Here is a 57,338-nt window from a genome sequence, read left to right as displayed (position 1 = left end):
CTCGATCAGGGGCGAGAGGTAATGGCGGTGCCCGGCCACCCGATTGATGCCCGCGCCAGCGGCTGCAACATGCTCATCCGCGACGGCGCCATCCTGGTGCGCAGCGCCGAGGATGTGATCGAGGCATTAGTCGGCCCAACACCGCCAGAGGTGCAGACCCAACTGCCGCTGGCCGTCACAGAGCCGCACGCACCCCGACCCGAGCGTAGCCTGCGCGAGGTGACCGCGCTGCACGAACAGATTCTGCGTCGCCTGGGGCCCTCGCCGGTGGCCGAGGACCAACTGATCCGCGATCTTGCCGCTCCGGCGCGGGCGGTGGCCCCCGTGCTGGTGGATCTGGAACTCGAGGGGCGCATCGTGCGGCACGCGGGTGGATTGCTGGCTCTCGCACGCTGAGAATCAGCCGGAGCCAGACCCTGCAACCCCGTCGAAGCAGGATCGCACGCGATGCCCGCAGATGGCACGCCCACCTGCCCCGCTGCACGCCCACGTCCCCACCACTGCGCCGACAATTCGCCGGTTCGGGGCCAAAATCGTCGCATTGACAATTCCCCTTGCCAGCCCACATGGTCCGCCGCCATAAGCCTCGACCAGAGTCGAAAGGAGCGCCCATGCCCGTTGTCGTTGTCGAATCGCCAGCAAAAGCCAAGACAATCAACAGGTATCTGGGCGACGGCTACACGGTTCTGGCAAGCTATGGCCATGTGCGCGACCTGCCTGCCAAGGATGGCTCGGTAGATCCCGATGACGGATTCGAGATGACATGGGAGGTCGGCGCCGACAGCCGCAAGCATGTCAAGGCGATCGCCGATGCGCTGGCCCGCGACAATGCGCTCATTCTCGCCACCGACCCCGACCGCGAAGGCGAGGCGATCAGCTGGCATCTGGAAGAAACCCTGCGCAAGCGGAAGGCCATCAGGAAGGACACGCCCGTCAGCCGCGTGGTGTTCAACGCGATCACCAAATCCGCCGTCACCGAGGCGATGCAGAACCCCCGGCAGGTCGACGCGCCGCTGGTCGAGGCATACCTTGCCCGCCGCGCGCTCGATTATCTCGTGGGCTTCAACCTCTCTCCGGTGCTATGGCGCAAGCTGCCCGGCGCGCGCTCGGCGGGTCGGGTGCAATCGGTCTGCCTGCGCCTGATCGTCGAACGCGAGATGGAGATCGAGGCGTTTCAATCCCGCGAATACTGGTCGGTCAAGGCGGTCCTGACCACCCCCCGCGGACAGGAATACGAGGCGCGCCTCATCTCGCTGGCGGGCAAAAAACTCGACAGGTTCGATCTTGAAAATGCGACACAGGCGGAACTGGCAGTGCAGGCCGTAACCTCACGCGCCCTCTCGGTGACCGCGGTCGAGGCGAAACCGGCCACGCGCAACCCGTCGGCGCCCTTCATGACCTCGACCCTTCAGCAAGAGGCCAGCCGCAAGTTCGGCATGGGGGCCAAGCAATGCATGAGTGCGGCACAGCGCCTCTATGAGGCAGGATACATCACCTATATGCGCACCGACGGGATCGACATGGCCCCCGAGGCGGTGATGGCTGCACGCGACGCGATCAAGGATCGCTACGGCGAAGACTACCTGCCCCAATCCCCGCGCATGTATAAGAACAAGGCCAAGAACGCGCAGGAAGCGCATGAATGCATCCGCCCCACCGAGATGACGCGCGACGCGGGCAAGATCAGGACCACCGACGCCGATCAGCGCAAACTTTATGATCTGATCTGGAAGCGCACCCTCGCCTGCCAGATGGCCGCCGCACGGATGGAACGCACCACCGTCGACATCGGCAGCGATGACGGGCAGGTCGGACTGCGCGCCACCGGTCAGGTGATGCTCTTTGACGGTTTCCTCAAGATCTATGAGGAAGGGCGTGACGATGTGATGACTGATGACGAGGACCGCCGCCTGCCGCAGATCATGCAGGGCGAGCGGGCCACCTTTGCCGCCACGTCGCTCAAGCCGGAATTCGCCAGGATCAGCCAGGATGCCCAGGGCATCACCGCCGTCCTGTCGGACAACGAGGCCGTTCTGGCGCTCCGTCACTTCACCCAGCCGCCGCCCCGCTATACCGAGGCGACGCTGGTCAAGAAGATGGAGGAACTGGGGATCGGCCGCCCCTCGACATATGCCAGCGTGCTGACCACGATCCAGGACCGTGAATATGTCCGCAAAGAACAGAACCGCCTCATTCCCGAGGACAAGGGCCGGGTCGTGACGGTGTTTCTGCTCAACTTCTTTCGCAAATACGTGGGCTACGAATTCACCGCCAATCTGGAAGAGGATCTCGACCGGGTGAGCGCGGGAGAGGCGGATTACAAGGACATCCTGACCCGGTTCTGGCGCGATTTCTCTGCCGCGATTGCCGAAACATCCGACCTCAGGATCAGCGAAGTGCTCTCGGTCCTCGACGAGGCGTTGGCTCCTTCACTCTATCCGCCGCGCGAGGATGGCGGCGACCCGCGGCAATGTCCGCTCTGCGGCACCGGGCGGCTGCACCTCAAGACCTCACGCAGCGGTGGATTTGTCGGCTGCGGCAACTACCCCGAATGCCGCTATACCCGCCCCATCGGCGGCGATGCCGCGGAGAACGGCGACCGGGTACTGGGCGAGGATGAGAACGGCACCGAAATCTCGCTACGCTCTGGCCGCTTCGGCCCCTATGTGCAGCGCGGCGATGCCACCGAAGACAACCCCAAGCCCGATCGCGCCAGCCTGCCCAAGGGCTGGAAGGCCGATGAGATGACGCTTGAAAAGGCGCTCACGCTCCTCAGCCTGCCGCGCGAGGTGGGCCAGCATCCCGAGGGCGGGCTGATCACCGCCAATTTCGGGCGTTTCGGGCCGTTTCTCATGCACCAGTTGCCAGACGAGGCCAAGCCGGTCTATGCCAATCTGCGTGATCCGGCAGATGTATTCGAGATCGGGATGAACCGCGCCGTGGAGATTCTCGCCGAAAAGCGCGCCAACCCTGGCGGACGCGGGCGCGGGGCGGCAACCAAACCACTGCGCGATCTCGGCGAACATCCCCAGGGCGGCGGCCCCGTTCATGTGATGGAGGGGCGCTATGGCCCCTATGTCAAATGGGACAAGATCAACGCCACCCTACCCAAGGGCACGGAGCCGGGCGATCTGACGCTCGACATGGCGGTGGAACTGATCGCAGCCAAGGCCTCCAAGCCAGGCAAGGCGCGCAAAGCCGCGGCCCCCAAAGTCACTTCAAGGAAAGCGGCACCCAAAAAAAAGGCGGCGGCGGGCAAATAGCCGCTGCCCGCTCGCCGCCTACGTAGAAATCCCTAATTCGCTGTGATCCACAGGGGCGCGCGTTGACTTGGCGCCCCATTCCACCGCATATCGGGACAGACAGACTTCAGGAGGAGTTTTGCTATGAAAAAGGTCTATGGCTCGGCCGCCGAGGCGTTGGACGGGCTGCTGTTTGACGGGATGACGATCGCGGCGGGGGGCTTTGGTCTCTGCGGCATTCCCGAACTGCTGTTGCAGGCGATCAAGGAGGCGGGCACCAGGAACCTGACATTTGCCTCCAACAACGCGGGCGTGGACGATTTCGGCATCGGCATCCTGTTGCAGACCCGACAGGTCAGAAAGATGCTCAGCTCTTACGTGGGCGAGAACGCCGAATTCATGCGGCAATATCTGAGCGGCGAGCTGGAACTGGAATTCAACCCTCAGGGCACGCTGGCCGAGCGGATGCGCGCAGGCGGTGCGGGCATACCGGGCTTTTACACGAAAACCGGCGTCGGCACGCAGGTGGCCGAGGGCAAGGAGCACAAGGATTTCGACGGTCAGACCTATATTCTGGAACGCGGGATCTTCGCGGATCTGAGCATTGTCAAGGCATGGAAAGCCGACACTACCGGCAACGCGATCTTCCGCAAGACGGCGCGGAATTTCAACCCGCCCGCCGCGATGTGCGGCAAGATCTGCGTGATGGAGGTCGAAGAGATCGTCGAACCCGGCCAACTGGACCCGGACAACATCCACCTGCCGGGCATCTATGTGCATCGCCTCATTCAGGGCGAGCATGAGAAACGGATCGAACAACGCACTGTGAGGGCTGCATGATGGCTTGGGACCGCAATCAGATGGCCGCACGCGCGGCGCAGGAACTCGAGGACGGGATGTATGTGAACCTCGGCATCGGCATACCGACGCTGGTCAGCAACTATATCCCCGAGGGCGTGCAGGTCACGCTGCAATCAGAAAACGGCATGCTGGGCATGGGGCCCTTTCCGACCGACAACGCGGTCGACCCCGATCTGATCAACGCCGGCAAGCAGACGATCACCGAATTGCCGCATACCAGCTATTTTGACAGTGCGACCTCCTTTGGCATGATCCGGGGCGGCAAGATCGCCATGGCGATCCTGGGCGCGATGGAAGTGGCCGAAAACGGCGATCTGGCCAACTGGATGATCCCCGGCAAGCTGGTCAAGGGAATGGGCGGCGCGATGGATCTCGTCGCCGGCGTCGGTCGCGTGGTGGTGGTGATGGACCACACCAACAAACATGGTGAATCAAAGGTGCTCAAGGCATGCACCCTGCCCCTCACGGGCACCGGCGTCGTCAACCGGATCATCACCAACCTTGGCGTGTTCGACGTGGTCGAGGGCGGCCTGAAAATCCTCGAGACCGCCGACGGCGTGACCGAAGAGGAATTGCGCGCCGCGACCGAGGCGACCATCGTCAACTGATATGCCCGCCCGGTCGCTCCGCGCGACCGGGCGTTCATTTCATCGCGAGATTGAGCGCGCAGGCGTCAGTGATGAGTTCGGGCCGTGTCTTGCACAGACCGCGCGCGACCTCGAACGCGGCCAGCACCTTGGGGATGTAATCGCGCGTCTCGGCATAGGGTGGCACGCCATTGTGCCGTCTGACTGCGTTCTCACCCGCATTATAGCCCGCGAGCGCCAGCACGACATCGCCACCGAATTCCTCGATCAGCCAGTTCAGATAGGCCACCCCGCCCCTGATGTTCTGGTCGGGGGCCAGCACGTCGCGCACACCGAACCGCTTGGCCGTGCCGGGCATGAGCTGCATCAGCCCCTGTGCACCCGCCGGGCTCAGCGCATCGGAACGCCCCGAGGATTCGATCGCGATCATCGCCAGCACGAGGGCTGGCGACACCGGCGTGCCTATGGTCTCGCGCAGGATATGGCGACCTTCCGAGCGCGCGATCTGCTGCAGCGTCTGCAGCCGGGGTGCGCCGACCACCTGCCCGGCTGGTGGATTGGCAAGATGATCCATCGCAGATCTCAGACGATCCGCGCTGGAACTGGCCAGGTCGGCCGGGACCCGCTGCCAGAACCAGTCATAGCCGGATATCCGGGCGCCGTCCGGCAGCGGCTCCTCGGGTGCCTTGGGGGTCTTGGCGGGCGCGGGCGGGGCCTTGGCCTCGATCTGTACCGTGATGCGCTTGCGCGTGTCGGGCGCGGGCGGCTTCTCCCGTTTGAACGTGAACTCCGGAAAAGGCGGCGGATCCCCGGCCAACGCGGGGCCGGATCCCAACAGGATCACAGTCGATACCAGAAATATGAATACCTTGATAGCAGGCACTGCTCTGCCTCTGATTGATTTATGTGAGTATCGCAAAAATCGACGCATCACACCAGCATTGTGTTTGATCGGGCAACGTGGCGGACATCGCGGATGCAGGAATTACTCTTCGAGATCGATGTATTTTGACACTCAACTGTCTTTGTTTTGTTTTTTATCAATATCTTATGCAATATCTTGGTTAAATCTTAAACTTCACAAAAAAGGCTTTAATGCCGCCCAAATCCCGCCCGATTTCGCTGGCTTTATCAGTTTACATCACGACGGCAGCGGGCCATTAAAAATGAACGGGTCTCAAACCAGAGTGGATGTACAACTGCGTAACTGATCCTTTGGAGGGACCAAATAATGATCAAGTTTTTCAAGAACTTCATGAAAGATGAAGACGGCGCCGTAACGGTTGACTGGGTCGTTCTGACCGCAGCCGTCGTGGCCCTGGGTGTTGCCGCCGTGGCAACCGTCGGCGGCAGCATCAACACCGTCGCCGGAAACATCGCGACTGCTGTTGAAGCAACGCCCACGACCACTCCGTAAGGTCTCGCTCTTGCAATGATGACTACGGTTGGCCGCGGATCTATTGGTCTGCGGCCAAACTGTACGAAAAAGCATCGGGTTTCCTGATACCGTAACTGGCCACCCGGAGACAGCGACGTTATAGCGAGGCCGAGAAGATGATTAACTCTATTCTGAAATACCGGATTGAACGGTTTACCAGGGGAAATTCCGGTGCCGTCACCGTGGACTGGGTAGTCCTGAGCGCCGCAGTAGTCGCCTTGGCGATCGGAGCCGTGAACGTCATTCTGGGTGATGTGAGCGGTCTTGCCAACGCCATCGAAGGCGTAATGGATCTGTTCTGATCGCCTCTCTGGCTCTGCGCCAGACAGATGCCGGTCACCCGGTCGGCGTGTTCGGCCCTTTGGGCCGGCTCTTTTCGTTGTGCGTATCACTTTTTCCGTTGTGCGGATCAGTTGCAAACGCGCGAATTCAGTATCCTAAATCCGTCCGTATCGATCCATTCTTTCGCCATAATCCCGTGCAATACGGCTCTGGAACACGGGGGGTGTCGCTTGGCGGCGCACCCGCAGGAACATCTTGAAAGGGTAAGCCATGCGTGTTGTTTTTGGACTGGTTCTCATGTTCGGTCTCGGCCTTGCCGGATTTGCCGTATACATGGCCAAATCCTACATCGAAGGTTATCAGGCCCAGCTTGAGGAAGAGCGCAAGCAACGCGCGCCCAATATCGAAACGGTCGATATCTATGTTGCGACACGAGCGTTGAAATACGGGGAACCTCTCGGTCCGGAGGCTGTCCGCCTCACCGCCTTCCCGAAGGATTCGCTGCCCGAGGGCGTATTCACCAAGAGTGAGCAACTTTTTTCCAAAGGCGAGGCAGTGCCGCGCACCGTGCTGCGCGGGATTGAAACGAACGAGGCCATTCTTGCCGTCAAGGTGACAGAACCGGGCGAAGAAGCCGGAATCACCTCACAACTCAAGCGCGGCGAGCGCGCCTTTGCGATCAAGGTGGACGTCACCAGCGGCGTGTCAGGTTTCCTGCGTCCCGGTGATCGGGTCGATGTCTACTGGACCGGCAGCGTCGGTGGAAACAACCTGCGCACCGAAGGCAACTCCACAGGCGAGGTCACCAAGCTGATTGATACGGGCGTGAGACTCATCGCCATTGACCAGGTGGCAAACACTGAAATGGCCGAAGCGGTAATCGCCCGCACCGTGACAGTCGCAGCATCCCCGCAACAGGTTGCTGCGCTGGCCCAGGCACAATCCACCGGGCGGCTGTCGCTGTCCCTCGTCGGAGCGATGGACGATTCAGTCTCGGAGGAAATCGAGATTGATCAGCACCGCCTCCTGGGTATCGCCGCCAATACAGTGATCGAACAGGCGCCGACACCCGAGACCTGCACGATCCGCACGCGCCGCGGCGCAGAGGTGATCGTGACACCGATCCCCTGCACGAACTGAACACAGCCTGATACAACGGATTGGGGTGCCCGCGCGGGCACCCCTTTTCTGTTGGCGCTGCCATTTGGCCACAAAAAATAGAAAAACGCGCGATTTTGCATTGATTCTTGAAAAAAAATACGAACTGCCGCACAGTTTGGTCAAATCCGGGCGTAAAAACCCGATAAAAAGAGGCGTGATCGGAAAGGCAGGTCACATGAAAATTAGTTCCTACGTATGGGCAGCTCTCGTCGGGTTCGCTCTTTTTTCCGGGCCATTTGCGCCCCCGGCTTATTCTGAAACGGTCCGGGTGGTCAGCAATGGCACTTCAAGCAATCTGAATGTCCCGATGAACCGGGCAATTGTGGTTGAGAGCGATGTGCCCTTCGCCGAACTGAGCGTGGCCAATCCGACGATCGCGGATTTTTCCACCCTGTCGGATCGCACGATCTATCTTCTGGGGAAAAGCCCGGGGCGCACGACGCTCACCCTGCTCGACGGGACCGGACGGTTGATCACCAATATCGACGTGCATGTCAGCGCCGATGTCTCCGAATTCAAGGAGCGGCTCCAGCAGATACTGCCTGGCGAGACCATCGAGGTGCGCACCGCAAATGACGGAATCGTACTCTCTGGCGTGGTGTCGAGCATGGCACGCCTGCAACGCGCGCTCGATCTTGCTGAACGTTACGCGCCAGAGCGGGTATCGAACCTGATGTCTGTCTCCGGCAAGCAGCAGGTCATGCTCAAGGTGCGCTTTGCCGAAATGCAGCGCAACGTCTCCAAGGCATTGTCGACCTCTCTTGCGATTGACGGACTGTCATCTATCTCCGGCGAAGGTGTCGGGATCGCCGGCAGCAACCTCAACACCGGGCAAATCGGCGGTGGCGACCTTGTGTCAGCAGGCAACAATGCAGGCACCGCCTTCTTCGGCTTTGACATCGGATCGGTCGAGGTGGGTATCCTGCTCGAAGCGCTTGAAACCAAAGGCGTTGTTCGCACGCTGGCAGAGCCGAACCTGACCGCGCTTTCGGGGCAAGAGGCCAAGTTTCTGGCCGGTGGCGAATTCCCGATTCCGGTGGCGCAAGATAACGACACCACGACGATCGAATTCAAACCTTTCGGGGTTGAACTGAATTTCGTGCCGCGCGTGGTGGATGATGGCATCATCAACCTTGAAATGGCTGCCGCCGTCTCGTCGATTGACACGGCAAACGCGCTTCTTTCCAACGGATTGCAAGTGCCCGCTTTCCGCCGCCGCGACACGTCCACCACGGTGGCGCTGCGGGATGGGGACAGCTTTGCCATTGCCGGCCTGTTGCAGGACGATTTCCGCGACAACAACGCGCAAGTGCCGTGGCTGGGTGACATTCCGATTTTGGGTGCGCTCTTTCGCAGCGCCGATTATCAGCGCGCACAAACCGAGTTGGTCATCATCGTTTCGGTTCATCTCGTCACACCGACGCGGGGCGAAGCGCTGGCATTGCCCACGGATCGTGTGAGATTGCCTTCTGATGCGGATCTCTTCCTGAACGGGCGCGTCGCCAAGGGTGCCCGTCAAGGCGGGGCTGTGGGTGAAGTGGCCAAGCAGGATTTCACCGGATCCTATGGCTATGTCATGGATTGATGGAGAGGCTGGGACAATGAAACACATTCTTGCAATCACCGGCCTTGTCGCCCTGTCTGCCTGTGCGGATCAGGGCGAGGTCTACCGTTCGTATTCAGAGGCAGGGTCGCTCACCGATAATGGCAGTTTCGGCGATGCGAACATGAACAACCATCTGGCGATGACCAGTGAGGACAACTTCGTCATCAACCTCTCGAACCGCTTTGCCGAAGAAGTGCCAAACACGATCAACTTCGCCTTCGATTCGGCGGCTCTGGACGCCGAGGCCCAGGCCACGCTGCGCCAGCAGGCCCACTGGATCCGGCAGTTCCCCGAGGTGCGATTCCGCGTTTATGGTCATACCGACGCGGTCGGCTCGGAGGCCTACAACCAGTCGCTCGGCCTGCGCCGCGCGCAGGCGGCCGTGGCCTATCTTACCAGTCAGGGCATCAGCCGCTCGCGGCTCGAAGCGGTGGCCTCCTTTGGCGAGACACAGCCGCTGGTCGTGACTCAGGGCCGCGAACGCCGCAACCGGCGTACCGTGACCGAGGTGTCGGGTTTCGTGAAATCCAATCCGATCATCATGGATGGCAAATATGCCGAGGTCGTCTACCGCGAGTATATCGCCAGCGCCGTCCCGGCATCGACTCTCATCATGGTGACGGAAGGCTCGGAAACCACCACCGAGTAATACGGGCCTTAGTTCGCCCCGTCCGGCTGTACCGTAGCGACTCAACCCGCCCTGACTGGGCGGGTTTTTGTTTTTCGAGATCGCATAATTACGATTTTTTGGCCCCAATGTCGCCAAGATTTCCGGCGATTGTCGTTTGGTGCTGAGCGTTTCCCACGCAGAGATCGTCCGGCGGTCGGGCCGGAAAATTCCCGGTCAGGCCGGGATACCGGCGAGAGTTGCGAGGCGATGCAAGAACAGGATCAATTAGATGATGAGTAGTGCGACAAGACAACCTGAACCCAGCCCGCTGATCGCCTGCACGATCAGTCGCGATGTTCAGAATTTCGATCTGCTGATCGAGGACATGGAAGCCGTGCTTGGCGAGGCCTGGGGCGATCTCGGCTTTGCCGAGGCTCTGGCCTTTATCAACCAGCCCGAAGCCGCGACCCTTGAATTCGTCGCCATGGCGATTGACGAAACCGATGAGGACGATCTGGTCATGCTCGGCGAGATCATCGCACTGGCCAGCAAGAAGAAGATCAAGATCATCCTGATCGCCGAGGATGTCAGCCCCGCAGCCCTGCATCAACTATTGCGACAGGGTGCGGATGAATTCGTGCCCTATCCCCTGCCGGAGGGAGAGTTGCAGGCCGCCATCGAACGGCTGAAGAAACCGGCGGTCGCGGTCACGGAATCCGCATCCGCGCTGACCCAGCCCACCAAGGGTGACGGGGTGGTTCTGGCTGTTCACGGTCTCGCGGGTGGCACCGGCGCCACTACATTGGCGGTCAATCTCGCCTGGGAACTGGCGACGGTGGAAAAGGCCAATCCGCCACGCGTCTGCCTGCTGGACTTCGGCCTGCAATTCGGCTCGGTCTCGACTTTCCTTGATCTGCCCCGCCGGGATGTGGTGTTCGACATGTGGTCCGATACGGAACACATGGACGACGATATCTTCCGTCAGGCACTGGTGGCCTTTGAGGGCAAGCTCTGGGTTCTGACTGCCCCACCCGATATCATCCCGCTCGATCTGATCTCATCCGACGACGTGCGGCGCGTTCTGGATCTGGCGCGGCGGCACTTTGATTATGTGATCGTCGACATGCCCGCGACGCTGGTGCAGTGGACCGAGGCGGTTCTCAATGGCGCGCAGATCTATTTCACCACGCTCGAGCTGGACATGCGCTCGGCGCAGAATGCCCTGCGCCTCAAACGCGCACTCACATCAGAGGAACTACCGATTGAAAAGCTGCGTTTCTGCCTGAACCGGGCTCCGGGATTCACCGATCTCAACGGCAAGAGCCGGGTCAAACGCATGGCCGAAAGCCTCGATATCAACATCGAACTGCTGCTGCCGGATGGTGGTCGCGCCGTGGGTCAGAGCTCGGATCACGGTTTGCCTCTGGCTTCGGCCGCGGCCAAGAATCCGCTGCGCCGGGAAATAGCAAAGCTGGCCAGCTCGCTGCACGAACTGGGTAAAAGCGACGCGGAAGCTGCATAAAAGGGGGTGAAGTCCAATGTTTTCCCGATACAAGCAAGGTGGCGCTGGCGCGAGAATGGCGAACAAGCCTCACGTAGTCGCCCCCCCGAAAACTGCGACCGTCGCCGAGCAGCCCGCTACATCCTTTCGCAAGCCCGCGCCGATGGCCACCGCCGTCCCGGTTGGCATCGACAAGGAACGCAAGCGCAAGGAGCGGATCAGCGAGATCAAGATCGAACTGCACCGCGCGCTGCTCGACAACCTGAACCTTGCCGCGCTCGACACCGCCACAGAGGCTGATCTGCGCGCCGAGATCAGCTCGATCACCGGTGAAATCCTGCAGGACAAGGGAATTGTTCTGAACCGCGAGGACCGCGCACAACTCACGCAGGAACTCTATGACGAGGTCAAGGGACTGGGGCCGCTCGAAACCCTGCTCAAGGACGACACGGTCAACGACATTCTGGTCAACGGACCACATCAAATCTTTGTCGAACGTGACGGCAAGCTGCAACTGAGCGATGTCAGCTTCAAGGACGAAAAGCATCTGCTGAGGATCATCGACAAGATCGTGAGCGCGGTGGGCCGACGGGTGGACGAATCCAACCCCTATGTCGACGCGCGCCTGGCCGACGGATCGCGTTTCAACGCGATGGTGCCGCCGGTGGCCGTAGACGGAAGCCTGGTCTCGATCCGCAAGTTCAAGAAGGACAAGCTGGGGATCGACGACCTGGTGCGTTTCGGCGCCTTCTCCGAGGAGATGGCCGCCTATCTGCAGGCCGCCGTGGCGACCCGGCTCAACGTGATCGTGTCTGGCGGGACGGGCTCGGGGAAAACCACCACACTCAACGCGCTATCGAGTTTCATCGACAATTCCGAGCGCATCCTGACCATCGAGGACACCGCCGAACTGCAGTTGCAACAGATCCACGTCGGCCGCATGGAGAGCCGCCCGCCAAACGTCGAGGGCAAGGGCGAGGTCAGCCCACGCGACTGCCTCAAGAACGCTCTGCGGATGCGCCCCGACCGTATCATCGTCGGCGAGACGCGTGGCGAAGAGGTCATCGACATGTTGCAGGCCATGAATACCGGCCATGACGGTTCAATGACCACGATCCACGCCAACAACGCCCGTGACGCCATCAGCCGTCTGGAAAACATGGTCGCCATGGCCGGGATCGAAATGCCGCTCAAGGCGGTACGCAGTCAGATCGCCAGCGCCGTCAACCTCATCGTTCAGGCCAGTCGTCTGCAAGACGGCTCGCGGCGCATGGTCTCTATCACCGAGGTGACGGGCATGGAAGGCGATGTGATCTCCATGCAGGAGATCTTTCGGTTTCAGCGGGTTGGCCTGACACCCGACAACAAGATCATCGGCCACTACACCGGCACCGGAGTTCGCTCGCACTTCTCAGAACGTTTCCGACTCTGGGGCTATGATCTGCCGCCCCATATCTTTGAACCCATCGCAGCGGAGTAACGCAGATGACCATCAGTGCAGAACCGATCATTTACGGCCTGATCTTCATCGGCGTTCTGGTGCTGGTCGAAGGCCTCTACCTGACCGTCTTTGGCCGCTCGATCAGCCTTAACAACCGGGTCAACCGACGTCTCGAGATGCTGGACAAGTCCGGCAATCGCGAAGAGGTCATGGAGAAGTTGCGCAAGGAAATGCGCCAGCATCTCAAGGCGCGCAAGGTGCCGCTATATTCGATCCTGTCGAACAAGGCGCAAAAGGCTGCGATAGCCTTCTCTCCCAGACAACTGGTCATGCTGATGGGCGCACTCAGCCTCCTCGCCTTTGTCGGCCTGTCCGTCGGAACCGAGACCTCTGTACCAGTACGTGCCCTGGTCTCGATCGTGATGGGCGTAGGCGGCATTTTCACATGGATCAGCATGAAAGCCAGCAAACGCATGACCCTGATGGAAGAGCAACTGCCCGATGCGATCGAACTGATGGTACGCTCTCTGCGGGTCGGGCATCCGTTTTCCTCGGCCATCGGGATCGTCGCGACCGAGGTCTCCGACCCGCTCGCGACCGAATTCGGCATCATCGCCGACGAGGCCACCTATGGCCGCGACATGGGCGAGGCGCTGAAAGATATGGCCGAGCGGCTGGATATGCAGGATCTGCGCTTTCTTGCGGTCGCGGTGACCATCCAGCAGCAATCGGGCGGCAACCTGGCCGAAATCCTTGCCGGTCTGGCCAAGGTGATCCGGGCGCGGTTTCGCCTGTTTCGCCGGGTCAAGGCGATCACCGCCGAAGCAAAATGGTCAGGCAAGTTCCTGTCCGGTTTTCCCATCTTCGCGCTGGTCGGCATTCAACTTCTCAAGCCCGACTATTACGACAAATCCATGGATCATCCACTGTTTATCCCCGCCACAATCGCAGTCGGCACCTTTCTCGTGCTCAACCTCATCGTCATGCGGGCGCTCGTGAACATCAAGGTCTGAGAAGGACAACACCATGCTAATCCTGAGCGTTCTGAATGATATTCTGACTGGCGCGCTTGGCCCGTTCGGCCCGCTGATCGCGGTGGGCGGCCTTGGCGTGATGCTGGTCCTGATCACCATATCCATGCTCCTGAACCAGCGTCAGGATCCTCTGGACAAGCTCAAGCAGCAGGCGGCCGGCAAAGCCGAGGACCAGCCCAACAAGGCGCGACTGCGCGCAGGCAATCGCAACCAGAAACTCGACCGCTATGCGACCTTTCTCGAACCGAAGGACGAGAAACAGCTGAGCCAGATGCGCCTGACCCTGTTGCAAGCCGGCTATCGTAGTCGAGATGCGGTGCGCTACTTCCATTTTGCACAGTTTGCGTTCGGCTTGGGGTTTCTGGTGCTGGGCGTGCTTTATTTCATCCTGTTCAAGGCCGGCGGGCAGACATCAACCCAGGAAACACTGGGCTATATCCTTGGCCCCGGTGCAGTGGGCTATGTACTGCCAAAATACTGGGTTACCAAGCGCAAGCAGAAACGGCAGGAAGAGATCCAGGATGGTTTCCCCGACAGTCTTGACATGATGCTGGTCTGCATCGAGGCCGGTCAGTCGATGGATCAGGCGATCATCCGCGTCGCAAGCGAGATTCGCGCCTCCTATCCCGCGTTGGCAGAGGAATACGAAATCGTGTCCCTGCAGATCAAGGCAGGGCGCGACAAACCCTCGGTGCTCAATGAGATGGGCGAGCGCTGCGGTGTTCAGGACATCTCCAGCTTCGTGACTGTGCTGATCCAGTCTCAGACCTTTGGCACCTCGATCGGCGATGCGCTGCGGGTCTATGCGGCCGAGATGCGTGACAAACGTGTCATGCGGGCCGAAGAAAAGGCCAACAAGCTGCCTACAAAGATGACATTGGCGACAATGATGCTTACAGTTCCGCCACTGTTGATCATCCTGGTCGGCCCGTCGGTTCTGGGTATCATGGATCTGGTCAACCTGTAGGCCGCAAGGCGGCAGGCCAGACATATGCGGGGGGCAATGCGGCGCGCGACATGGATGTTGATGACAGTGCTCAGTCTTGTTGCCTGCGCTCAGGATCCCGCCCATCAGGGCCCCTACGCCCCCGGCCTCGCCAAAAGCGGTCCGACGGTCGATCCGCTGATCGTCGCTCATCGTCTGATGGACGCGGGCGAATACGAACTGGCGCATACGGCCTACAGCCGTGCTGCCGTGACCCAGGGCATGTCCCCCGATATTCTGGCGGGCCTTGGCAGCGCCAATCTCGCACTCGGGCGACTTGGCACCGCAGAGCGACTGTTGCGCCGGGCCATAGAGAGCGAAGAGGCCACACCCGAAACCTGGAACAATCTCGGTGTCGTGCTGGTGGAACAGGGTAACTTTGCAGAGGCCGAACAGTTCTTTCGCCGCGCCTATGCGCTCGATAATGGCGAAAGTGACGCAATACGCGACAATCTGCGCTTAGCCCTCGCAAAAATCGAAAATTCCGATTACACTGATGCGGAAGAGCAAGGCTACAAGGTGATACGGCGGGGCAGCAGCGACTATCTGATCCGCAAGATACCATGATGAGGCAGAGGACGTAAAAGGACGCAAAAATGCGCCACCCTATTTTTGTTTCCCTTTGCGTGATGGGTGCTTTTGCGCTGTCAGCATGTGGGCAATCATCAGAAAATGATGTCAAGCGCGCCTTTCAGGACGTGAATGTGGTGGATGAAACCAACCTCAACGACGTGATGCTGAGCGCCGCCGATCCGAATGAGGCAGTATCGTATTTCCAGCGCACGCTGGGTGAAAACCCCGACCGGATCGACCTGATGCGCGGTCTTGGCACATCGCTGGTGCGCGCCAGGCGCAACACCGAGGCCGTAGCAGTCTGGTCGAGGGCCGCCGAGCATGAAGAAGCCACCAACGAGGACCGCGTTGAATTGGCGGATGCACTTATTCGCAACAACGAATGGGCTCGTGCCGATCAGGTATTGGACAGCATTCCGCCGACCTATGAAACCTTCAAACGCTACCGGCTTGAGGCGATGATCGCCGACAGCAAGAAGGAATGGAACAAGTCCGACAGCTTTTATGAAATCGCTGTCGGATTGACCACCCAACCCGCCGGTGTGATGAACAACTGGGGCTATTCCAAGCTGTCGCGCGGCGATTACCCGGGGGCTGAACGGCTGTTTTCCGATGCAATACGTCAGGACCCCGCGCTCTTCACCGCCAAGAACAACCTTGTGATGGCACGCGCAGCGCAGGGCAATTACGCCATGCCGGTTCTGCCGGTCAGCCAGACCGAGCGTGCGCAACTGCTCTATACGCTGGGACTCTCGGCGATCAAGCAGGGCGATACAAGCATCGGCAAGGGCCTATTGCAGGACGCGATCGACACCCATCCGCAGCATTTCGAGGATGCCGTGCGCAGTCTGCGTGCGCTCGAAGCCAATGTATCAGGCTAGACGGGACTCATGACACTGGCCATCACCGCCAAATCGGCGCTCTGGTTTCTACCCTTTGTCCTGCCGGTCTGTGCTTGGGTGGCTTGGACCGATCTGAGCCGGATGAAGATTCCCAACACCGCCGTAATCACGATGGTCGCGATATTTCTGGTGGTGGGTCTGATCGCGCTGCCGCTGTCCGACTACCCATGGCGGCTGCTGCATCTCGCGGTGATGCTGGGTGTCGGATTTCTCGCCAATGCGGCGGGGCTCATGGGGGCGGGGGATGCCAAGTTCATCGCCGCCGCCGCCCCCTTTGTCGCGCTTGGCGATGCAGCCGCACTGTGTCTCATCTTTGCCGCCACCCTGCTAGGGGCCTATGTAACTCACCGCATTTTCAAACACAGCCCCTTGCGGCGCATGGCACCTGACTGGTTGAGTTGGTCGTCGGGCAATAAATTCCCCATGGGTTTTGCCCTTGGTGGTGCCTTGGCAATCTATCTGGGCCTCGGCGCGGTTTACGGGGCGTAATCGCGCACGCCCCAGACCTGCCCGACGCTGACCTTAATTTCTGCACCTTTGCCCGGCAGGATCACGGCTCATATGCATGTGCTAGACAGGCCCTTTCGATGAATATGCAAGTCGCCCCCGGCGTTCAACCGCCGCCACCGCCCAGCCGGATCGAGGAAATGCAGCTCCCCATCGTGATGATGCGGGATATCCTACTGAAAACCATGTTCCGCAAGAATGTCGACATGGTCTCGGATGTGGCAGAGGCGATCTGCCTGCCGCGCGCTGTGACGCAGGAACTGATCGACATGGCGCGCAGTCAGAAACTAGTCGAGGCGACGGGCACGCTCAACGCCAATTCCGGCGGCGAGATGGGTTATCAACTCACCGATGCCGGCAAATCGCGTGCCCTTGATGCGCTCAGCCAATCCGAATATTACGGCGCCATGCCGGTGCCACTCGCGGTTTACCGTGAGCAGGTCGAACGTCAGTCGATCCGCAATATACAGATCAGCCGTGACCAGCTGACTACGGCGATGGGGCACCTCATCCTGCCCGACAGCCTGCTCGATCATCTGGGGCCCGCCGTCAGCGCCGGGCGCTCTATCCTGATGTACGGCCCGCCCGGCAACGGGAAATCCTCGATTTCGAACGGTATCCGCGACGCAATGGGCGACAAGATCTACGTGCCCCGAGCAATCGAATATTCGGGGCAGGTGATCACCGTTTACGACCCTATCGTGCACTCCAAGGCCGAGGTCGAAATCGACGACCCCAACAGCCTGCGCCGCAAACGCACGTTCGACACGCGCTATGTTCGCTGCGAACGGCCGACGGTGATCACCGGGGGCGAACTGACCCTGTCGATGCTCGATCTGGTCTACAACCCCACCGCGCGCACCTATCAGGCGCCGCTACAGCTCAAATCGACCGGCGGCATCTTTATCGTCGACGACCTTGGCCGCCAGAAAGAACCCCCGCAGAGCCTTGTCAACCGCTGGATCGTGCCGCTGGAAGAGAGCAAGGATATCCTGGCCCTGCAATCGGGCGAGAAATTCGAGGTGCCGTTCGATACGCTGGTGATCTTCTCGACCAACTTTCACCCCAACAAGATCTTTGACCAGGCCGCTCTGCGCCGGATCTTTTTCAAGATCAAGATCGACGGTCCCTGTCAGGCCGATTTTCTCAAAATCTTCGCGATGGTGGCACGCAAGAAGGGGATGCCGCTCGATGAGACGGCGCTGGTGCATCTGGTTCGTGAAAAATACCCCACGATCAACAATGTCTATGCGAACTATCAGCCCGTATTCCTGATCGACCAGATGATCGCGATCTGCGAATTCGAAGGCATTCCTTATCAGATGACCCCGGATCTGATCGACCGGGCCTGGGCAAACATGTTCGTCAAGGAAGAAGAAATCATTCGATGAACAGTCGTCCGTGTCTCAGCCAGACTGCCCGGCAGGTGCCCGCACGCCGGATCAGAAATCGAGCCGCAGCCCAACCCTGAAGGCGTGTTGTTCGACCGAAACCGGCATGGCCACACCGGGAAAGCCCGGTGCCAGATCGCCCGAAGCAGTGCCATAATCGGTATAGCGATATTCGAAGCGCACGGATGTCTGCGCTGCCAGGCGGGCATCGACGCCCAGCCCGACCGTCAGGCCGTCCAGTTCATCGCTGTAGCCACCGGCAGTACCCGCCCCGGCGGGACCGCCGTTAAAGTCGAAATCACCATAGGCCCAGCCAAGGGTTCCGTAGAACAGTGTCGGCTTTGATCCCAGAGATGTGGCATATCCAAGAATGGCCCGGATCGACCCCTGCCAGTTCAGTTCGCTCCGACCGGCGGATGTGAACCCGGTGTTGTTCACGAACGACCCCGAGGCGTTGCTGCCCTCAAAATCAATCTCGCCACCAAAGACCAACTGGCCATTCTGTACGCCATAGCCGACAAAACCACCGTAGATCGCGCCATCGGGGCTGCTGTCATCGCTCGGGGCGCCAACGGACGGGAAACTGTGCCTGGCGTCATGATTGGTATAGCCGATCGTGCCACCGGCATAGAATCCCGACCAGTCCTGTGCGGCAACGACCTGCGGAGCGCAAAGCGCGGCGGCGGCTATAATGAGAGGACGAACAAATGACATTCTCAATCTCTTCTTCATGGGCAATCGCGTAACCTGTTGGCGGGTCCGCCATTCACCCGATATGGCGATAGTGCGCTCAAATCCATTAAGCCTCGTATCAACCGAGTATTCCAGCGGCATCTATTGTTCAGCCCCCTATTGTGGTCAAATCTTTCGATCATGTGCCTTTATCACAACTCCACTTCGAAACATCGCGAATCCTTTCTGAACATCCTCAAATCAAGGTTTTGCGCCGAACCAGGTTCGTCCCCTCCCCCCCGCTCCGGTCGACTGCAACACGCCCTCGTCATCCTGATGCGCGCGATGCTGCATGCCCTTCCAATGCCGCGCGGTCGCATTCAGCGCGCCTGACCACCCGCCTCGCTCCCGATCCATCCCGCCACCTCCAGCCGGGGTCTGTATTTGCGACTGACCGGCACACGGTCGCCGTTACGCAGGCGGACAAAAACCTTTCCCCCACTCTCGCGTTCTACCCCCGTGATCGCCGAAAGCGTCACCCAATGCGACCGGTGCGTGCACAGCCCCGCGACCGGTTCCATCTCCGCGATGGCATCTGCAAGCCGAAGCCGCAGCGTTTCCTGACCCGCGTCGGTCGCAACATCGACAAAATGATCATTGGCCGACAAGCGCATGATCTCGCTGGCCCGCACTTCGCTCAGACGCCGGTGCAGGCGCGGTCTGGGCGCTTCTTCCGGGATATCTCCCGCGTATCCGGCCGGCTGTTCCGCCCCGAGCATCCGGCGCAGCACAAACACCCCGGCCACGATCATGAACGTGTTGAAAGCAATGCTCCAGAGTTTCAGATCCCCATGAGTCAGCACCGGATCGAGCCAGCCGCGCAACGCCATGATGGCAGGCGCCAATAGCACGCAGGTCAGCAGGCTGGCCCCGAAATCGAAACGCACCGGGGCACGAATGCCAAAAGTCATCATCAGCGACCGCGCAACAATGCCCGCCATCAGTCCGGTGCCAATAACACATCCCCAATAGATCACCCGGACCAGCCATGTCATCGTGGCATATGTGCCGAACGGACCGGCTATCACCGCTATGCACCAGCCGGCGCTCAGGATGAATAACGTCAGGGGAGAGAGAAGCCCCTCATAGCTTGCCATGGAATGTCGTCTGAATTCGGACCAACCCAACCCGTCACCCTTCCTAAATGCCGTAATACGTGCATTTTACTCAGCAGGATTGTCAAATCAAACAATACAAATGTATCTGGCGTAACGATAAAGTCATCTTGACCCGGAAAGGCGGACAATGGAAATCCCGGCGAAGATATCCCCCGAGACCGAGCAGCGTGTTCGCGCCAGCTTTGCCGCGCAATCCATGATGACGACACTTGGCGCACGGCTGGTGGCGCTCACCCCGGGCGAAACCCGGATTGAGGCCCCGATCCTCCCCGGAAGCCGCCAGCAACATGGCTTTGGCCATGCCGGGCTGACCTTTGCCATCGGCGACAGCGCGGCGGGCTATGCCGCGCTCAGCGTCATGGCCGTCGGCCATGAGGTGCTGACCACCGAGATGAAGATCCACCTGCTCGCCCCGGCACGGGGCGATCTGCTGATCGCAAGGGGCCGGATCATCAAACCCGGTCGCCGGCTGGTGATCGTGCAGGCGGATATCCATGCGGTCGAGGCCGGACAAGAGATCCATGTCGCGCTCATGACCGGCACGATGATCCCGATCGCCGCGACATGACCCCCCGGCGAACGACCGGAGGGCGCCACATGCCACGCCTTTGTGCCGTCACATTCAGGCGGTCAGACCCTCCGGCTCTGCCAACCCGTTGACCCGGCAGCAGGCGGTAACGGTATTGGCCAGAAGACAGGCGATGGTCATTGGTCCGACGCCACCCGGCACCGGCGTGATCGCACCGGCAACCTTGCCCGCCGAGGCGAAATCCACATCGCCCACCAGCACGTTCCTGCCATCCCGCTCGATCCGGTTGATGCCCACATCGATCACCGTCGCGCCGGGCTTGATCCAGTCCCCCGGCACCATCTCGGGCCGCCCCACCGCCGCCACCACTATATCGGCGCGGCGTACCACATCGGCAATGTCCCGTGTGCGGCTATGGGCAATCGTCACGGTGCAACTGTCGCCCAGCAAGAGCTGCGCCATCGGCTTGCCCACGATATTGCTGCGCCCGATCACCACCGCATCCAGACCCGAAAGGTTACCCAGATGGGCGCGCAGCATCATCAGACAGCCTAGCGGCGTGCAGGGCACCATGCTCTTTTGCCCGGTGCCAAGCAGACCCACGTTCGAGATATGGAACCCGTCCACATCCTTGACCGGGTCGATGGAATTGATCACCAGATCCTCATCGATATGCCGGGGCAGCGGCAACTGAACCAGTATGCCATGCACGGAGGGGTCGTTGTTGAGCCGGTCAATCAACGCCAGCAGATCGGCCTCGCTCGTGTCCTCCTCCAGCTTGTGCTCATAGGAACTCATCCCCGCCTCGACGGTCTGCTTGCCCTTGGAACGCACGTAGACCTGGCTTGCGGGATCCTCTCCCACCAGTACCACCGCCAGGCCCGGTGTGATCCCATGCTCCTCGCTGAGGCGCGCCACATGCCCCGCCACCTTGTCGCGGATCGTCGCCGCAAATGCCTTGCCGTCGATTATCGTCGCGCTCATTGCCTCGTCCTTTCTTCTATTCCGCCGCACCTGTATATGTGGCGCGGTAATGCTCCATCTGCATCCGGGTTGCCAGCACCGCATTCTGCATCAGCACGGACACGGTGACCGGCCCGACCCCACCCGGAACCGGAGTGATCCAGCCCGCCACCTCGGCGCAACTGTCGAAATCGGCATCGCCCACTGTCCTGTCGCCCTCCGGCGTCTCGATCCGGTTGATTCCGATATCTATGAGTGCTGCACCGGGCTTGATCATCTCGCCGGTCACCAGCCCCGGCTTGCCCACGGCGACAAAAACCGCGTCCGCCGCCCGTGAATGCATCGGCACCGAGCGTGTCATGTGATGACAAACCGTCACCGTCGCGCCCAGTCCCATCATCAGAAAGGCGATAGGTTTGCCGACAATTTCGGAATGACCGATCACTGTAACAACGAGCCCCTCGGGCTTGAGCGGCAGAGTCTTGAGGATTTCCACCGCCGCCACGGCGGTGCATGGGCCAAGCGCGAGATCGTTGTAAACGATGTTGCCGATGGAAGCGGGGTGCATCCCCTCGACATCCTTGAGCGGATGGACGGCCTTTTGCAGCGCCTTAACCGGAATATGGGCCGGCAGGGGGCGCTGAATGATGATGCCGTTGACTCGCGGATCGGCATTGAGACCGGCGAGCACGCCACTCAACTGTTCGAGCGAAATTGCCTCGGGGTAGCAGCGGGTCTCGAACTCCACCCCCGCCTGCGCTGCCGCGCGACCCTGGTTACGCACGTAAAGCTCGGCAGCGGCGGTTTCACCGACGCTGACCGAAACGAGGCGCGGCGCCCAGCCCATCGCGGCAAGTTCCTCCGCCTCAGCGCGGGTCGTCCCGCGCATCCGGGCCGCGATGGACTTGCCGTCGATGATCTGTGCACGCATTCCGGCCTCTCGTTCTGAAATGGAGAGTATCAGAACAGGCCCTCGATCTGACCCGCATCGTTCAGCCGGATCGTCTCGGCTGCGGGGCGGCTCGGCAGGCCCGGCATGGTCATGATCTCACCACAGACCACCACGACAAAGCCGGCCCCGGCGCTCAGACGCACCTCACGTACCGGCACCGAGTGACCAGTGGGCGCACCACGCCGGTTGGGGTCGGTGGTAAAGCTGTATTGCGTCTTGGCCATGCAGACCGGCAGATTGCCGTAACCCTGATCTTCCCAGGATTTCAACTGATCGCGGATCTTCTGATCCGCCAGCACCTCGTCGGCGCGATAAATGCGCTTGGCGATGGTTTCGATCTTCTGAAAGAGCGGCATGTCGTCAGGATAGAGCGGTCCGAAATTGGCATTTCCGGCCTCGGCCATCTCGACCACCTTGCGCGCCAGCGGCTCCGAGCCTTCCGAGCCCAGTTCCCAGTGCCGCGACAGGACCGCCGCAGCGCCGTGGCCCGCCACATATTCCTTGACCGCCTCGATCTCGGCCTCTGTATCGGTGACAAAATGGTTGATCGCCACCACGACCGGCACGCCGAAGGACTTGACGTTCTCGATATGTCGGCCAAGGTTCGGACAGCCCTTCTTGACCGCCTCGACATTCTCGGCCCCGAGATTGGCCTTGGCCACACCGCCATTCATCTTCATCGCGCGCACCGTCGCCACGATCACCACGCAATCGGGCGCAAGACCCGCCTTGCGGCACTTGATGTTCATGAACTTCTCGGCCCCGAGGTCAGCCCCGAACCCGGCCTCCGTCACCACATAGTCGCTGATCTTGAGCGCGGTGGTGGTGGCAATGACCGAGTTGCAGCCATGCGCGATATTGGCGAACGGCCCACCATGCACAAAGGCCGGGTTGTTCTCCAGCGTCTGCACGAGGTTGGGCTGCATCGCGTCCTTCAAGAGCACCGTCATCGCGCCCTCGGCCTTGATGTCGCGACAGAAAACGGGCGTCTTGTCGCGCCGGTAGGCCACGATCATCGACCCCAGACGATCCTCCAGATCCTTGAGATCGCGCGCCAGACAGAGGATCGCCATGACCTCGGAGGCCACCGTGATGTCATAGCCGGTCTCGCGCGGGAACCCGTTGGCGACGCCGCCGAGGCTCACGTTGATCTGCCGAAGCGCGCGGTCATTCATGTCAACAACACGACGCCAGACCACCCGGCGCACGTCGATATCCTGTTCGTTACCCCAGTAGATGTGGTTGTCGATCATCGCCGACAGCAGGCTGTGCGCGCTGGTGATGGCGTGAAAATCGCCGGTAAAATGCAGGTTCATGTCCTCCATCGGCACAACCTGCGCATAGCCGCCACCCGCGGCCCCGCCCTTCATGCCAAAGTTCGGCCCGAGGCTGGCCTCACGGATACAGACCGTCGCCCGCTTGCCGATCCGGTTAAGGCCGTCGCCCAGACCCACCGTGGTGGTGGTTTTGCCCTCGCCCGCAGGCGTCGGGTTGATGGCGGTCACAAGGATCAGTTTGCCGTTCTTGTTGCCCTGAACAGAGTTGATGAAATCCTGGCTCACCTTGGCCTTGTCGTGGCCGTAGGGCAGCAGGTGCTCGCTGGAAATTCCCAGCTTCTCGCCGATTTCCTGAATAGGCCGCTTGCTGGCCTCGCGCGCGATTTCGATGTCGGATTTGTAGCTCATCATTGGTCCTCATGCTGTCCGCAGGGCGCGGTTGGGTCTGATCCGGCTATATCGGGTCTGCGGCATCCCGCAGCATGCGAATCCGACATTTACCGCGCCGCTTGCGGCGGCGTGCAGCGGGCCGGTTTCGGATCGGAAACCACGCCACGGATGGCCCGGTCTTGCTCAGACAGTGAGGGTAAAGAACATCCGGCGGAACGGGAACAGAACGGTTCCATCAGCACGCACCGGATAGGCGGCATGCATCACTTCCTCGTAACGGCGAATGAGATCGGCCTTTTCGCCCGGATCCAGCGCCGCCAGAACCGGGCGTGCATAGGTGCTCTCGGTATAACGGCGCACCGGGTGGCTGCCCGGCTCGGCGGTCAGCCGCTGATAGTAATCGGTCTCCCACAGGCGAAACTGTCCCAGCGGGGCCAGCAATTCCTCGTATTTCACCGGGGCCATGACGCCGGGTGTGCCCATCTTCTCGGCCCGTCCGGGAAACAGCTCCTCTGCAAGGCTCAGCCAGACGCGATGTGAAGGGGCCTTGTTCTGATGCGGCATCTGAACCGCCAGCGTGCCGCCCTTGGCCAGCATATGCGCCAGCCTCGGCATCAGCACCTCGTGCCCGCCGACCCAGTGCAACGCGGCGTTGGAATAGATCAGCCCCGGCGCTCGGCGCGGGTGCCAGTCGGCGATATCGGCCTGTTGCAGCGCGTCATAGGTTCCCGCCGCGCGCGCCTTTTCCAGCATGGCGGGGCTGGAATCGACACCGATCAGCGTTCGCCGCCCGGCCCGTGCGCGCAGCGCCTCTGCCATCACGCCGTTGCCACACCCCAGATCGACAACATCGCCCGCCCCCATCTGTCCGACCGCATTTAGCAGATCGAGTGCCGGCCTCAAACGGTGATCCCGGAACCTTGCATAGCCTCCGGGATTCCAGTCGGTGTTTGCGGATACCGTGCTCACGTCGAGGGTTCGGGCTCCAGTCCGCCCTCGCCACCGGGCAGTGATTTCGGCCTTGTCTTGGGTATCGCCGTGACCGATGGCTTCTTGCTTGCCTCCGCCGCACCGTCGTCGTCATCCCCCGCCTCGGGCGACTCGCCGCGGATTACCCGCTGGATTTCCTCTCCGGTCAGCGTTTCATATTCCAGCAAACCCTGCGCCAGACGCTCCCATTCCTCGCGGCGTTCGGTCAGAATCTTCTTGGCGCGCTGATAGGCCTCGTCGATCAGGCGTTTGACCTCGTCCTCGATCAGTTCCTTGGTATGCGCCGAAATCGAGAACCCGCCAGCACTGTTGCCCATATAGCCTTCGTGCGCCTGCTCGTAATCGACATTGCCCACCTTGTCGGACATGCCCCAGCGCATCACCATGGCGCGCGCAAGGCCACTGGCCTGCTGGATATCGCCCGCCGGCCCGTTGCTCACGTTGTCCTCGCCGTATTTGAGTATCTCGGCGGCCTTGCCGGCCATGGTCATTGCCAGCTTTTCCTCGCATTCCGAACGGTGCCAGTTCAGGCGGTCGATCTCAGGCAGGCTGACCACCATGCCAAGCGCGCCGCCGCGCGGAATGATTGTGGCCTTGTAAACCGGATCGCATTTCGGAAGCGCCAGTCCGACAACGGCATGTCCGGCCTCGTGATAGGCGGTCTTTTCCTTCTGATCGTCGGTCAGAACCATCGAACGGCGCTCTGCCCCCATCATCACCTTGTCCTTGGCGTTCTCGAAATCCACCATGGTCACGAACCGTCGGCCGACCCGCGCCGCCGTCAGCGCCGCCTCGTTCACAAGGTTGGCAAGGTCCGCCCCCGAGAAACCCGGCGTGCCGCGCGCGATCAGGCGCAGATCGACATCCGGGCCCAGCGGCGTCTTGCGGGCATGCACCCCAAGGATTTTCTCGCGGCCCTTGATATCGGGGTTGGGGACCGTCACCTGACGGTCGAACCGGCCCGGACGCAGGAGTGCGGGATCGAGCACATCCTTGCGGTTGGTCGCCGCGATGATGATCACGCCCTCATTGGCCTCAAACCCGTCCATTTCCACCAGAAGCTGGTTCAGCGTCTGTTCCCGCTCGTCATTGCCGCCGCCGTAACCGGCGCCGCGATGGCGGCCCACGGCATCAATCTCGTCGATAAAGACGATGCAGGGCGCGTTCTTCTTGGCCTGCTCGAACATGTCGCGCACACGGCTCGCGCCGACACCCACGAACATTTCCACGAAATCAGACCCTGATATGGTAAAGAACGGCACGCCCGCCTCGCCCGCGATGGCGCGCGCGAGCAACGTCTTGCCGGTGCCCGGCGGACCCACGAGCAGCGCGCCCTTGGGGATTTTCCCGCCAAGGCGCGAGAATTTCTGCGGGTTACGCAGGAATTCGACGATCTCTTCCAGTTCTTCCTTGGCCTCGTCGATACCCGCCACATCGTCAAAGGTCACCCGGCCATGTTTCTCGGTCAGCATCTTGGCCTTGGACTTGCCAAAGCCCATGGCGCCGCCCTTGCCGCCCCCCTGCATTCGGTTCATGAAATAGACCCAGACGCCAATCAACAGCAGAAAAGGCAACAGAGACACGATGAATGTCTGGAACCCCGATTGCTGCTGACTTTCGGCCTTGACCGGAACACCCTGGTCGATCAGGCGCTGCGTGATTTCGGCATCCTCGGGCCTGATCGTGGTGTAATCGGTCCCGTCCGTGGTCCGGTAGCGCACCACCTCGCCATCCAGCGTCACCTGCCCAACCGACCCAGCGTCAACCGCCGCGACGAATTCGGAATACGGCACGGACCGGCTCTGGAGCGTGTTTCCGGAACCACTGAACAGGTTGAACAGCGCCAGGATCAACAGGAACAGCACCAGCCAGAAGGCTATGTTTCTTGCGTTGCCCAAGGATTCTCTCCCAAAAATTCGGATATCCTGCATCTATCACAGGAGCCACCTGTCTAAAATAGAGATCGCGGCCCCATCTTCAATGCGATAATAGCGCTGTCCGCAACTCTTCTTCGCCCCGGATCAGGCGCAGTGTCCAGCCATTCGCCCGACCCAGAAGCGGTGCGGCCAGCAATTCGTCCCCCCACCAGATCCCCGGACAGGCCATCGCCGAGACATGCGGCAGCCCGCCCGCGCGCCAATCGGGGCAGGCGCGCAAGCCCGCTGCGCCCAGCGCCGCAATTTCCACACCTTCGGTGTCGTGCCCCGTGGCCTGCCAACGGCCGTCCCAGATCGCGCCCATCGGCACGCGAAGCCCGGCCACCGCATTGTATTCACGGGTCAGGCGCAGGTCATCGCCATCGACACGCATCAGACAACCCTGCAATGTCATCACCTCTCCCGACCGCGCCGCCTCCAGCATCTGCGTCATGGCCTGCCCGCGTGGCCCATAATCCGCGCCATTGATCCAGAGCAGCGCAGCCTGCAACAGCCGCCGCGCCACCTCGTCCGGCAGGGCCGCAAGGCCCGTGCGCGCGATCAGCAGATCGCCCGCATGCACCCTCACATGAGCCCGCGCCGCAGCATGCGCATAACCGTAAAGCGTGCGCCGCACATCGGCCAGTTGCCGCGCGACCCCGGCCAGCGTTTCGGCTGTCAGGCCCAGAGGGTCGAGCGCTGCCAGCGCGCGGCGTGCCTGCACCCGCGTATAGGCGGGGTCGTCATTCGTCGGATCGTCAATCCACCTCTGCCCGCGCGCCACCAGCACCGCCCGCAGCGCCGCGCGAGAGTGACCCAACACCGGACGATGAAAGCTGACACCGTGCCGCCGCCACCGCGCGCGCATCGCCGACAGCCCGTCCACCCCGGCCCCGCGCGCCAGACGCATCAGAAAAGTTTCGGCCTGATCGTCCAGAGTATGGCCCAGCGCGATATCCCGCAGCCCCTGCGCCCGCGCCCACTCGGCCATCAGACCATAACGCGCGCGCCGCGCCTGATCGGAAAGGTTCCCCTGCCCGTCCCAGCCTGCCCAGTTCAATGTCTCATGCGCCAGACCAAGACTGGCGCAGATCCGCGCCACGCCCGCCGCCTCGACCGCTGCTTCGGGGCGCAGCCCGTGATCGACCGTAACCACCCGCAATCTCGGCCCGCCCGCGAGTCGCCAATCATTCAGGAGCAAGAGCAGGGCCAGCGAATCGCCGCCGCCCGATACCGCCACACCCAATGCCTCAGGGGCATCGGGCGCAAAATGCTCTGCAACCTCCTGCCAGCCCGGCACAGAGCCTGGCGTCACCGACACTGCAGGCGGGTCATTTCCGACTGCGCACTTGCCACCGCCGCCGCCGCCGGATAGCGCACCTCGACCTGCGCAAGAGTCAGGCAGGCGTCTTCCTTCTGCCCCAACGCCCCAAGTGACCGGCCCAGCCGATAGAGCGCCTCTGGCGCCTCGTCACCGTCGGGTGCTGCGCTGAACGTATCCAGATAGGCCCGCGCCGCATCGCTCTGACGCCCCGCACCTTCCAGCGCCTCACCCCGCAATATCCCTGCGCGCGCACTCAGCGGCCCGCCCGGATAGGTGTCGCGGAACGCGGCGAACTGTTCAGCCGCGTCGTCGTAATTGCCCGCCTCGAGCGCAGCCTGCGCGCGTTCGAAATCGGCCTGTTCAACCACCGCCAATTGCGGCGCATCGCCCGTGGAGGATGGCGGCGCAATACCGCCACCGCCGGTCGCGGGCGCCACCCCGCCAAGGGTGCTGCCCGGTTCCAGTTTGGCGATGTCACAACCCGGCTCCAACTCGCAGAGCCGAAATTCGAGATCGCCCACCCGGTTGGTGCCATCGCTGACCACGCGGTCGATGCGAAACTCCAGCTCCTCGGTTTTCGAGGTCAGGCGCTGCACCTCACTCTCGATCGCGTTCACCCGGTCCACCAGAGAACCGCCCCCGGTCAACTGCCCGGCCCCGCCCGTGGTGCTCAACTCGCGCTTGAGCCTTTGCAACTCGACAAACAGCACCGACAGCTCCTGCCGGATGTCGGCCAGCGTTTCAGTGGATTGCGCCGCTGCCCCGACCGGGGTCAGGAGCAGCGCGCAGATCAGAAGTTTCGTGACTTGGCGCATCACGGCCCCCGTCGTTTGATCAACTGCCAAGACCGGCGGCAAGCACGGTCACCGCGCGGCGGTTCTTCTGGTAACAGGATTCGTCGCTGCAAATCTCGATGGGCCGTTCCTTGCCATAGCTCACCACCCGCAGGCGATTGCCCGACACGCCACGGCTGATCAGATATTCCTGCACCGCATTGGCCCGGCGTGCGCCCAGCGCAAGGTTGTATTCGCGGGTGCCCTGTTCATCGGCATGGCCCTCGATCACTGCCGTGAAGTCGCGGTTTGTCATCAGCCACTGCGCCTGTCCCTCCAGCGTCGCCTGCGCCTCGGAACTCAGCGTGGACTGATCCACCGCAAACAGCACACGGTCCCCGATGGCCTGCTGGAAATAGGCCGCCGATGTCGGATCCTGCGCCGAGCCGGCCAGCCCGCCCGCGCCGCCCAGACCTGCGCCACCGCCATCGTCAAACCGATTGGGATTGGTGCAGGCGGCCAGCGCCAGCCCTGCACATAGAATGAGTGTCTTGCTCAGATAGGTCATTTTTGCCCCGTTTGTTGTCATGCCCTTGGCCTTCAATACCACAGCCCGCGCTCCAAGGAAACGCGCGGCCTGTGCTCAGTTCTGCAATGGCGACCATGACGGGTCGCTTGCACCCGTCCCGGTCGGCACCTGCTTCAGGTTGCGTCCGCTGATATCCACCGAATAGAGACCCGCCTGTCCGCCGGCCCCTTGTGTCTCGCGGGTGAACATGATCACCCGGCCGTTCGGAGCCCATGTCGGCCCCTCGTCCAGAAACGAGGCCGTCAGCAACCGCTCTTCACTACCGTCAAGCCGCATGACGCCAATATGGAACCGGCCCTTGGATTGCTTGGTGAACGCGATCAGATCGCCGCGCGGCGACCAGACCGGCGTGCCATAACGCCCCTGCCCGGCGCTTATCCGCCGCGCGTCGCCGCCACCTGCCGACATGATGTAGAGTTGCGGCGTACCCGAACGGTCGCTTTCAAACACGATCTGGCTGCCATCCGGGCTGAAACTTGGCGCCGTCTCGATCGAGGGCGCCGTGGTCAGCCGCGTGCTTGTGCCACTGGCGATATCCATCCGGTATATGTCGGTATTACCACCCTGGGTCAGCGAATAGACAAGGCTGCGCCCATCCGGCGCAAAGCGCGGCGCGAAGCTCATCGTACCTTCTGGCGTCGGCAGCGCACGACGGCCGACGCTGGCCACATCAAGCACGTAGATCTGCGGAAAGCCCGTCTCGTAGCTGGTATAGATGACGCGGTCGCCCGTGGGTGAAAAGCGTGGTGCCAGAACGATGCTGGAACTGTCGGTCAGATAGCTCAGATTGGCCCCGTCGTAATCCATCAGCGCCAGCCGCTTGGCGCGTTGATCCTTGGGGCCGGACTCGGCGACAAAGACGACACGGCTGTCGAAATAGCCGCCCTCGCCGGTGATCCGGCTATAGACCTGATCAGCCACCTTGTGGGCCATGCGCCGCCAGCCGTCCTGCGTGCCCACGAATTGCAGCCCGCTGCCCAATTCCTGCCCGGCAAAGACATCGTAGATCCGGAATCGCACCACCAGCCGCCCTGAGCCGTCGATGCTGACCGCGCCGGTGATCAACGCCTGCGCATTGACCGCGCGCCAGTCGGCGAATTGCACCGGGCTGTCGAAACTGGTGATCCGGCCGATATGAGCCTGCGCCGGGATTTCGCGAAACAGCCCGGTGCCGCTGAGATCCGAGGCGATCACCCGCGCGATATTGCGGCCGAACTCGGCCCCCGCCGCACCGTCCGCGACGAAATCGGGCACCGCATAGGGCATCGGTTCGATTACCCCTTCGGTGATCTCGATCCGCAGCGGGCCGCTGCTCTGCGCCAGCGCAGGCATCGCCCAGAGCATCAGGGCCGCAAGGAGGCTCAGTATCGTCCGCATCATTTGATCCTCATTCTCTCGGGATTGAATGTCATTTCAATGTCACGCCACTGATCGTATTTCTCAACCGGCAGATTGAAACCGTTGGCCCCGCAGCGGATGATCGCCCGTCGGGCGGCCTCGAACGCCTGCCTTGCCGCCGCATCGCTGCCGCCCGATGAACTCAGCATTCGGATCGAGCCGGTTTTCGGCTTGCCGTCCTCCGCCATGCCGACCGTCACCACAACCGTTGTGGCCAACGCCTCGGAACTCAGACTGCCGACGTTCCAGCATTGCTGCACCGCTACCCGCAGCGCGTCCTTTTCCCCGCTCGTGAGCGGCGGGCCGGCTGGTCGTTCCGTGGTCTGCTGTCCGCCGCCAAGGGCGGCGGCGAGGGCGGCGTTCACGGAATTTTGATCGGTCTTCGGCTGCACAGGCGCGGGTTTCGGTGTCTCGGTCGGCGTCGGCTTCGGCGCCTCCGTCGGTGTTTCCTGTGCTACCGCCGCCGGACGCGCAGGCCGCGGCTTGGGCCGCAGGGATGTGCTCGGCGCTGTCTCTTTCGGTTTTTCCGCCTCGGTCACGATTTCGGTCGCCGCCTCTTCAGGCGCGCTCGCCTCGGAGGGTTCCTGCACCACCTCGGCACTCTCATCCGGGGTCACCTCGGGGCGTGCCACCTCATCCACCTTTACATCCGGCTCGGGCTGCGCCACCGGCTCGGGCGCCACACGCGGGGCCGGGCGCGGCTCGGGACGCCGCGAGACTTCGGGCACCATGATCGCCACATCCTCCTGCGGCACCTCCAGCACAGGCGCGGCATCCGCGACCTCGGCGGGCGCGGGCGGAGTGACCTCCGACACATCCGGCGTGGCATCGGGTGGCGGCGTGCCGCTGGCCTCGGGCGGTGCGCTCTCCGGTGCGGCATCAGCCTCGGAACTCAGACCGGGAGCTGCCTCTCCCGGAGCGGGCGGCTCAGGCGTGTCAACGACAGCTGCCGCCTCGGGCGCGCTTTGCCGGGCGATCAGCGCGGCATATTCCTCGGTCGAAATGGCAGTCGCCTCCACCACCTCGAAGGGAAGCGGATCGGATCGGAACACACCCCCGATCAGGGCCCAGCCGATCAATGCCAGATGGCCCGCCCCCGATATGATCTGCCCGGTATTCACCAGCTGCGCCCCTAGCCGCCCGACCCGTCCAGCGCGGGGCCGCCGGTATCCGTCACCAGCCCGATATTGCCAAAACCGCCGCGATTGAGCGCCCCCATCACCTGCATCACCTCGGCATAGGGCACTGCCCCGTCGGCGCGCAGGAATACCCGGGTACTCTCGCGCTCGGCGGCAATCGCGCGCAATTGCGCAATCAGATTGTCGCGCTCCACCTCGGTGGTCTGGATCATCACGACCCCCTCGGAGGTGACTGTCACCGTGAGCGGTTCTTCCTGTTCGGCGGCCAGCGCATTGGCGGCCGTCTTGGGCAATTCCACCGGCACGCCCACCACCATCAGGGGAGCTGCCACCATGAAGATGATCAGCAAGACCAGCATCACATCGACAAACGGCGTCACGTTGATCTCGGCCATCGGCCTCGACCGGCCCCGCCCGCGCCTGCGGCGACCGCCGCTGCCCGATTTCTGAACGACACCAGCCCCCATCGCCTAGCTGTCCAGTTGGCGGCTGAGAATGGTGGCAAACTCGTCGGCAAAGGCCTCGTAGGTCGCCACGATCCGGTCGCTGTCGGCACTCAGCTTGTTGTAGAAGATCACCGCCGGGATGGCCGCCAACAGCCCCAGCCCGGTAGCCAGAAGCGCCTCTGCAATGCCCGGCGCCACGACGGCAAGGTTGGTGTTCTGCTGTTCGGCGATCTCGATAAAGGCATTCATGATGCCCCAGACCGTGCCAAAAAGCCCGATGAAGGGTGCGGTCGAGCCGACCGTGGCCAGCACCTGCAATCCGCTTTGCAGCCCCTCGGCCTCCTTGGCGATGGCCACGTCCATGCTGCGGTCGATCCGCGCCGTGGCCCCGGCAATAAGTTCGCCGTCATTGCGGTGACTGCGCCGCCATTCCATCATGCCCGCGGCGAAAATTCGCTCTGACTGACCGGCGGGGTCCGGTCCGATCTCGTCGAACAGCCCGTCCAGAGGCTCGCCCGACCAGAACCGGCTGTCAAAAATATCCGCCTCGCGATGCGCCTTGCGGTAGATGATGATCTTCTGAATAATGATCGACCAGGCCCAGAACGAGGCCACGATCAGCATCAGCATGACCAGTTTAACGACAAGGGTGGCGCGTGCGAACAGCGCCCACATGGAGAAATCCATCTCCTGTGCCAATGCAAGGGTTTCTGCTTCCATCTGCCTGCTCTTTTATGGGTGTGGCCGTTGTCCGGCCTTATCGACCGGCAAACTATCCTATTTCCGAAGGGAATGCCAACACATCCGCGTTATTTCCTGCGGTTTCGTCGCGGTTAATGCAGCACCCGGCGAATATTCGCCGGAAGCCGCGTGGGCTGACCGCTTTCGTTGAGGCAAACCACCGTCACCATCGCCTGAAACAGAATATCCGGCCCGCGCAGAACTCTCTGCTCCATCACCAGGCGCGCGCCGGTGACCGACTGCGTGCGGGTCTCGACCTCGAGCGCATCGTCGAATCGCGCGGGGCCCAGAAAATCCGCCTCGACCCGGCGCACGGCAAAGATCAGCCGCTCCCGTGCGCGCATATCGTTCTGATCAATCCCCAGATCGCGCACCCATGCGCTGCGCGCGCGCTCGATGAACCTGAGGTAATTGGCGTGATAGACGATGCCGCCCATATCGGTGTCCTCGTAATAGACGCGCACGGAAAAACGATGGACCATGACAGGAGCCTCCCAGCGATTTGGGCGCAGCCTAGGGTGCAACCCGCGGACGGGCAAGCCGCGGGCCCTTTCATCGTTCTTCAAATACTCAAATCGACCGCCATCGCAGGGCGCTACCGCCCATGATAGTCCCGATACCATGCCACGAACCGCGCGATCCCCTCGCGCAGGTCCGTTTGGGGACGATACCCGGTCAGCCGCTCCAACAGACCCGCATCGGCCCAGGTGGCGGGCACATCGCCTGGCTGCATCGCCATCATGTTGCGGATCGCGGGTCGGTCCAGTGCCTCCTCGATCGCCTCGACGAAATCCACCAGCCGCACCTTCTGCGAATTGCCGATATTGACCACGCGATACGGGGCCACGGGCGAAAGACTGTCGCCTTCGGCGATCGCATGCGCATTTTCAGACCGCACCGGCGCCACGTCCATCAGCAACCGGATCGCGCGCACCAGATCGCCCACATAGGTGAAATCACGGTACATCTCGCCGTGGTTGTAGATGTCGATCGGCCGCCCTTCCAGAATCGCCGTCACGAACTTGAAATAGGCCATATCGGGCCGCCCCCAGGGTCCGTAGACGGTAAAGAACCGGAACATGGTGGTGGGGATATCCCACAGATGCGCATAGGCATGCCCCATCGATTCCGCCGCCTTCTTGGTGGCGGCATAGATCGTCATCTGCGTGTCGGCCTTCATCGTCTCGGCATAGGGCATATCGGTATTGGCCCCGTAGACAGACGAGGTCGATGCCATCAGCAGATGCTGCACATGATGCCGCCGCGCCGCCTCCATCACGTTGAATGTGCCGATCACATTGGCGTCGAGATAGGCGCGCGGATTCTCCAGACTGTAGCGCACCCCGGCCTGAGCGGCGAGATGCACGATGATGTCGGGCGCGCAGGCGTCAACCGCCGCGTCCACTGCCGACTGATCCTCCAGCATCGTCTGCGTGGCCACGAAACCCGGCTTCTGCAACAGCACCTGGTGCCGCCGCTCCTTCAGCCGCACATCGTAGTAATCCGTCATCCCGTCCAACCCGTGAACGACATGGCCCTCGTCCAGCAACTGACCGGCCAGATGATAGCCGATGAACCCCGCCGTTCCGGTGATGAAGACCCGCATCAAATGCCCCGCCCCGCTGCCTGTCGCCCGTCAACGGCCTAGCGCAAAAACCGACCGGCGAAAACCTGTGATATGAAACCGGCTGCCGCCCTTGACCCCGGCATCCGATCCGGGCCAAATCACCACGGTCCCCAAGATTGCGCGGGGATCTCTGCCAAATCCGGGGGCGATCCGGACATTCGAGTGGTTGCAGGGGCAAGGCCATGCTTTGGGTTCACATCGGAATGCCCAAGACCGGAACCACCGCCCTGCAATCCTATCTACACCGCAATCCCGGTTTTCTGCATGACAACGGGATTCACTACATGATCTCGGGGCGCGACCGGGGCACGGGCACGGCCCGGCTGATCTGCCACAATTCGCTCGCGGTGGACATGAACCGCACCGCGCAGACCCTGCCCCCCGGTCTGGCGGAGAAATTCATCGCTGAATACCGCGACAATCGACCGGCGCATTGCGTCATGTCGAGCGAGATGTTCTTTGCGCGCGACCTCTCGGCACTTCGAAACGCGCTTTTTTGCCAGATCGACGACCCCGTCCGCATCGTGGTCTATCTGCGCCGTTTCGACGATTTCATCGAGGCCGATTACAAGCAGCGCGCAAAAAACGGCCTGCCGACCGGCGGGGCAGCCGCCTTTGTCGGCGGTTGCCTCGCCCGAATCGAGACCGACCCGGATTACATGAATTTCGGAGCTATTTTCGACCGAATCCAGACGACGGTGCCCGGCGCGGTGATCGTTCCCCGGCTCTACCTGCGCGACGAGATGACCGGCAACAATGTGATCCCCGACTTCCTTTCGCTCTTTGGCGTGGCGTCAGCCAACATCGTGCCGCCGGAAACAGAGGCCAACCGGACCCTCTCCAGACTGGCCAGCGAGGCGCTCGGGGTCTTTCACGACCGCGCCGCCGGTTTCGACAAGAAACGATGCCGCAGACTGGGCCGCACCCTACAGCAAAGCAACGACCCCGGACTGTTCGCCAGCGGTGACGTGCTGACCCCCGAGGAACGCGACACGATCAACGACCTTCTGGAGCGGCGCAACGAAACCATGCGCCAGACATATTTTCCCGGTCGCGACCACCTGTTTCCGCCATCTGCGCGCCCGGCATCCCCGGAAGTGCCGATGCGTGGCGACCCCGAGGAATTACCCCGGTTCCAGTATGCCGTGCGTTCCATCCTGAAACTGCTCGCCGCCGAAAGCTGATCCGAGCGCGGCAGACGAACGGTCTCAGACCATTTTCCGTATCAGCCGCTCGCTGCGGTTGCGATAGCGCTGCTGGTTCGGTGCGATCTGCGCGGCGCGATCCAACGCCGCCACCGCAGCGTCATCGTCACCCTGATTGCGGCATATCTCGGCCAGATGGGCGTGCAGTTCGGCGGTGCTGTCATCCATCGCACAGGCTGCTTCATGATGGACGCGCGCCGTTGTCAGGTCACAAGCCCTTTCGTGGATCAGCCCTTTCAGAAAATGCCAGAACGCATGATCCGGCGCGCAGGACATGCAGTGATCCATTTCCGCAAGCGCAGCCTCGTAATCGCCCCGCAGCATAAGTATCTCGGCCTGACGCTTGCGCACCAGCGGGTCGTCAGGGGCGCGCTCAACCGCCTTGCCGTTGCGCTCAAGCGCGGCGTCGAGGTGCCCCATGCGCGCATCGAGCAGCGCACAAAAGCTGTAGGGCCCCGCCCCGGGGGCGCCATCCGCCTGTTTCTCCAGCGCCCCGCGCATCTGCGCCAGACTGTCCGGTGCCCTCAGCAGGCGGTCGGTTTTGCCATCCATGGCGAAATAGGGCCACTCTATCGCGATGCTCGACAGATCCGACGCCCTGCGTCGCAGGATCTTGTTCTGCTGCAACAGAATGTTGGTCTGCTGATAGCGGATCGGCAGCGCCTTCAGCGTGGCTAGGTCAAATGGCAGCGTGGCGCCAGGGCGCAGCCGCCGCCGCTTGATCATGAAGGTGCCGATCACCACCACGTCGGGCAGCATCGGCTTTTGCCAGAATGCCCGCAGAAACGACCGTCGCGCCCCGATCCGCCGCCCCAGAGCGCCAAGGACATGCGCCCGCACCGCCAGCGCCGTGATATAGTTCTCCTGCCACTGATGCGGATGCTCCAACGCCTGCTCGACAAGGCGCAGCGCCTCGTTCCACTCACTCAGATAGATGCCGTTGATCGCCTGCATCAGCGGCATGAATGCGTTATCCGCCCCGGCCTCCAGAATCCTGCGGCCAATCTCCCAAGCTTGCCTCTCGCGGTTGTTCTCCTGCAACCGGCGAGCCAGCTTCACGTAGATATGCGCCGCCTCGCTGGGCGTGATGAAGGCGTCAATCCCCTGCCCGAACCGCTCCAGCAGACGCTCATAGGCCGCGTCGCGCTCCGTGACGCTCATCACATCGTGAAAGCACTTTCTTTCCGTCCCCGCCAGACGCGCCGCCGCCCGGCTGAACGCGCTGATCGGCGGCGCGATGATTTCCGAGGCCCGTGACATCGCGTAGAGTTCCAGAAAGTCGCGCTGCACGGGCTTGCATCCCGCAAGCGGCACCAGATCGTCAATGCTCCTGACCCGCGGATGCGCCCTTGTGAAACGCTCAATGCTCTCGGCCTGATCCGAAAAGACCAGTGCCGCGGCATCCGGCGTCTTTTCCAGATAGGCAGAATAAAGCTCGTCCGGCTCGATCTTGGCCGGCCACTCCTTGTGCTTCCACGGCACCTCGTTGAGGATGTCACCCCGCCGGATGTGATAGGCGACGGTCCGGTTGCCGCCCGGTTGCATCGCCGCGTCGATGCTGCGGATATGCTTCCTGATGACCGGATTGAACCCGATGCACGAGATAAAACCGCGAAAGCGCTCATTCAGGGCGCTGCCGTCCTCCCATGGAAACTCGACAATCTCGAACCCCTCGTCCAGCAGCACATGACCGCCCCCGGCCAGATGCGCCTCCAGCCGCTGCGGTGTCCTGTCCTTGAGAAACATCCAGATCGGTCGGGTGATATCCTCAAGCGCCTCAAACGCGGCATTGTCGATGAAATGCCGGTCGATGAACGCCTCATCGAACAGATCGGACGGCGTATCCAGCTTGGGCGCCATCGCCCCGCGCGGGAACCAGTTGATCCGGAAATCCGTCCCGTAATCCTCGGCCAGCCGGATGCTGTTGAGCATCATCAGCAGGCGCGCGCCCAACTGGTCCTTCCTCATTCCGATGAAGACGCCACGGCGCAGGCCTTCCCGACTCGACATAAATCCGCCTTCCCAGACTGAACAAAAATTTATACACTTGCTTAAATCAGTCGCAAGCGCTCCCGTCACCGGAAGACGCGCAGGAAAACAAGAGCAGATGACGACGCCTCCGAAACTGTTGCTCAGTGCTTTTGTTCCGCATCAAAGCCCTGCCTTCCTTGGATGGCTTGCCTACCATAGGGTGATCGGCGTCACCCACACATATATTTTCGCGGACCGCAAAAGCATCGGCAGGATGCCTCTGCTGGATGGCCTTGCCGCCGCAGGCGCGGTCACGCTGGTGCCGGTGGCGGTCGATCCTGACCGGCACGAGGAAATCCGCAACTCGGCGCTGAGGGCCGCACAGACCGAATTCGCGGAAAGCGGCGGCTATGGTCTTTATCTCGCGCCGGACGAATATTTTTGCATCAGCAGCCGTGCAAAAACGATCCAGTCACTTATGCGCGCCTGCGGCGGGGCCGACGTAATGTCGGTGCCGGTCAGGTTAACGGAACACCATGGCGCGGACGCCGCCCCGCATGACGCGGGCCTGCGCAGCGTGGTGCGTCTGGGCCTGTTCCCCTCGCGCTCGGTCGAGGTGCCGCTCGGCACACCACGATCCGGCGGTCCTGTCGCCTGGGTCAACGGGGACGGTCAGCCCATGCCGCTGCCGCACAGCCGCCTGGCCTGGGCCGGGCTTGCAGGTGTCGCAGGCGATGACCGGGCGTCGGTTCTGAAATCTCCGGTTCCCGCGACAGACATTCCGACACCGGAACTTGCGCCATGGTCGGATGCCATCGCCAAGGAAACCGCCATGCTCATGGCCCTGCCGGGTGTCGCCGCGGCACAGGCAACTCTCTGCGCAGCGGAACCTGCGCGACCGGGCGAGCTTCGCCAGACCGCATTGGAAACGCCCCTCAGCATCTCGCCACACGAAGAGCCGGAAACCGCCGAAACGGACTCGACAACCGACGCGCCAATCGCCGAGGAAACCGGCGCGGAATTGGCTGCTACCGCAGGCGATCCAGCCCCGTCCCTGCCCCCCTGGTTTGCCGAGATTCACACCGGCGGAAACGCTCAGGGCTTTTACACACGGCTGGAACATCACGCGATTATCTGCGTGCGCCGGGATGTGCGCCGGCTTGTCGTGACCTTCGACAACCTGTCCAACGTCCACGACCTCTCTGCCACGCGCGAACCCTGGGCCTATAAATTCGTGCGCGACAACAACTGTTCGCATCTTTCGGTCATGGCGCGCCGCAAGGACTGGTATCGCGATCCGCAACTCATCGCCTATCTCGAACGCCTCGCCTCGGACGGTTTTTTCAGGGATTTCGCCAAGGTCTTTCTGACCGGCACCTCCATGGGGGGCTTTGCCGCGCTGGCGTTTTCCTCGCTCGCCCCCGGTGCGACCGTCATCAGCTTCAACCCCCAGACCACCCTCGACGAATCCCTCGTGCCCTGGGAAACGCGGTTTCGCATGGGCCGTCAGCGCGACTGGTCGCTGCCCTACAGCGACTGTGCCTTCGAGATCGACGACATCGAAAAGGCCTTCATTTTCTACGATCCGTTCTTCGAACCCGACCGTCGCCATGTAGAGCGCCTGGAAGGCGACAACGTGATCCGGCTCAAGACCTGGTTTTCGGGGCATTATTCCCCCACCTTCCTGCGCCGTGCCGACCTGCTCAAGCCGGTCATGCAGCAGGCGCTGGACGATACGCTGACGCCTGCCGCATTTTACAGCTTGTTCCGGGGTCGACGGCACCTGCCCTGGTACCGCAAGTCGCTCGAAGGCAGCCTTGTCGAACGCGGGCACGCGGCGCTGGCGACACGGGTTGCGCCAGCCTTTCGAAGGCTCAGAAAGCAGGCGGCTGAATGACCCTGAACAGATCAGCAATGCCGGTCGAACCCGCAAACGGCGGACCCCGCATCATCATGACCACGATGAAGAACGAGGGGCCCTTCATGCTGGAATGGGTGGCTCACAACCTGACGATCGGCTTTACCGGCTTTGTGATCTTTACCAACGATTGCGAGGACGGCACCGATCTCATCGCCACGCGTCTTGAAGAGCTTGGATATTGCAGCCACCGCCCCAATCCGGTGACCGACGGCTCGCCGCCGCAGCACAAGGCCCTGCGCCGCGCGATCTTTCACCCCTGGGTGCAGCAGGCAGAGTGGCTGATGTGCCTGGACGTGGACGAGTTCATCAACCTGCGGGAAGGGTTGAAAACTCTCGATGACCTCTTCGCAGCGCTTGGCGATTGCGATGCCGTGTCCCTTGCCTGGAAACTCTTTGGCTGCGGCGGAATCGAGGAATACAGCGATACGCCGATGACGCGGCAATTCATCCTCGCCGATGCCGAGGACGATCCCGCCAACGGACGAGCGACCGGGTTCAAGACATTGTTTCGCAACAACGGGCTGTTCCGGAAATACAACCCCCACCGCCCCAAAGGCGTGCCGGAAGGCCGTGAAGCACAGGTCCGATGGTCCGACTGCGGCGGCAACCTGCGCCCGATGGAAAAGATCAGCTGGCGCGCCTGGCCGGGATTCAGCCACCAATACGCGCGCCTGCATCACTATTCGGTCCGCTCGATCGACAGCTTTCTGGTGAAGCGCGACAGGGGGCGCACCAATCATATCGCCCGCGAACAGACCGAACATTACTGGGCCGACATGAACGTGAACCGGACCGAGGATCGCTCGATCCTGCCGCATGCCGATCGTGCGCGGTCGCTGCTCGATGCGCTCAGGGCCGATCCGGTTCTGGGGCGGCTGCACCAAGAGGCCTGCGACTGGCACCGCGCCAGGATCGCGGATCTCAGGCAGCGTCCCGGCTGGGAAGAGTTCCGCGACTGGCTGCGCGCCAATGCGATCAAGACGACGGCGATGATCACGCAAAAGGATTACTAGGTGGAACAGGGATCAACATTCGCAGCATGCCGGACCGGAACCGCCCGTGACGGCGTTGGCCGACGCGCCGCTTGCGGGTTCCCCTCCATGCCACGCAGGACATTGAAATGAACGTTGATACCATCCCGCCGCCCAAGAACAGGCATCTCAAACAGATCATCGACAAGGGCGGCCCCATTGGTGCGGTCGCCCGACTGTCGCAATATTCCGACCGTTCGGGTGCGGTGCTGGATATCGGGGTCAATCGCGGGACGATGGCCCTCTATCTCTGCCGCCTGTTCAGCGACCTGCCCATCCACCTCATCGAACCGATACCGGCGCAATGTGACCATGTTACCACCCGGTTTGCGAGATTTCCGATGGTCAGGGTGCATCAATTGGCCCTCTCGAACGAGACCGGCACGCGGGAATTTCTGGTCGCCGACCATCTGGGCAGCTCCTCGTTCTTCACCAATACCGGCCCCGAGGCGGCGCTGCATTCCGACCACAGGATGCGCGAACAGATCACCGTTAAAACAGCCCGGCTGGATGACTGGTGCGCCGATCAGCAGATCTCGCACATTTCCGCCATGAAGATCGACGCGCAGGGCAGCGAATACAATATTCTCCAAGGTGCCGAACACATGCTGGGAAAGCAGGGCATCGACATCCTCATGCTCGAATGGTTCGCGACACCGCATTACGACGGCGTGCCACTTCTCGATGAACTCTGGGGGCTGTTGCGCGGACATGGATACAGCCTCTACGATCTCTTCCCGTCGCGCCGGTTCAGAAACGGGCAATTGCGTTTCGGTGACGCGGTTTTCGTCTCAGGCCGCTTTCTCAAGACCCGGTTGCCCGATCCGCGCGGAAACCCTCGGCTCCCCGTATCCTGAAAAGATGACACATTCCGAATGACACGTTTCATTATCGTCACCCCGATGAAAAACGAAGGCCCCTTCATCCTGGAATGGGTCGCGCATAACCTTGCGATCGGGGTGGATGACATCGCGGTCTTCTCGAACAACTGCACCGACGGCTCCGACGCATTGCTGGACCGCCTGACCGCGATGGGCAAGCTGCGCCATTTCGACAATACCACAAACGGCAAACTCGCACCGCAGCGCCGCGCCTATCGCAGGTTCATCAGGATGGATCTCGCCGGGCCCGATGACTGGGTCATCCCCATTGACGCCGATGAATACATCAACATCAAGGTGGGCGACCACACGTTGCGGGCACTGACGGGTGCGGTGCCGCAGGCAAGAACGTTGTCAATGACATGGCGCCTCTTCGGCAATGCCGGGATCAGTTCCTACGAGGATGCGTTTCTCACCGATCAGTTCCGCATGGCCGCCGCCGACATGACACGCCACCCGCCGCAGGCCTGGGGTCTCAAGACCATGTTCCGGCGCGGGTTATGGGGGCACATTGGGATCCACCGGCCCAAGCGGCCAACAGTCGAAACCTTTGCGCAAACGCACTGGTATAACGGTTCGGGCCAGCAGATGCCCGAACGCTACATGGAAGGCAGCTGGCGCTCGGGCCCGGATTCGCTCGGCTATGACCTCGTACAACTCAATCACTACGCGCTCAAATCCTGCGCATCCTACCTAGTAAAACGGGCGCGCGGCCGCCCACATCATGTCGGCGAGGTGCTCGGACTCGAGTACTGGACCAAAATGAATCACAACAGGATCGAGGATCGCAGCATCGACGCGATCCGCCCGCGCAAGACCGCGATTTACGAAGAACTGCTTGCAGACAACGAATTGCGCAGACTGCATCAGGCCTGTTGCGACAATCACCGCGCTCTCATAAGGGAACTTCTCGAAAGGCCGGAATTCGACGCCCTGATGCAGGGCTTGCTCGGCAAGGCGACCGCCTGAGCCTCAGAACGGATTGGCGAATGCGCCAATGATCCGGGTCAGATCCTCGCGTGGCATGGCGCGCTTGCGCAGTTCGAATTTCGCCATGCGCCCGCGCATCTCCACAGGCTCGGCAAACCGCTCGACAGCGTGATAGCTCTTGCGGTTGAGATAATCATCGAACAGGACGACCGTCTTTCTGGTGCAACGCAGCATCACGGCATAAAAGCACGCCTCCCGAAAACGCCCGTCGATAAGCACCGTATCGGGGGCCTCGAAATCCGGGTGATCCCAGACGCCAAGCGCATACTGATGAAATCGGCTGTGCCCGTCATGGTCAACCGGACGGCCCCATTTTCCGGTCTTGCCGATGTTGGCATAATGCAGATGCACCGGTGATGCGGTCCCCGCATGGTCGAGATAGGCGCGCAACCGGCGGCTCCAGCGCCTGTCGCTCTCCACCGAAAATATCCTCTTACCCGCCATTTCCGAGGCGAGAACGGTCGATCCGCCGCTGCCATATTCCAGAATGACAGTCCCGGCGGCATAGGTCTCCCTGACCCATTCGCCAACCTCTCCTGGAAAGGTCAGTTCCGGCCTTTCCGGCACCGTCCGCGCCATGTCAGCCTCTCCCGCCATGCCCGTTAACACGCCTCGCCCAACCACCGCTCCGGCAGGGCCAGCGCCGCGCGTTTCGGATTATGTCGCCGGTCCAGAGGATGCGGCAGGCGGGTTGCCGGGCGCAGGCCATGCGCCCGATCCCGCCGCAAGAGCGTGGCCTCGACGACACGCGGGATCGTCTCACCCGCGATCTCGACCGATCCCGAGACGTTGTTGGGATGCAGATGAACCGTCACGAAATCCTCGCGCAACTTCTCAAACGCCGCGAGCGCGGCTTTCTGAAAACGCGGCTTGGTCAGCACCGAAGGCAGGTGATGCAACTCGATCACGATCACCCGGAACCGCCGCAACAGATCGCGCGGGGCAGCGGCGAGCGTGGCGTATTCCGCACCCTCGATATCCATCTGCAACAGCAGGTCGGCCGCCGGATCGGGATCGGTCTGCCTCACCCATGTGGCGAGGGTCATGAATTCGCCCCTGTCCCTGTCACCCAGGTATTTCCGCACGAAATGTGCTCCGGGTACGTTCAGCGGTGGCTTCTCGACCGACGCATCCGCCATGAACGAAGGGATACCACGCTTGGCCATGTCCATCTCGAAACTCGCCTGCTCGGAAACCCCGGGTGAGTAGCAGGCCACGATACCGCGCAGATCGTCGGGCACGAGATACCCGCCATCGCCGAAATCGCCCATGCGGATCAGCGGCGTATCGGTGTCATAAGGCTGAAGAAAGCTGTCGATGGCCACGACCGCGTCGCCCTTCGTGATGGTTCTGGCGGATACTCCGGTCGCGTCGGGGCGCGTCTTGTTCTCTCCGGGGGCTGCACGCTGCACGGCAATCAACATCCTGTTCGGTTTTACCATCGCCCGGCGCGTCAGCCCTGCCCCATCGTCCAAGTGCAATACCGCCCCGGAACGCCTCCGGGCCGGGTTGATGCGACCCAGGTTCCAGAAACAGTCGTCAGTCGAAATCTTGGCTCGTCAGCGCGCGATGAATTTCCCGACGCACCAGCTTGCGCACGTTGCGGGTAATCCGCTCGCCAAGCGCGCCCTGCAATTCCTGGCGCACAATCTCGGATACCAGATCACGCAGGCTATCCTCGTCCAGCATGGTCTCGTCAAGCGACAGGCCCTGCGGTTCGTCCTCATCCTCGCCGGAATCGTCGGTCAGCGTCTCATCAAAACGGCCATGCGCCTCGTGCGAGGAAACATCTTCCCAGTCCTCGGCCGGATCAACAGACCCACTGTCCTGCGCGTCCCAGTCCGGCTCTGCCGACAGATCATCGTCACCGGCATCCTGATCGCTGTCCTCACTGACATCGTGCCAGTCAAGCGGCGGCACCGGCCGACCGGCCAGGGCATCATCGCTGGTGCCATCCGGCTCCCATTGGTCGTCCCGGCCAGCGACGGCAGCCTCGAATTCCGCAACCTGCGCCTCCAGCCCCAGAGGTGGCTCCCCGTTCGTACTGTCCTGCGATTGCCGTTCCCCGTCAGAGGCGTCATTCTCTGTTTCTGCCTCAACTCCAGACACCGGCGCGCCGGGCCTCAGCCTCGTTGTCCGAAAACGCTCTGCGGTCATCACCGCTGGTTTCTCGTTCTCATGCGCGACGTCCGGCTCTGGCGCGGTATCCGATTCGGGCGTGGCGTGCGCCGCCGTCATCTCGTCCCCTGCAACCGGCGTCTCAGGCATGTCGCGGTGGACGGGGCCATCCAACCCGACCGGCTCCGGCCCCTCGTCCACGCGCAAGGAGGGCGTCAACACCAACCGGTCCTCGTGCATCGCCTTGGGCATTGCCGCGTTCCGGTCCTGATGCCCGTTCGATACAAGTCGGCGGATAGAGGACAGGACATCCTCGATTTCCATCTTTGTCACTGGGTCGGACATGTTCTGCTACCACTCTTGCCTGAAACAGAGTTTACCCCCGGGCGCGGTTTCATACAACCGATTCAAAGAGTTTTCAGTTTTTTCCAAGCGCCCTCAGCACGCGGTCCAGTTTCCGCCCTTGCGCGCTGCTTTCGACCGGGGCGGTCTTGACCAGATCGTAATAGGCCGCCGGATCATAGGTCTGGATTCCCAGATTGAGATCCCTGACGGTCAGTTCGCCCATCGCCGCCAGAACCGAATAGGCGGCGATCACCACATCGGCATTGGCCGAGATGAGATTGGCCTGCGCATCGAGCAGATCCTGTTCGGCGTCGAGCACGTCAAGCGTGGTGCGCGCGCCCAGCTGCGCCTCTTCGCGCACCCCCTCAAAGGCGACGGTGGCCGCCCGCACCGCCTCGCGGTTGGCATCACGGGCCGCGCGCGCTGCCTGCAGGTTGGCATAGGCATTGCCCACGTCCTGCTTGACCTGCAGCCCTGCCAGATGCAACTGCGCCAGTTGTGCATCACGTTGCGCCATCGCCTGACGCTTGGCCGAACTCAACCGCCCGCCCTGATAGATAGGGCCGCGCAACTCGATACCGACACTGCCCGCGCGGCTGTTGTCCGATTCGGCCAGATCGTCGCTGGTTCCCACCCGCGCCGTGAGATTGAGCGAGGGGCGCATCGCCGCATCCGCGGCGCGGATGTTCAATTCGGCGGCGGAAACGTTGCGCTGCGCCTCCAGAATGTCGGGATGGCGACGCACGGCAACCGCCTTGGCCGCCGCGACATCGCCGCTCAGACCGGGAATGTCGCCGGGTGTCTCCAGAACGCCCGGATCACGACCGATCGCTTCGCGGAATTCCTCGATCGCGCGCGTCAGATCACCCTGCGCCACCGCCAGCCCGCTCTGCGCCAGCGCCACCGCCGCCTCGGCCTGGGCCACATCGGTGCGCGTCACCTCGCCCACCTCGAACCTGTCCTGCGCGGCGCGCAACTCCTGCTGCAGAAGCCGCAGGTTGTTCTGGCGCAGGGCCACGAATTCCTGATTGCGGATCACGTTCATATAGGCCTGCACGCCGGTGAGCAGCACCAGTTGCTCGATGCTGATCAGGGTCTGGCGGGTGGCCAGCACGGTTTCCTTGGCGGCCTCGGTCAGAAACTCGCTGCGCCCGAAATCATAGAGCAGCAGACTGCCCGTGATACCAAGATTTCCGGTGGTGGCACCACTCTTGCGGGTGCGGCCCAAGGTGTTGCTGCGGCTGATATCGCGGCTGATATCGGCGGTCCAGTCGATGATCGGTCGCAGGCTCGCGACCGCCTGCGCCACATCCTCATCCGCTGACCGCAACAGAGCGCGGTTCTGGTCCAGAAGACCACTGTTGAGATAGGCGCTCCTGAGCGCATCGGCCAGCGTTTCGGCTCGCGCCTGCACGGGAGCCCAAACCAGCAGGGCAAAACCCAGAGCCGCTATCGCATATCTGCATGTCCTGTCAAAGATCACCCTGTACTCCTCGGGGTTCCGGCTCCGCCGCGTCTATAGGGTAAAGGCCGCGTGCCGCTCAAATCCCGGCAGAACCGGCGCGCCCGCGTTGAAGGCGAAACGCCAGTTGAGCCGACCGTCGATCCGGTAACCGATGCGCACCTGCCCCAACGCCCCCTGCATGAAGAGACAGGCGATCCGCCCGCCCTCCTTCAACTGATCGGTGATTGTCTCGGGCAGATGTTCGACAGCCCCCTGAACGGTGATCACATCATAGGGTCCGTGATCCGGCGCGCCCGCGTTGAGAGCCCCCTGATGCATGATAACATTGTCCGCGCCATGCTCGGCGAGCGTGCGTTGCGCCTCCTCGACGATCGCAGCATCCTCTTCGACCCCCACGACCGCCTCGGCCATGCGCGCGATGACGGCGGCGGAATAGCCATAGGCTGATCCGATATCCAGAACCAGATCGCCGCCTTCGATCCTGAGCGCATCGAGCATCTTGGCCAGGGTGCGCGGATCGAGCATCAGCCGCCCCTCGCCCAGATCGAGGTTCTCCCCCAGATACGCCGCCTCGCGCAGCGCAGTCGGCACAAAGGCCTCACGCGGGACCGAGAGCATGGCGTCGATGATCGGGAACTTGGTCACATCCGCGGGTCGGACCTGAGTGTCCACCATCATGGTGCGCCGGGCGGCATAGTCTGTCATGATCTAAACTCTTGCGTTCGGATGTCTCTGGGTCCGGTTTTGGCACAGAACCCGCACGGCGGCAACGGCAATGGCCACCAAATCCTGATCCGAGGCGCCACCTTGCCTACTTGCGCCGCGACACCCGATCAGATAATCCACCCGCACCACATCTGAGCGGCGAGTTGGCGGAGTGGTTACGCAGCGGATTGCAAATCCGTGTACAGGAGTTCGATTCTCCTACTCGCCTCCATTTCATTTTCAAAGACTTGCCAAGATGCGAGGCGGATCGGAATTTGATCTGATCTCTTTTTGGTCTGCCTGTGCTCAGTCTGTTTGCGTGGGACAAAACGACAGTTCTCCAGCGAACATGGGGTGATTCAGTCGATTTCGTGACGGCGTCTCAGAACTGAGTCCAGATCATGCGCCCGACATCGTCGAGACGCTCTGGCGAGCTGAAGAGCGATATCGTCATGGTCGCGGTCCAATCGCGGCCGCCAAGGCGGACCAGCGTCCCGTCGGCCAGTTCCTGCCTGATCGAGAATTCAGGCAGCCAGGCCATCCCCGCTCCGGCCAAGGTGCGCCGCTTCAACGCCTCGGCCAGCGCATCCATATAGCGCAGGTTGAGCGCGGGGCGGCGGTTGCCGATGGTCTGATCCACCACCGTGCCCAGAAAGGTATTGGGGTCATAGCTGAGATAGGGTATCTCGCGTCCCTCGGTGCCCGGCAGCGCCCATCCGCAACGTGCGGCGGCCTCGTGTTGGGCCACCGGAATGAGGCGTTCCTCGCAGATATCCTTGCGTTTAAAACGTGTCTCATCGAGGATCGGGGCCACATCCTGATGTCGGTAATAGAGCAGGAACTCGCACCCGCCCTCGCTCAGCAACTGGCAACAGGCGGTCAGATTGTCCGAGATTACCCGTGTGCGCACATCGGGGTGCTGTCGCTCGAATTCGGCCATGCGCGGCTGAAGAAAATTGACCGAGATCGCGTGCAGCGCGGCAAACCGCTGAAAGGTGGTGTTGCCCCGGGCGCGCTCACGGATCGCCTGCCGGGTATCGGTCAGATCTGCCACCGTCTGCTGCGCCACCGGCAGGAATTGACGACCCGCCTCTGACAGCTGCACCGGATAGGTTGCCCGATCGATCAAGGGCACGCCGATCCATGTTTCAAGCGACCTGATCCGACGACTGAAAGCCGATTGTGTTATGTTGCGCTCTTCCGCCGCGCGGGTAAAGTTGAGCGTCCTCCCCAGACAGATGAAATCGCGCAGCCAGTTGATATCCATGTTCCCCCCAAAAAAAGAAAGACCTGACGGCAGCTTGGAACAGGCCAGAAAGCCATGCAAGATCGGAATGGTTTTATGAAATGTTTGAGTTGGCCGAGTCGCGATCCGATGAACTAGCATGCAAGGCATGTGTTTCCCGCCATGCAGGCGAGACATCCAAGACCAATGACGATGACCGCAGGTACGGTCTCGCGCCCTCACCCAACAAGGAGACTGACATGACACCTACCCTGAAATGCCTGGTATCCTCTACCATTCTCGGCGTTGTGGCCACCTTGCCCGCACAGGCCGAGACCACCATTCGCCTGTCCACCTACGTGAACGAGGCCGACATCCGCCATGACGGTTTCGTTCACTTTGCCGAACTCGTCGCCGAAAAGACCGGCGGCAGCGTCAAGGTACAGATTTTCCCCTCGGCCACGCTGCATGGCTGGTCCGAGGGCGTCGATGCCGTTCAGGGCGGCGTCTCGGACATGAGCTGGATGCCCGCTGACGAGCGTCTTCCCTGCTATCGCGTCACCTCGCTTTACCCGGTGGCGGTCAATCTGGAGAGGCAGGTCGAGATGGACGCCGCCTATGCCGACCTGGTCCGGGAGGAGGCCGCGGCGATCAACCTCGTGCCGGTGTTCAACTCCAATTATTCCTATGATCAGGAATGGTGGTTCAAGGATGGAATCGCCGATCTGGGCAACCTTCAGGGCAAGCAGGTGCGCTCGATCGGACCTCTGGTCAGTCTGATGATCGAGACATGGGGCGGCGCACCGGTCTTTGTGGCCCCCAAGGAGGTATTCCAATCGGCCGAGCGCGGCGTGGTCGATGGGATCAACATGGGCGTCGCCACCTATTCCAGCTGGAAGCTGTGGGACGTGATGCCCTACATGGTCAATGCCAACCTTTTCTACGGCAACATCCAATACATGATGAACAAGGAAAAATTCGACAGCATGACGGCGGATGAACAGGCCGCTGTGATGGCCGCCGCGCGCGAAACGGAGGAATGGCTGAAACCGCGCTACGAAGATTGGGTCGATCAGCGCGTCGGTAATGCGGTGATGAAGGGCGGCGGCGCGGCTGTGTCGATCAGCCAGGATCAGCGGATGGCACTGATCGACAGCGTTCAGGACAAGTGGAACGAGACCGTGGATGCAGCCTGCGGCCCGGAACTGTCGGGACAGATCCGCGATCTCTTCGCGCAGCACGCGCCCTGATCTGGCAGCACGGCACCGTCGGTCGAATGCATCGGCGGTGTGACATCCGCGGCATCTCAACTGGAGGCTACGCGCCATGCAAACCGGCCTTGACCGACTGATCCGCCATGTGGAACGCGCCGTCGTCTGGCTGGCGGCGGCGGGGGCAGTGATCGTTCTCGTTCAGATGCTCTGGATCAGCTACGGCGTCTTTACCCGCTACGCGCTGGGCGCGCCCGACCGGATGGTGACCGAGGCGACAGCGCTGCTGCTCTTTCCGGTGGCCTTTGCCGGGCTGGCTTATGCGATGCGCGAGGATGCCTATCCCAAGGTCACCATGCTGACCGACATCCTGCCGCAGGGCTGGCGCAAGGCGGCGGCGGTGGTCAACCTCTGCGTCATGCTGGGGGTGGGCTTGTTCTTTTCGCTGGCGGGGATCAGCGCCACGATCCGGTCCTTCAACTCGGGTGCGTCCTCGGAAATCCTGCTCTGGCCACGCTATGCTTTCTGGGCGCCGGGCGCTCTGGCGCTTGTGCTTTTTTCCCTTTATGCGGCGCTGCGGCTCATCCGGCTGTTGCGCACCCCGGCAGCGGAGGTCTGAGCGATGGAATGGTATGAAGTCGGCCTTGGCCTTCTCGGCCTCCTGATGTTTCTCATCGCCATCGGCCTGCCGATCCCCTTTGCGCTGGCCGCCGCCTCACTGCCGTTTCTCTGGCAGATCCAGAGTTTCGATACCTCGATCGTCTCGGCGGAATTGAAACTCTGGGGCGTCTGGATCGACTATATCCTGCTGGCGGTACCGCTCTTCGTGTTCCTGGGCGAGTTGATCGGCAAATCCTCGATTGGCCCGAACCTCTACCAGTTCCTGCATCAAGGCGTGCGCGTCCGAGGCTCGGCCGCCTATGGATCCATCGGGGCTTGCGCGGGGTTTGGCGCAGTCTGCGGCTCGTCCATGGTGGGAGCGCTGACCATCGGCGGTGTGGCCCTGCCGGAAATGCTGCGGCTGGGCTATGGCAAACGGCTGTCGTCGGGCGTTCTGGCGGCAGGCGGAACTTTGAGCGTGCTTCTGCCGCCCTCACTGATCCTGCTGTTCTACGGGATCGTCACCGATCAGAGCATCGGCGATCTCTTCATCGCGGGCGTCATTCCGGGGCTGATCCTGGTGTCGTCCTTCGCAGTGGTCGTGCTGATCTGGGGTATCTTGAAACCCGGCGACATTCCTGACCGGGAAACCGCGGCGAAAATGGGCCTTGTCCAGATCGCCGCCACCATTGCTCCCATCGCGCTCATCGGACTGGTGATCACCGTGGCGATCTACGCCGGCATCGCCACCCCGACCGAGGCTGCCGCCGTCGCCGCCCTGCTGACCGTGATCCTCGCCTTTGGCGTGGGCGGCCTGACATGGCAGGGCTTCACCGAGGCGCTTTTCGCCACCATGCGCACCATGGGGTATCTCGGCCTTCTGCTGTCGGCAGGCGTGTTGTTCGGGTTTGTCCTGACCTATTACCGCGTGCCGCAACAATTCACCGAACTGTTCCTCAGCTTCGATCTGTCGCCCTATGTGGTGCTGACCATCGTGCTGGTCTTCTACATCGTGCTGGGGATGTTTCTGGAGCCGGTATCGATGACCTTCATCACCCTGCCCACGATCTTTCCCCTCATGGCGGCGGCAGGCTTTGATCTGATCTGGTTCGGCGTGGTCTACACGATCACCATGGAGATCGCCGTGCTGACCCCGCCCGTGGGTCTCAACCTCTATGTCATACAAGGGATCGGGCGCGGGCAGGTCACCATCGGCGACGTGATTATGGGCTGCCTGCCCTTCATCGGCGCGCTGGTTCTGCTGATCGTCATCCTCATCCTTGTGCCGGAGACCGCGCTGTGGCTACCCGATCAGATGCGCTGACATCCAGCACCGGCCTTAGCTATCGCCGCGCGGGTCACGGCGCACCACTGGTGCTGGTGCATGGCTATCTCGGCGGTTCGATGCAATGGCAGGCTGAGATCGACAGATTCGCAGGCCGGTTCGACGTGATCGCCCCCGATCTGCCGGGCTTTGCCGGATCCGCCGCGCTGCCACCCGCCGATCGCATCGCCAGCTTTGCGGCGGCGGTGGTAGATCTTCTGGACGAGCTTGGCCTGACCCGGATCACCCTTCTGGGGCATTCCATGGGCGGCATGATCGTGCAGGAACTGGCCGCCAACCATCCCGAACGCATTGCGCGGCTGATCCTCTACGGGACCGGCCCGCTGGGCGCGATGCCCGACCGCTTCGAACTGCTGGAAACCTCACGCGAGAGGATCCGCACGGAAGGGGTGGCAAGAACGATCCAGCGGATCGGTGCCACCTGGTTTCGTGACGGAGCAGCAGCCAAGGGGTTCGACATCGTGGCAGCCTTGGGCGCGCTGGCCAGCGAACGTGCCGCGCTGGCCGGTCTGGACGCGATGAGCCATTGGGACGGGCGCAGCGCGCTCGTCCGGCTGACCATGCCGACGCTGGTGCTCTGGGGAGATGGCGACCAATCCTATCGCTGGCCACAGGTCGAGATGCTGTGGCAGGGCCTGCCTAATGCCGCGCTGGCGGTGATACCGGGCACCGCGCATGCCGTGCATCTGGAAAAGCCGAACCTCTTTCATGTGGTGCTGGAAGATTTCATCATGACCGCCAGAACCAGCCCGGCAGAGTCCGCTGTTCGCGGTCACTCCTGAAAAACAGGCAGTCTGAAGACAGGACATCCAGCCGGTCGCGATGGATGCTCTGTGACGCTTGCCACAATCAAGACAACCCGCTCGCTTGATTTGGGCGCGGGGCTGCTTGGGTTTTGACGCACTCCGGAGAAGGCAGAACGGAAATCGGTCAACCTCTTGGCGCGTTGATCGCTCGCAGATCGAGAATCTCTCGCATCGCCTTTCCGACCTCGGTCACCCGACCTGTGACGGCGAACCCGGGCATTTCCCCTACAGCCCCCCGCCAAATTACGCTATGGCTGAGGCGACGCCGCGACGCAGCAGAAAAAGGATCACCCATGTCAAGGACGCAGAAATCGATCAATCTCGCCCTGCAGGGCGGCGGCGCGCACGGGGCCTTTACCTGGGGGGTTCTGGACTATCTTCTCGAAGATGGGCGGCTCAGGATCGCAGGCGTATCGGGCACCTCGGCCGGGGCAATGAACGCGGTCGCACTGGCCGACGGCTATACCCGCGCCGGCCCCGAGGGCGCCCGCAAGGCGCTCCACCATTTCTGGGAGTGCATGAGCCAGAGCGCGCGCAGCTCGCCGCTGCAACGCACCCCGATGGACCGGTTCACCGGCAACTGGGGACTTGAGAACAATCCGTTCTATCACTTCATGAACGCGCTTTCGGGCGTTGCCTCGCCCTACCAGCTCAATCCGATGAACATCAATCCGCTGCGCGATCTGGTCGAGAGCAGCATTGATTTCGAGATGGTGCGCAACTGCACCGCGTTCGAACTCTTCATTTCCGCGACCAATGTGGAAACCGGCAAGGTGCAGGTCTTTCCGCGCGCGCAGTTGACGGCGGACATGGTGATGGCCTCAGCCTGCCTGCCGCATGTCTATCAGGCGGTCGAGATCGACGGGGTGCCCTATTGGGACGGCGGCTACATGGGCAATCCCTCGCTCTTTCCGCTCTATGGCAAGACCGGAACCGACGATATCGTCGTGATCCAGATCAACCCGATCGAACGCAAGGGCGCGCCCCGCACCGCGCAGGAAATCCACAACCGGATGAACGAGATCAGCTTCAACGCCAGCCTGCTCAAGGAATTGCGCGCGATTGATTTCGTCCAACGGCTGATCGACCAAGGCAAGCTCTCGACCGATCATTACCGCCCGGTCAAGGTCCACCTGATCGAGAACGAGGCGGCGCTCAAGCCGATGGGGGCATCTTCCAAGATGAACGTGGAATGGGACTTTCTCACCCGCCTGCGCGACATCGGGCGCGCCACGGCGGCAATCTGGCTGGATACCACCTACGACCGGATCGGCAAGCAGAGCACGGTCGACCTGCGCGCCATGTTCCAGGGCATCGGGGCGGAACATCAGGGCTAGGTCAGACCAGAGCGACCCCGCGCATCACTCGGCCGCCAGACGGCCCGCCACACCATAGCCGCCACGGGTCTGCGGCGTTTTAATGCCCAACAGACCACCTGCAACCTGTGTCTTCAGGATCTGCGCCGTGCCGCCGGCAATGGTGAACATGCGCACATCCCGATACATGCGCTCCAGAGGTTCCTTGTTGCCATAGCCGCGAGCGCCGAACATCTGCAATGCGTCGTTCACCACCCGGACCGCCGTTTCCGAGGCAAACATCTTGGCCCGCGCCGCCATCATCGGATCGGGAAAGGCCGATCCGTCGGGTCCGCGCGACACTGCCGCCTCGCGCAGCATCAGCCGCGAGGCATGCACCCCGGCATCCATGTCCGCCAGCATCCATTGCAACCCCTGGAACTCCGCGAGCGGCCGCCCGAACTGGCGGCGCTCCCTCAGATAGCGCCTGGCATGATCCAGCGCGCCCGCGGCCACACCCATTGCAATCGTGCCAGCGCCGACCCGCTGGCTGTTGTAGGCGTTCATCAGGGCGGCAAAGCCGCGCCGGAAACCGCCCGGCGGTTGCAGAACGCAATTCTCCCCGACCACCATGCCATCGAACACCAGCTCTGCCTCGGGCATCCCGCAAAGCCCCATGGTGCGCTCGCGCGGCCCGACGGTAAAACCCTCGGGCACCACACCCGCCTCGGGATCCCGAACCACCAGAAAGCCGCCAATCCCCTCCTCGTTGCCCGCCGCATCCAGCACACGGGCCAAGACCAGATGCACCCGCGACACCCCGCCGCCGGTGATCCAGTGCTTGCGCCCGTTCAGCACATAGTCCGATCCGGTCCGGCGCGCGGTGGTGGTCATCTGGCTTGCTGCACTGCCCGCCTCTGGTTCGGTGATACAGATCGCGGGCTTGTCCCCCGCCAGCACCTGCCGCGCCACCATCTCGCGCTGTGGCTCGGTCCCGTAAGCCATGACCGCACCGACCGCGCCCATGTTAGCCTCGACAAGGATGCGCGCGCTAAGTGTGCAGGCACGGGCGATTTCCTCGACCACCAGCACGGTCTCCAGCCAGGATGCGCCCTGCCCGCCGTACCGCTCGGGAATCGTCATCCCCATCAGCCCGGCTTCAACCATGTCCTGCACGTTCCGCCAGCAGTATTCCCGCGCCTGATCCCAATGCGCCGCACGTGGGGCAAAACGCGCCGCAAGCTCTCTGGCGACGGCCTGACGGGGCGATGACTGGTTATCATGTTTCATACTGCCAGATTGTCATCTCGACAAATTCATATCAATCTAATAAAAATGAATATAAAAATCAGAAATTCTTAACTTATGCAGATCAGATCGCTTGAAACCCTCGTCAGGATAGCTCAGGTTCAGTCCTTCAGCCGCGCCGCGGAACTGTTGAACATGACGCTCCCGGCGCTCAGCATGCAGATGAAAACCCTAGAGACGGACCTGCGCGCGGCGCTTTTTGACCGCAGCACCCGGCCCCCGCAGCTCACGCCGCTCGGGCGGCGCGTGGCCGATCAGGCCCGGCGCGTGCTGGCCGAACAGGATCGTCTCACCGAGCTTTGCGCCAGTGATGATGGGCTGAACGGCAGGTTCAACATCGGCATCATCCAGACTGCGAGCGTGCGCATCCTGCCGCGTTTCCTGGCAGATGTGGCGCGGACCGCGCCGGGGGCCGATTTCCGGTTCTCTTCGGGCCTGTCCGAAACGCTCGGCGCGATGGTGCACTCGGGCCAGCTCGACGCCGCGATCATCACCCGGGCCGCCCCCGATCTTCGCGGCCTGACCTATGACGTCATCGCGACCGAACCGATGTTCATCGCCACCCCTCTGCACCACGCCGACAGCAGCCTGAACGATCTGGCCCGGTCGCTGCCCTTCATCCACTTCACACCCGCCTCCGGTATCGGCAAGCTGATATCGCGCGCGCTCGACCACTTTCCCGCGGAACCGCAAGGCATCGTGATCCTTGACAGTGTCGAGGCTTCGGTGGAAAGCGTGAAGTACGGGCTGGGCTACACGATCCTGCCGCTGCCCGATCTCGAACGCTATGGCGAGGGACAACTGCATATACGCAGGCACGGGGACCGGCCGATGTCGCGCGACATCGCCCTGATCACCCGCGCGACAGCCGCCAATGACACATGGCGCGGACACCTGCTCGGGCGCCTGCGGGCGGCGATCTGATGTCCGCCATCGCCTGGTGCCCGCGGCCGGACTCGAACCGGCACGGCCCGAGGGCCTGGAGATTTTAAGTCTCCTGTGTCTACCATTCCACCACGCGGGCACGGGGCGCGCGGCGGACAATATCGGCTTTGGCGGGGGAGTAAAGCCAAAGGCGGCGCGTCAGAGATCCTCTTCCAGCGCCTCCAGCCCCGGCAGCAGGTGCCGCTCTACCAGCCAGGGGTTCAGATCCAGCGCCCGGCGCAGGACCAGCGCCGCCTCGCCCGGTCGCTCCAGCGCCACCAGCGTCAGCGCCTGCCCGGTCATCGCGCCGATATGGTTTGGCGAGAGCATCAGCGCACGATCAAGATCGGGCAGCGCCGCCGCATAATCCTGACGGATGAAGTTGACGAAAGCGCGCTGGTTGTAACCCTCGGCATACTCCGGGCAATAGGCCACCAGCGCATCTAGCGCCCTGATCGCCCCATCGAAATCATGAGCCACGCGTCGGGTCATCCCCTCGTCCAGCATCTCCTGCGCCCGCGCGTCCGGCGCGTCGGCCCAATATTCCCACATCTCGTTGGAAATCAGCCGCGCCGCGTGTTCGTCCGGGGCCTTCTGCACCGCTGCAATCAGCGCGTTCAGCGCCGCGCCGTGATCGGGGGCATCGGGGCAGGCCTGCGCCGACGCGGACCCCGCCATGAACAGGGCGATCAGAAGATCGCTTCATCACCCCGATGCTATGGCGCAATAAAGCGGTTTGCATTTAATCTGAGGCATATCCTGCAGCTTTAAGGAAGTTCCAGCATTCGAGCGGGTCGAATAGCTCGCAGATGTCGCCGAGCGCTTCAAGCAAGGCGTCGAAGCTTCTGGCTCCGATGCGTCGGAGGTAGGCCTTGAGCTTTGAGAAGGCCATCTCAATGGGATTGAGGTCTGGACTGTAGGCAGGCAAGAACAGAAACCAGCAGCCACGCCGTCGCAGGGCTTGGGC

At 62.1% G+C, this 57,338-nt stretch carries 56 protein-coding genes and 2 tRNA genes (1 of these 58 running past the window's edge); 30 read left to right on the top strand and 28 right to left on the bottom strand.

Annotated features, from left to right (window positions below):
* From dprA to BSG08_RS00275, 4 genes are all read left to right on the top strand, one after another.
* Positions 1-396: the final stretch of a DNA-processing protein DprA gene (gene dprA, locus BSG08_RS00290; RefSeq protein ID WP_093030283.1), read on the top strand. The gene continues 756 nt to the left of window position 1, outside the view; the window shows 396 of its 1,152 coding nt (coding positions 757-1,152); its start codon lies beyond the left edge, outside the window; it ends in the stop codon at positions 394-396.
* A gap of 215 nt (positions 397-611) precedes the next feature.
* Positions 612-3,263, top strand: a complete 2,652-nt coding sequence (topA, locus tag BSG08_RS00285) for a type I DNA topoisomerase (RefSeq protein WP_093030280.1) — start codon at positions 612-614, stop codon at positions 3,261-3,263.
* 123 nt (positions 3,264-3,386) lie between these two features.
* Positions 3,387-4,082, top strand: coding sequence for a CoA transferase subunit A (locus tag BSG08_RS00280; protein ID WP_093030277.1), 696 nt, complete (start codon positions 3,387-3,389; stop codon positions 4,080-4,082).
* Complete coding sequence (locus BSG08_RS00275; RefSeq protein ID WP_093031838.1) at positions 4,082-4,711, top strand: 3-oxoacid CoA-transferase subunit B; 630 nt, start codon at positions 4,082-4,084, stop codon at positions 4,709-4,711. Before BSG08_RS00280 ends, BSG08_RS00275 begins: the two co-directional genes overlap by 1 nt.
* Before the next feature lie 34 nt (positions 4,712-4,745).
* Here the strand turns inward: BSG08_RS00275 and BSG08_RS00270 are convergent, their stop codons facing one another.
* Positions 4,746-5,564: a lytic transglycosylase domain-containing protein gene (locus tag BSG08_RS00270; RefSeq protein WP_425439258.1), complete on the bottom strand. Its 819-nt coding sequence runs from the start codon at positions 5,562-5,564 to the stop codon at positions 4,746-4,748.
* 357 nt (positions 5,565-5,921) lie between these two features.
* Between BSG08_RS00270 and BSG08_RS00265 the strand changes: the two genes are divergently transcribed.
* From BSG08_RS00265 to BSG08_RS00205, 13 genes are all read left to right on the top strand, one after another.
* Positions 5,922-6,107 (top strand): Flp family type IVb pilin, encoded by a 186-nt coding sequence (locus BSG08_RS00265; RefSeq protein WP_093030271.1) that lies wholly within the window; start codon positions 5,922-5,924, stop codon positions 6,105-6,107.
* Between the two features lie 137 nt (positions 6,108-6,244).
* Entirely contained in the window at positions 6,245-6,430 is a 186-nt protein-coding gene (locus tag BSG08_RS00260) for a hypothetical protein (RefSeq protein ID WP_093030268.1), read from the top strand.
* Positions 6,431-6,680: 250 nt separating this feature from the next.
* Positions 6,681-7,550, top strand: coding sequence for a Flp pilus assembly protein CpaB (gene cpaB, locus BSG08_RS00255; RefSeq protein ID WP_093030265.1), 870 nt, complete (start codon positions 6,681-6,683; stop codon positions 7,548-7,550).
* Positions 7,551-7,746: 196 nt separating this feature from the next.
* Positions 7,747-9,156 (top strand): type II and III secretion system protein family protein, encoded by a 1,410-nt coding sequence (locus BSG08_RS00250; protein WP_093030262.1) that lies wholly within the window; start codon positions 7,747-7,749, stop codon positions 9,154-9,156.
* A 16-nt stretch (positions 9,157-9,172) separates the two neighbouring features.
* A complete protein-coding gene (locus BSG08_RS00245) occupies positions 9,173-9,826 on the top strand; it encodes an OmpA family protein (RefSeq protein WP_093030259.1) in 654 nt (217 codons plus the stop codon).
* 253 nt (positions 9,827-10,079) lie between these two features.
* The gene (locus BSG08_RS00240) at positions 10,080-11,309 is read left to right on the top strand and encodes a CpaE/TadZ family protein (RefSeq protein ID WP_093031835.1); all 1,230 of its coding nucleotides are present in this window, start codon (positions 10,080-10,082) and stop codon (positions 11,307-11,309) included.
* A gap of 16 nt (positions 11,310-11,325) precedes the next feature.
* On the top strand, positions 11,326-12,768 hold the full coding sequence (locus tag BSG08_RS00235) for a TadA family conjugal transfer-associated ATPase (protein ID WP_093030256.1): 1,443 nt from the start codon (positions 11,326-11,328) through the stop codon (positions 12,766-12,768).
* A 5-nt stretch (positions 12,769-12,773) separates the two neighbouring features.
* A complete protein-coding gene (locus BSG08_RS00230) occupies positions 12,774-13,742 on the top strand; it encodes a type II secretion system F family protein (RefSeq protein ID WP_093030253.1) in 969 nt (322 codons plus the stop codon).
* Between the two features lie 13 nt (positions 13,743-13,755).
* A complete protein-coding gene (locus BSG08_RS00225) occupies positions 13,756-14,730 on the top strand; it encodes a type II secretion system F family protein (protein ID WP_093030250.1) in 975 nt (324 codons plus the stop codon).
* Between the two features lie 60 nt (positions 14,731-14,790).
* Positions 14,791-15,315, top strand: a complete 525-nt coding sequence (locus BSG08_RS00220; protein WP_245770559.1) for a tetratricopeptide repeat protein — start codon at positions 14,791-14,793, stop codon at positions 15,313-15,315.
* 29 nt (positions 15,316-15,344) lie between these two features.
* Positions 15,345-16,202, top strand: coding sequence for a tetratricopeptide repeat protein (locus BSG08_RS00215; protein WP_093030247.1), 858 nt, complete (start codon positions 15,345-15,347; stop codon positions 16,200-16,202).
* A gap of 9 nt (positions 16,203-16,211) precedes the next feature.
* Positions 16,212-16,712 carry a prepilin peptidase gene (locus BSG08_RS00210; protein ID WP_175544651.1) on the top strand — a complete coding sequence of 167 codons (501 nt, stop codon included), beginning with the start codon at positions 16,212-16,214 and terminating at the stop codon, positions 16,710-16,712.
* 98 nt (positions 16,713-16,810) lie between these two features.
* The gene (locus BSG08_RS00205; protein WP_093030244.1) at positions 16,811-18,121 is read left to right on the top strand and encodes a P-loop NTPase family protein; all 1,311 of its coding nucleotides are present in this window, start codon (positions 16,811-16,813) and stop codon (positions 18,119-18,121) included.
* A 51-nt stretch (positions 18,122-18,172) separates the two neighbouring features.
* Here BSG08_RS00205 and BSG08_RS00200 read toward each other — a convergent pair whose 3' ends face one another.
* Both BSG08_RS00200 and BSG08_RS00195 read right to left on the bottom strand, forming a co-directional pair.
* Entirely contained in the window at positions 18,173-18,835 is a 663-nt protein-coding gene (locus BSG08_RS00200) for an outer membrane protein (RefSeq protein ID WP_175544650.1), read from the bottom strand.
* Between the two features lie 338 nt (positions 18,836-19,173).
* Entirely contained in the window at positions 19,174-19,950 is a 777-nt protein-coding gene (locus BSG08_RS00195) for a LytTR family DNA-binding domain-containing protein (protein ID WP_093030237.1), read from the bottom strand.
* A 166-nt stretch (positions 19,951-20,116) separates the two neighbouring features.
* On the opposite strand from BSG08_RS00195, the gene BSG08_RS00190 reads away from it, so the two are divergent.
* The gene (locus BSG08_RS00190; RefSeq protein ID WP_093031825.1) at positions 20,117-20,539 is read left to right on the top strand and encodes a PaaI family thioesterase; all 423 of its coding nucleotides are present in this window, start codon (positions 20,117-20,119) and stop codon (positions 20,537-20,539) included.
* 54 nt (positions 20,540-20,593) lie between these two features.
* On the opposite strand, the gene folD is transcribed toward BSG08_RS00190, so the two are convergent.
* The 14 genes from folD to BSG08_RS00120 form a co-directional block, all read right to left on the bottom strand.
* Positions 20,594-21,484 carry a bifunctional methylenetetrahydrofolate dehydrogenase/methenyltetrahydrofolate cyclohydrolase FolD gene (gene folD / locus BSG08_RS00185; protein ID WP_093030234.1) on the bottom strand — a complete coding sequence of 297 codons (891 nt, stop codon included), beginning with the start codon at positions 21,482-21,484 and terminating at the stop codon, positions 20,594-20,596.
* 16 nt (positions 21,485-21,500) lie between these two features.
* Positions 21,501-22,394, bottom strand: a complete 894-nt coding sequence (locus BSG08_RS00180) for a bifunctional 5,10-methylenetetrahydrofolate dehydrogenase/5,10-methenyltetrahydrofolate cyclohydrolase (protein WP_093030231.1) — start codon at positions 22,392-22,394, stop codon at positions 21,501-21,503.
* A gap of 29 nt (positions 22,395-22,423) precedes the next feature.
* Positions 22,424-24,100 (bottom strand): formate--tetrahydrofolate ligase, encoded by a 1,677-nt coding sequence (locus BSG08_RS00175; protein WP_093031822.1) that lies wholly within the window; start codon positions 24,098-24,100, stop codon positions 22,424-22,426.
* 165 nt (positions 24,101-24,265) lie between these two features.
* Positions 24,266-25,051 (bottom strand): methyltransferase domain-containing protein, encoded by a 786-nt coding sequence (locus tag BSG08_RS00170; RefSeq protein ID WP_093030228.1) that lies wholly within the window; start codon positions 25,049-25,051, stop codon positions 24,266-24,268.
* Positions 25,048-26,970, bottom strand: a complete 1,923-nt coding sequence (ftsH, locus tag BSG08_RS00165) for an ATP-dependent zinc metalloprotease FtsH (RefSeq protein ID WP_093030225.1) — start codon at positions 26,968-26,970, stop codon at positions 25,048-25,050. Before ftsH ends, BSG08_RS00170 begins: the two co-directional genes overlap by 4 nt.
* 79 nt (positions 26,971-27,049) lie before the next feature.
* The gene (tilS, locus tag BSG08_RS00160) at positions 27,050-28,303 is read right to left on the bottom strand and encodes a tRNA lysidine(34) synthetase TilS (protein WP_425439257.1); all 1,254 of its coding nucleotides are present in this window, start codon (positions 28,301-28,303) and stop codon (positions 27,050-27,052) included.
* Positions 28,300-29,127: a tol-pal system protein YbgF gene (ybgF, locus tag BSG08_RS00155; protein WP_093030222.1), complete on the bottom strand. Its 828-nt coding sequence runs from the start codon at positions 29,125-29,127 to the stop codon at positions 28,300-28,302. The genes tilS and ybgF overlap by 4 nt, the downstream gene beginning before the upstream one ends.
* 19 nt (positions 29,128-29,146) lie before the next feature.
* A complete protein-coding gene (gene pal / locus BSG08_RS00150; RefSeq protein ID WP_093030219.1) occupies positions 29,147-29,653 on the bottom strand; it encodes a peptidoglycan-associated lipoprotein Pal in 507 nt (168 codons plus the stop codon).
* A gap of 75 nt (positions 29,654-29,728) precedes the next feature.
* Entirely contained in the window at positions 29,729-31,054 is a 1,326-nt protein-coding gene (gene tolB / locus BSG08_RS00145; RefSeq protein WP_093030216.1) for a Tol-Pal system beta propeller repeat protein TolB, read from the bottom strand.
* Positions 31,051-32,193, bottom strand: a complete 1,143-nt coding sequence (locus BSG08_RS00140; protein ID WP_093030214.1) for a superantigen-like protein SSL4 — start codon at positions 32,191-32,193, stop codon at positions 31,051-31,053. The genes tolB and BSG08_RS00140 overlap by 4 nt, the downstream gene beginning before the upstream one ends.
* 11 nt (positions 32,194-32,204) lie before the next feature.
* Entirely contained in the window at positions 32,205-32,678 is a 474-nt protein-coding gene (gene tolR / locus BSG08_RS00135) for a protein TolR (protein WP_093030211.1), read from the bottom strand.
* 3 nt (positions 32,679-32,681) lie between these two features.
* Entirely contained in the window at positions 32,682-33,377 is a 696-nt protein-coding gene (gene tolQ, locus BSG08_RS00130; RefSeq protein ID WP_093030207.1) for a protein TolQ, read from the bottom strand.
* Between the two features lie 113 nt (positions 33,378-33,490).
* The gene (ybgC, locus tag BSG08_RS00125; protein WP_093030204.1) at positions 33,491-33,880 is read right to left on the bottom strand and encodes a tol-pal system-associated acyl-CoA thioesterase; all 390 of its coding nucleotides are present in this window, start codon (positions 33,878-33,880) and stop codon (positions 33,491-33,493) included.
* Between the two features lie 113 nt (positions 33,881-33,993).
* Entirely contained in the window at positions 33,994-35,007 is a 1,014-nt protein-coding gene (locus BSG08_RS00120) for an NAD-dependent epimerase/dehydratase family protein (protein ID WP_093030201.1), read from the bottom strand.
* A gap of 200 nt (positions 35,008-35,207) precedes the next feature.
* On the opposite strand from BSG08_RS00120, the gene BSG08_RS00115 reads away from it, so the two are divergent.
* Positions 35,208-36,209: a hypothetical protein gene (locus tag BSG08_RS00115; RefSeq protein WP_093030198.1), complete on the top strand. Its 1,002-nt coding sequence runs from the start codon at positions 35,208-35,210 to the stop codon at positions 36,207-36,209.
* A 24-nt stretch (positions 36,210-36,233) separates the two neighbouring features.
* Here BSG08_RS00115 and BSG08_RS00110 read toward each other — a convergent pair whose 3' ends face one another.
* Positions 36,234-38,240 carry a hypothetical protein gene (locus tag BSG08_RS00110; protein WP_139274521.1) on the bottom strand — a complete coding sequence of 669 codons (2,007 nt, stop codon included), beginning with the start codon at positions 38,238-38,240 and terminating at the stop codon, positions 36,234-36,236.
* Here BSG08_RS00110 and BSG08_RS00105 point away from each other — a divergent pair.
* The 4 genes from BSG08_RS00105 (at position 38,149) to BSG08_RS00090 (ending at position 43,003) form a co-directional block, all read left to right on the top strand.
* Entirely contained in the window at positions 38,149-40,098 is a 1,950-nt protein-coding gene (locus BSG08_RS00105) for a glycosyltransferase family 2 protein (protein WP_342742574.1), read from the top strand. The genes BSG08_RS00110 and BSG08_RS00105 overlap by 92 nt on opposite strands.
* Positions 40,095-41,135, top strand: a complete 1,041-nt coding sequence (locus BSG08_RS00100) for a glycosyltransferase family 2 protein (RefSeq protein WP_245770557.1) — start codon at positions 40,095-40,097, stop codon at positions 41,133-41,135. Before BSG08_RS00105 ends, BSG08_RS00100 begins: the two co-directional genes overlap by 4 nt.
* Before the next feature lie 107 nt (positions 41,136-41,242).
* Positions 41,243-42,010 carry an FkbM family methyltransferase gene (locus tag BSG08_RS00095; RefSeq protein ID WP_093030189.1) on the top strand — a complete coding sequence of 256 codons (768 nt, stop codon included), beginning with the start codon at positions 41,243-41,245 and terminating at the stop codon, positions 42,008-42,010.
* Positions 42,011-42,028: 18 nt separating this feature from the next.
* Positions 42,029-43,003, top strand: a complete 975-nt coding sequence (locus tag BSG08_RS00090; RefSeq protein WP_245770556.1) for a glycosyltransferase family 2 protein — start codon at positions 42,029-42,031, stop codon at positions 43,001-43,003.
* A 3-nt stretch (positions 43,004-43,006) separates the two neighbouring features.
* Here BSG08_RS00090 and BSG08_RS00085 read toward each other — a convergent pair whose 3' ends face one another.
* The 5 genes from BSG08_RS00085 to BSG08_RS00065 all read right to left on the bottom strand — a co-directional run bounded on the left by BSG08_RS00085 (position 43,007) and on the right by BSG08_RS00065 (position 47,657).
* Positions 43,007-43,603, bottom strand: a complete 597-nt coding sequence (locus BSG08_RS00085) for a hypothetical protein (protein ID WP_245770555.1) — start codon at positions 43,601-43,603, stop codon at positions 43,007-43,009.
* 23 nt (positions 43,604-43,626) lie between these two features.
* On the bottom strand, positions 43,627-44,436 hold the full coding sequence (locus BSG08_RS00080) for an FkbM family methyltransferase (RefSeq protein ID WP_175544649.1): 810 nt from the start codon (positions 44,434-44,436) through the stop codon (positions 43,627-43,629).
* Positions 44,437-44,563: 127 nt separating this feature from the next.
* Complete coding sequence (locus BSG08_RS00075; RefSeq protein ID WP_093030180.1) at positions 44,564-45,487, bottom strand: hypothetical protein; 924 nt, start codon at positions 45,485-45,487, stop codon at positions 44,564-44,566.
* Positions 45,488-45,560: 73 nt separating this feature from the next.
* The gene (locus tag BSG08_RS00070) at positions 45,561-46,970 is read right to left on the bottom strand and encodes a TolC family outer membrane protein (RefSeq protein WP_425439253.1); all 1,410 of its coding nucleotides are present in this window, start codon (positions 46,968-46,970) and stop codon (positions 45,561-45,563) included.
* 33 nt (positions 46,971-47,003) lie between these two features.
* Positions 47,004-47,657 carry a protein-L-isoaspartate O-methyltransferase family protein gene (locus tag BSG08_RS00065; protein WP_093030177.1) on the bottom strand — a complete coding sequence of 218 codons (654 nt, stop codon included), beginning with the start codon at positions 47,655-47,657 and terminating at the stop codon, positions 47,004-47,006.
* A 158-nt stretch (positions 47,658-47,815) separates the two neighbouring features.
* Between BSG08_RS00065 and BSG08_RS00060 the strand changes: the two genes are divergently transcribed.
* Positions 47,816-47,889 (top strand) — tRNA-Cys (locus tag BSG08_RS00060).
* A gap of 150 nt (positions 47,890-48,039) precedes the next feature.
* Here BSG08_RS00060 and BSG08_RS00055 read toward each other — a convergent pair.
* On the bottom strand, positions 48,040-48,924 hold the full coding sequence (locus BSG08_RS00055) for a LysR family transcriptional regulator (RefSeq protein ID WP_093030174.1): 885 nt from the start codon (positions 48,922-48,924) through the stop codon (positions 48,040-48,042).
* Positions 48,925-49,142: 218 nt separating this feature from the next.
* Here BSG08_RS00055 and dctP point away from each other — a divergent pair, with 218 nt between their 5' ends.
* The 5 genes from dctP to BSG08_RS00030 all read left to right on the top strand — a co-directional run bounded on the left by dctP (position 49,143) and on the right by BSG08_RS00030 (position 54,181).
* Entirely contained in the window at positions 49,143-50,132 is a 990-nt protein-coding gene (gene dctP, locus BSG08_RS00050) for a TRAP transporter substrate-binding protein DctP (RefSeq protein ID WP_093030171.1), read from the top strand.
* 76 nt (positions 50,133-50,208) lie between these two features.
* Positions 50,209-50,712, top strand: a complete 504-nt coding sequence (locus tag BSG08_RS00045) for a TRAP transporter small permease (RefSeq protein ID WP_093030168.1) — start codon at positions 50,209-50,211, stop codon at positions 50,710-50,712.
* A gap of 3 nt (positions 50,713-50,715) precedes the next feature.
* Positions 50,716-52,017: a TRAP transporter large permease gene (locus BSG08_RS00040; protein WP_093030165.1), complete on the top strand. Its 1,302-nt coding sequence runs from the start codon at positions 50,716-50,718 to the stop codon at positions 52,015-52,017.
* Positions 51,993-52,820: an alpha/beta fold hydrolase gene (locus BSG08_RS00035; RefSeq protein WP_093030161.1), complete on the top strand. Its 828-nt coding sequence runs from the start codon at positions 51,993-51,995 to the stop codon at positions 52,818-52,820. The genes BSG08_RS00040 and BSG08_RS00035 overlap by 25 nt, the downstream gene beginning before the upstream one ends.
* Before the next feature lie 317 nt (positions 52,821-53,137).
* A complete protein-coding gene (locus BSG08_RS00030) occupies positions 53,138-54,181 on the top strand; it encodes a patatin-like phospholipase family protein (protein ID WP_093030158.1) in 1,044 nt (347 codons plus the stop codon).
* A 24-nt stretch (positions 54,182-54,205) separates the two neighbouring features.
* Here BSG08_RS00030 and acdA read toward each other — a convergent pair whose 3' ends face one another.
* The gene (acdA, locus tag BSG08_RS00025) at positions 54,206-55,429 is read right to left on the bottom strand and encodes a 3-sulfinopropanoyl-CoA desulfinase (protein ID WP_093030155.1); all 1,224 of its coding nucleotides are present in this window, start codon (positions 55,427-55,429) and stop codon (positions 54,206-54,208) included.
* A gap of 75 nt (positions 55,430-55,504) precedes the next feature.
* Here acdA and BSG08_RS00020 point away from each other — a divergent pair, with 75 nt between their 5' ends.
* A complete protein-coding gene (locus tag BSG08_RS00020) occupies positions 55,505-56,371 on the top strand; it encodes a LysR family transcriptional regulator (protein WP_093030153.1) in 867 nt (288 codons plus the stop codon).
* 14 nt (positions 56,372-56,385) lie between these two features.
* Here BSG08_RS00020 and BSG08_RS00015 read toward each other — a convergent pair.
* From BSG08_RS00015 to BSG08_RS00005, 3 genes are all read right to left on the bottom strand, one after another.
* Positions 56,386-56,471 (bottom strand) — tRNA-Leu (locus BSG08_RS00015).
* A 59-nt stretch (positions 56,472-56,530) separates the two neighbouring features.
* Positions 56,531-57,049: a tetratricopeptide repeat protein gene (locus BSG08_RS00010; RefSeq protein ID WP_093030150.1), complete on the bottom strand. Its 519-nt coding sequence runs from the start codon at positions 57,047-57,049 to the stop codon at positions 56,531-56,533.
* Between the two features lie 64 nt (positions 57,050-57,113).
* Positions 57,114-57,338, bottom strand: a 225-nt coding sequence (locus BSG08_RS00005; RefSeq protein ID WP_175544648.1) for a transposase, incomplete at its 5' end; no start/stop codon positions are given.

The sequence above is a fragment of the Roseovarius azorensis genome, from assembly GCF_900109455.1.
In the GTDB taxonomy this organism is placed as follows: domain Bacteria; phylum Pseudomonadota; class Alphaproteobacteria; order Rhodobacterales; family Rhodobacteraceae; genus Roseovarius; species Roseovarius azorensis.
This window is presented reverse-complemented; position numbering and strand designations above follow the sequence as displayed.

Coding starts and splice junctions, on each gene's coding strand:
- topA (WP_093030280.1), top strand. CDS start 612: ATGCCCGTTGTCGTTGTCGAATCGCCAGCAAAAGCCAAGACAATCAAC.
- BSG08_RS00280 (WP_093030277.1), top strand. CDS start 3,387: ATGAAAAAGGTCTATGGCTCGGCCGCCGAGGCGTTGGACGGGCTGCTG.
- BSG08_RS00275 (WP_093031838.1), top strand. CDS start 4,082: ATGGCTTGGGACCGCAATCAGATGGCCGCACGCGCGGCGCAGGAACTC.
- BSG08_RS00265 (WP_093030271.1), top strand. CDS start 5,922: ATGATCAAGTTTTTCAAGAACTTCATGAAAGATGAAGACGGCGCCGTA.
- BSG08_RS00260 (WP_093030268.1), top strand. CDS start 6,245: ATGATTAACTCTATTCTGAAATACCGGATTGAACGGTTTACCAGGGGA.
- cpaB (WP_093030265.1), top strand. CDS start 6,681: ATGCGTGTTGTTTTTGGACTGGTTCTCATGTTCGGTCTCGGCCTTGCC.
- BSG08_RS00250 (WP_093030262.1), top strand. CDS start 7,747: ATGAAAATTAGTTCCTACGTATGGGCAGCTCTCGTCGGGTTCGCTCTT.
- BSG08_RS00245 (WP_093030259.1), top strand. CDS start 9,173: ATGAAACACATTCTTGCAATCACCGGCCTTGTCGCCCTGTCTGCCTGT.
- BSG08_RS00240 (WP_093031835.1), top strand. CDS start 10,080: ATGAGTAGTGCGACAAGACAACCTGAACCCAGCCCGCTGATCGCCTGC.
- BSG08_RS00235 (WP_093030256.1), top strand. CDS start 11,326: ATGTTTTCCCGATACAAGCAAGGTGGCGCTGGCGCGAGAATGGCGAAC.
- BSG08_RS00230 (WP_093030253.1), top strand. CDS start 12,774: ATGACCATCAGTGCAGAACCGATCATTTACGGCCTGATCTTCATCGGC.
- BSG08_RS00225 (WP_093030250.1), top strand. CDS start 13,756: ATGCTAATCCTGAGCGTTCTGAATGATATTCTGACTGGCGCGCTTGGC.
- BSG08_RS00220 (WP_245770559.1), top strand. CDS start 14,791: ATGACAGTGCTCAGTCTTGTTGCCTGCGCTCAGGATCCCGCCCATCAG.
- BSG08_RS00215 (WP_093030247.1), top strand. CDS start 15,345: ATGCGCCACCCTATTTTTGTTTCCCTTTGCGTGATGGGTGCTTTTGCG.
- BSG08_RS00210 (WP_175544651.1), top strand. CDS start 16,212: ATGACACTGGCCATCACCGCCAAATCGGCGCTCTGGTTTCTACCCTTT.
- BSG08_RS00205 (WP_093030244.1), top strand. CDS start 16,811: ATGAATATGCAAGTCGCCCCCGGCGTTCAACCGCCGCCACCGCCCAGC.
- BSG08_RS00200 (WP_175544650.1), bottom strand. CDS start 18,835: ATGTCATTTGTTCGTCCTCTCATTATAGCCGCCGCCGCGCTTTGCGCT.
- BSG08_RS00195 (WP_093030237.1), bottom strand. CDS start 19,950: ATGGCAAGCTATGAGGGGCTTCTCTCTCCCCTGACGTTATTCATCCTG.
- folD (WP_093030234.1), bottom strand. CDS start 21,484: ATGAGCGCGACGATAATCGACGGCAAGGCATTTGCGGCGACGATCCGC.
- BSG08_RS00180 (WP_093030231.1), bottom strand. CDS start 22,394: ATGCGTGCACAGATCATCGACGGCAAGTCCATCGCGGCCCGGATGCGC.
- BSG08_RS00175 (WP_093031822.1), bottom strand. CDS start 24,100: ATGAGCTACAAATCCGACATCGAAATCGCGCGCGAGGCCAGCAAGCGG.
- ybgF (WP_093030222.1), bottom strand. CDS start 29,127: ATGCGCCAAGTCACGAAACTTCTGATCTGCGCGCTGCTCCTGACCCCG.
- pal (WP_093030219.1), bottom strand. CDS start 29,653: ATGACCTATCTGAGCAAGACACTCATTCTATGTGCAGGGCTGGCGCTG.
- tolB (WP_093030216.1), bottom strand. CDS start 31,054: ATGATGCGGACGATACTGAGCCTCCTTGCGGCCCTGATGCTCTGGGCG.
- tolR (WP_093030211.1), bottom strand. CDS start 32,678: ATGGGGGCTGGTGTCGTTCAGAAATCGGGCAGCGGCGGTCGCCGCAGG.
- tolQ (WP_093030207.1), bottom strand. CDS start 33,377: ATGGAAGCAGAAACCCTTGCATTGGCACAGGAGATGGATTTCTCCATG.
- ybgC (WP_093030204.1), bottom strand. CDS start 33,880: ATGGTCCATCGTTTTTCCGTGCGCGTCTATTACGAGGACACCGATATG.
- BSG08_RS00115 (WP_093030198.1), top strand. CDS start 35,208: ATGCTTTGGGTTCACATCGGAATGCCCAAGACCGGAACCACCGCCCTG.
- BSG08_RS00105 (WP_342742574.1), top strand. CDS start 38,149: ATGCTGTTGAGCATCATCAGCAGGCGCGCGCCCAACTGGTCCTTCCTC.
- BSG08_RS00110 (WP_139274521.1), bottom strand. CDS start 38,240: ATGTCGAGTCGGGAAGGCCTGCGCCGTGGCGTCTTCATCGGAATGAGG.
- BSG08_RS00100 (WP_245770557.1), top strand. CDS start 40,095: ATGACCCTGAACAGATCAGCAATGCCGGTCGAACCCGCAAACGGCGGA.
- BSG08_RS00095 (WP_093030189.1), top strand. CDS start 41,243: ATGAACGTTGATACCATCCCGCCGCCCAAGAACAGGCATCTCAAACAG.
- BSG08_RS00090 (WP_245770556.1), top strand. CDS start 42,029: ATGACACGTTTCATTATCGTCACCCCGATGAAAAACGAAGGCCCCTTC.
- BSG08_RS00085 (WP_245770555.1), bottom strand. CDS start 43,603: ATGGCGCGGACGGTGCCGGAAAGGCCGGAACTGACCTTTCCAGGAGAG.
- BSG08_RS00075 (WP_093030180.1), bottom strand. CDS start 45,487: ATGTCCGACCCAGTGACAAAGATGGAAATCGAGGATGTCCTGTCCTCT.
- BSG08_RS00065 (WP_093030177.1), bottom strand. CDS start 47,657: ATGACAGACTATGCCGCCCGGCGCACCATGATGGTGGACACTCAGGTC.
- BSG08_RS00055 (WP_093030174.1), bottom strand. CDS start 48,924: ATGGATATCAACTGGCTGCGCGATTTCATCTGTCTGGGGAGGACGCTC.
- dctP (WP_093030171.1), top strand. CDS start 49,143: ATGACACCTACCCTGAAATGCCTGGTATCCTCTACCATTCTCGGCGTT.
- BSG08_RS00045 (WP_093030168.1), top strand. CDS start 50,209: ATGCAAACCGGCCTTGACCGACTGATCCGCCATGTGGAACGCGCCGTC.
- BSG08_RS00040 (WP_093030165.1), top strand. CDS start 50,716: ATGGAATGGTATGAAGTCGGCCTTGGCCTTCTCGGCCTCCTGATGTTT.
- BSG08_RS00030 (WP_093030158.1), top strand. CDS start 53,138: ATGTCAAGGACGCAGAAATCGATCAATCTCGCCCTGCAGGGCGGCGGC.
- acdA (WP_093030155.1), bottom strand. CDS start 55,429: ATGAAACATGATAACCAGTCATCGCCCCGTCAGGCCGTCGCCAGAGAG.
- BSG08_RS00020 (WP_093030153.1), top strand. CDS start 55,505: ATGCAGATCAGATCGCTTGAAACCCTCGTCAGGATAGCTCAGGTTCAG.
- BSG08_RS00010 (WP_093030150.1), bottom strand. CDS start 57,049: ATGGCGGGGTCCGCGTCGGCGCAGGCCTGCCCCGATGCCCCCGATCAC.